We start from the raw sequence: 57,303 nt of genomic DNA, 5'->3' as shown, positions 1-57,303 counted from the left end.
ACCAGGGGCCGGTCACCGGCCCCGGTCCAGCCCGGAACACCAGGGCCGGTCGCCGCGACGCGGCGACCGGCGGGTTCTCCGTACCCCAGAAAGGATCTTGTAATGATCGATGTGATCATCGCTGGCGCCGGACCGAACGGCCTGATGCTCGCCTGCGAGCTGGCCCTCGCCGGCGTCCGGCCGGTCGTCTGCGAACGGCGGACCGGGCCGACCACCGAGCAGCGGGCCAACGGGTTGGTCGGCCAGGTCGTCCGGATGCTCGACCGACGCGGGCTCTACCAACGGATCGTCGACGACCAGCACGTCCCCGGCCAGCCGGCCCCGACGCAACCACAACCGCAACCACGGTACGTCTTCGGGGCACTGCCACTTGACCTCAGCCAGGTGCCTGACAACCCGCTCTACACGCTGCCCGTTCCACAGCCCCGCCTCGAGCAGCTGCTCGCCGAACAGGCCGCTGAGCTGGGCGTGGAGGTCAGGCGCGGCTGCGCGGTCACCGGGCTGACCCAGCACCCGGACTCGGTGACGGCGACGCTCGCCGACGGCACCGAACTGACCGGCCGGTACCTGGTCGGCGCGGACGGCGGGCAGAGCGCCGTCCGCAAGGCTGCCGGCATCGGCTTCCCCGGCGTGACCGTCGACAGCTCGGTCAGCCGTAGCGCCCATGTCGGCGTGACCGCCGACCTGGTCGACCCGGCGACCGGCGGTCTGGCGGTGCCCGGGTACGGCGTCGTCCCGCCGTTTCGACACACCCGCACCGAACACGGGCTGATCGTCTGGGCACCGTTCCCCGGCCGCCAGCCGGCCGTCACCACGGTCGAGTGGCCCCAATCGACCGACTACGGCGACACGCGGATGAGCCTGGCCGAGATGCAGGCCAGCGTCGCCCGGGTGCTCGGCGCCGACGTGCCGTTCGGCCCGCCGGCCGGCGATGGACCACACCTGCTGCGCCGCCTGATCGGCGGCAACACCCGGATCGCCGATCGCTACCGGTCCGGACGTGTCCTGCTGCTCGGCGACGCCGCGCACGTGCACCCGCCGATCGGCGGCCCCGGGCTGAACCTCGGCCTGCAGGACGCGATCAACCTGGGCTGGAAGCTCGCGGCGCGGCTGCGCGGTTGGGCACCCGACGGGCTGCTCGACACGTACGAGACCGAACGCCGCCCGGCGGCGCAGCGGGTCACGATGTCGACCCAGGCGCAGTCGGCGCTGATCGCGCCGGGCAGCGACGTCACTGCGCTGCGGACGTTCGTCGGCGAGCTGCTCGCCGTACCGGAGAACGCCGCGCGGGTCGCCGACCTGCTGGTCGGCGCGGATCTGCGGTACGACATGGGGGTGCCCGGCGGGCCGTTGGTCGGCCGGTGGGCACCGGACCTGATGCTGCACGCCGACACCGGGGCGGTACGGCTGGCGGAGGCGACCCGGACCGCTCGGCCGTTGCTGCTCGACGCCACCGGCAGCCTCGCCGCCGTCGCCGGACCGTGGCACGACCGGGTCGACGTGATCGCGGGAAAGATCGACCTGGTCACCGCGCTGGACGGGAGTACGCCGCCGACCGCGCTGCTGCTGCGCCCGGACTGCTACGTCGCGTGGGCGTCGAGCGCCGACGACCCGGACCCGGACGAGCTGCGCGACGCTCTCATCCGCTGGTTCGGCCCGGCGATCGGGACCAGTGCGCGGACGCGCGGCCGGGTGTCCGGTGCGGGTCCGGGAGACTGATACCCGCCACGCTGGTATTCCGGTGAGGAATAGTTATTCCCTACGGGAATACTGTTCGTGGCGGGTATCGGCCCGGCGGCCCCGCTCAGTAGCAGATCAGCGTGACGTTCGCGGTGTAGTAGGTGTCGGTGATCTTGTTGGTGTACGAACTGACGACGAAACAGTCGATGATGGGGATGTAGCCGTCGATCTGTGCCCAGATTTCAGCCTGGTACTTGGCGTTCCAGGCCGCGCTGCTCGCAGTGGTTCCGCTGCCGTAGCCGTAGTACCAGTCGACGGCAGCGGCGCTCGTCGTCGCGTCGACCCGGGTGCTGGTCGACGACTCGGCGGCGACCGCTGCGGTGCCGGTGGCGGCCATCGCGCCCACGACCATGGCAGCGGTGACGGCGGCTCTCGCGAGAGTACGCATGAATGTCCCCTTCCCTGCTGTGGATGTGGGGACACCGTAGCTATCATATTTGCTTGCGGCAATGCCATGTTATTCGGTTGCACCGACTGGCTGGAGCTGCGCCGACCTGCGATGACAATGAAAAGTATAGATTGAATTGCGGCTGACCAGCGGCTTCGTCGAATGCGCTCATCTGCATGATCACGCGAACCGCGCGTACCCCGTCAGCCAAGGTCAGGAAGGTCGGAAAGGGTCAGAAAGGGAGGTCAGGCCGAGTCGCGGCGGACGAGCTCGGTGGGCAGCACCACGGTCGGCTCGACGGACTCGCCGTCGGCCAGCCGCAGCAGCAGCCGGGCCATCGTCCGGCCGATCTCCTGGATCGGCTGACGGACGGTGGTCAGCGCCGGGTCCATGTAGCTGGCCATCTCGATGTCGTCGAATCCGATGACGGCGACGTCGTCGGGCACCCGTCGGCCGGCGTCACGCAGCGTACGGATCGCGCCGTGGGCCATCAGGTCGGAGGCGACGAAGACCGCGTCCAACGCCGGGTCGTCGTCGAGGAGCTGGCGCATCGCGACCGCCCCGGAGTCGCGGGTGAAGTCGCCGGTGGCGACCAGCGACCGGCCACCGGTCGCCCGGATCACCGTACGGTAACCGGCGAGCCGGTCCACGCCGGCGATCATGTCCTGCGGGCCGGCGATCGTCGCCACCCGCTGACGGCCGGACTCGAGCAGGTAGCGCACCGCCCGTTCGGCACCGGCCTCGTTCTCCACGTCGACGTACGGCACCCCGGCGCTGATCTGACCCATCGGCCGGCCGCTGCACACCACCGGCAGGCCGCTGCGGGCCAGGGTGCCGGGCATCGGGTCGACGCCGTGGATCGAGGCGAACATGACCCCGTCGACGTGGCGGCCCATCGCGTACCGCTCGACCCGGTCGTGGCTGCTCGCCGAGCCGGCCATCATCAGCACCAGCTGCTTGTCGGCGGCCTCAAGCTCCTGGCTGACGCCGTGGATGATGCCGGGGAAGACCTGGTCGTCGGAGAAGACCCGGGTGGCGGTCTCCGGCAGGATCAGCCCCATCGAGTCGGTCCGCTGGGTGACCAGGCTGCGGGCGGCCAGGTTGGGGACGTACCCCAGCTCCTGGACCGCCCGGCGCACCGCGTCCTGGATCGGTTCGGCGACGGTGGTGGAGCCGTTCACCACCCGGGAGACGGTGGCCCGGGACACGCCCGCCCGGCGGGCCACCGCCTCCAGCGTCGGACGTTCCCTGGCCACGCGCACGCCTGCTCCCCGTCAGTCGAAGGTCCCCGCCACCTCGGTGAACGAGTACGGCTCAGCCGATGCCGTTGCGGCGGATCACCTCTTGGTACCACCGTGCGCTGTCCTTCGGCACCCGCCGCTGGGTCAGGTAATCCACGTAAACGATGCCGAATCGCTTGTCGTAGCCGTACGCCCACTCGAAGTTGTCGAGCAGTGACCAGACGAGGTATCCACGCAGGTCGACCCCGGCGGCGATCGCGGCGTGCGCGGCCCGCAGATGCCCGTCGAGGTAGGCGACCCGGTCGTCGTCGTGGACCCGGTCGCCGTCGGGGGCGAGCCGGTCGGGGAAGGCGGCGCCGTTCTCGGTGATGATCATGGGTACGCCCGGATAGTCGCGCCCCAGCTTGGTCAACAGCGCGGTCAACCCGGACGGCTGGATCTGCCAGCCCATGTCGGTCAGTGGCTCGGCCGGGGCGACGAACTCGATGCCCTCGGTGCCGGGGAACGCCCCGCCGCCACCGGGTGCGCCCTCCTTCGCGGCCAGGTACGTGGGCGAGTAGTAGTTGATGCCGAGCAGGTCGATCGGCTCGCCGATGATCTTCTCGTCCCCGTCCCGGATGTGGTCCAGGCTGGTGAACCGGTTGACGTGGTCGAGGATGCGCTGCGGGTAGCCGCCGCGCAGGATCGGGTCCAGGAAGATCCGGTTCTGCAGGTCTTCGACCAGTTCGGCCGCTTTGGCGTCGGCCTCGCTGGTCGGGTCGGCGGGAAACGCCGACGCCGGGTTGACCGTGATGCCGACGGTCGACGCGCCGGCGGCGCGCAGCGCCTGGTTGGCCAGGCCGTGGCCGAGCAGCAGGTGGTGCACGGTCTGGAAGGTGGCGGCCGGGTCGGTGATGCCCGGGGCGTGCACCCCGGCCCCGTAGCCGAGGTACGCCGAGCACCATGGCTCGTTGAGGGTGGTCCAGGTGTTGACCCGGTCGCCGAGGCGGGCGTACACGGCCCGGGCGTACTCGGCGAAGGCCTCGGCGGTCTCCCGGTTGGTCCAGCCGCCCCGGTCCTCCAGGGTCTGCGGCAGGTCCCAGTGGTACAGCGTGATGATCGGCTCGATGCCGCGCCCACGCAGTTCGTCGACGAGGCGGTCGTAGAAGTCCAGCCCGTGCGGGTTGACCGGGCCGGAGCCGTCGGGTTGGACGCGGGGCCAGGCGATGGAGAACCGGTAGGTGTGCAGCCCCAGCTCGGACATCAGCGCCACGTCGTCGCGGTAGCGGTGGTAGTGGTCGCAGGCCACGTCACCGGTGTGCCCGGCGTGCACCTTGCCGGGCGTACGGCTGAAGGTGTCCCAGATCGACGGGCCGCGACCGTCGGAGCGGGCGGCGCCTTCGATCTGGTACGACGCGGTCGCCGCGCCCCAGATGAACGAGTCGGGGAACTGGATGGGTCCGTTCGCGGTCGGCTCGCTTGAGTTCGTCACGCTTTGACAGCACCTTCCATGATGCCGCCGATGATCTGACGGCCGAAAATGATGAACACGATCAGTAGTGGCAGCGTAGCGAGTGCCGTACCGGTGAACACCTGGGACATGTCGTTGTAGTAGCCGTTCGACAGGGCCCGCAGCGACAGCTGGACGGTCGGGTTCTCCGGGTCGTTGAGCACCGCGTACGGCCAGAGGAAGTCGTTCCACATGGTCATGAAGGTGAGCAGGCCGAGCACGGCGGCGGCCGGGCGCAGCGCCGGCAGCACCACGCTCCAGTAGATCCGCAGCGTGGAGCAGCCGTCGACCCGGGCCGCCTCGATCAGCTCGGTGCTGACCGCCTGGCTGGCGTACTGGCGCATCAGGAACACCCCGAAGCCGGTGACCAGCGCCGGTACGATGACCGCGGCGAGCCGGTCGTTCCAGTCCAGCTGGCTCATCAGCATGTACAGCGGGATGACGCCGAGCTGGGTCGGCACCATCATTGTCGCGATGATCACCAGCAGCAGGGCGTTGGAGCCCTTGAACCGCAGTTTGGCGAAGGCGAACCCGGCCAGCGACGAGAACAGCACCACCGAGAAGGTGACGGTGCCGGCGACGATCGCCGAGTTGATCATGCCGGGTGAGGAAGTACGCGTCCGGGTTGTTGAACAGGTTCTCGATGTTGCCCGGCAGGTTGCCGCCCGGGGTCAGCGGCGGCGGGATCTGCCCCATGGCGTCGCTGGACCGGGTGGCGACCACGAACATCCAGTAGATCGGGAAGATCGACATCAGCCCGGCGACGATCAGCGTGGCGTACGTCAGTTTGCTGGCGCTCCACAGGTGCTGGCTGGCTTTCACGGTGCTCACCCCTGCTTCCGGGTGCTGTTGCCGAGCCGGCGGATCACCAGCACGTTGACCAACGAGATGACGACGATCAGGGCGAACAGCATCCAGGCGATCGCCGAGCCGTAGCCGAAGTTGAAGTGCGGCGCGAACGCGTTCTCGAACATGTACATGGTCATGGTCTGCGACTCGCGCAGCGGCCCGCCCCGGATCGGGTTGGGGCCGGAGTTGAACAGCAGCGGCTCGGTGAACAGCTGCAGCCCGCCGATGGTGGAGATGATGACGCAGAAGACGATGGTGGGCCGCAGCATCGGTACGGTGATCGACCAGAACTGGCGGGCGGGGCGGGCACCGTCGATCGCGGCCGACTCGTACAGGTCCTTCGGGATGGACTGCATCGCGGCCAGGAAGATCAGCGCGTTGTAGCCGGTCCACCGCCAGTCGACCATCGTCGAGATCGCCACCCAGGCACCGAGCCGGTTGTTGCGCCAGTCGATGGCGTCGATGCCGACCAGGTCCAGCGCCCAGTTGATCATCCCGAACTCGCGGCTGAACAGCTGGCCGAAGACGATCGCGACGGCCGCCGTCGAGGTGATGTTCGGGATCAGGATGCTCATCCGGAACGACGTACGGGCCCGTAGTTGCCGGTTCAGCAGGTGCGCCAGCCACAGCGCAAGCAGCAGTTGCGGCACCGTCGAGATGACGAAGATGCCCAGGGTGTTGAGCACCGAGTTCCAGAAGTCGCCATCGCCGAGCAGCCGGCTGTAGTTGTCGAAGCCGACGAACGGATGCTCCGCGGCGAGCAGGTCCCAGTCGTGCAGCGACACCCAGAACGTGTAGCCCAGCGGGTAGGCGCCGAAGATCGCGAAGAGCACGAAGAACGGCGCGATGTACAGGTACGGCGAGGCTTTGGTGTCCAGCCGGGCCAGCCACAGCCGGGGCCGCGCCGGTGGCGGCTTCGGCTGTCGCCGGGCCGGCCGGGTGGCGTCGGCGGCCGGCTGCTCCGGCTCGACCTGCGCCACCCGGCCCCCGGTCACTTCTCGGCCGCCGTCTTGGCGTTGTTCACCGCGTCGGTCCAGCCCTCGGCCGGCGTACGCTGACCCAGCTCGACCGTACGGACGGCGTTCTCCACCTCGGTGCGGACCGCCTGGTTCTTCGGTCCCATGTAGACCGGCTTGAGGCTCTTGGCGCCCTCACCGAAGATCTGCCCGATCGGGGCGCCGCTGAAGTACTCGCTGCTGGCCTCCAGGATCGCCGGGTCGTCGAGCGCCTGCGGCGACGACGGCAGCGGGCCCTTGGCCTTGAACGCCCCGATGTGCCCCTCCGGGCTGGTCAGGAACTTCACCAGCTTGATCGCTTCCTCCTGGTGCTCGCTCTGCGCCGGCACCGCCAGGTGCGAGCCGCCCCAGTTGCCGCCGTCGCCGGGCACCTTGGCGATGTCCCACTTGCCGGCCGCCTCCGGGCCGGCGTTGCCCTCGATGACCCCGGTCATCCAGGCAGGGCAGGCGATGGTGGCGAACTTGGCCTGCTTGAACGCGGCCACCCACTCGTCGGACCAGGCGCCGTACTTGCCGGACAGGTTCGAGTCGATGATGTCCATGGTGATGTCCCAGGCCTGCTGGACGGCCGGGTTGGAGTCCACGACGAGGTTGTTCTCCAGGTCGTAGTAGTGGTAGCCCTCGGCGGCACCGGCGGTCTGCAGCACGATCGTGTTGAACGTCTGGGTCGCCGCGTCGAGGAACGACGCACCGGTGTTCTTGGCGACGAACTGCTCGCCGACGGCGATGTAGTCCTGCCAGGTCGGCCAGAGCGCGGAGACCTCGTCGCGGTCGGTGGGCAGCCCGGCGGCTTCGAACAGGTCGGTGCGGTAGCACATCGCCATGCCGCCGACGTCGGTGCCGAGCCCGATCAGCTGGCTGCCGTCGGCGGTCAGCGCCTGGTCCCACTTCCACGGCAGGAAGTTGCCCTCGAGTTCGGCGGCGCCGTGGTCGAGCAGGTTAACGAAGTTCTGCGGGTTGGCCTTGTACTCGATGAGCAGGCCTTCCTCGATGGCGACGACGTCACCGGCACCCTTGCCGGCGGCCAGCCACTGGGTCAGCTTGGGGGAGTACTCGTCGAGGTTGGTGCCGGTGCCCCGTTCGACGATCTTGATGCCGGGGTTGTCGGCCTCGTACTGCCGGTAGAGCTCCTCGTAGCCGAACTGGCCGAACACGTCGACGGTGAGGGTGATGGTGCCGTCTTCGGCGGCGAGTACGGCGACCGCGGCGGCGGTCGCGGTGACCAGCCGGCGGCGTGGGTTGACGCCCATGGAATGACCCCTCTCAGGTCCAGGTCCAGGCATGGTGGGGTGCAGAAACTGCGCTGGTGGTGGGGGCGCTCCGGGGAGCCGCGTCGACGCGGCCGGGAGAGCGCTCTCACGAGAGTGAGACGTAAGTCACCATCGTGTCAAGGGAGCGCTCTCGGAAAGTTGCCGGCGTGTTACCTGCCAGCCAAGATCACGACGATCTTGCACTTATCGATGGACAATGCCGACAAAGGCTCTCGATATCTGCAAGATCGTCGCGATCTTGGGGAGGCGTTCCGTCAGCCGACCCGCAGCGAGTCCAGCAGCGCCGCGTCCCCGGAGACGTCCAGCACGTCGAACTGCACCCTGCCCCAGAGCCCGAGGAGCAGGTCGCTCGCGGTCCCGGTGGCCAGGGTCCGGGTGTGGTGGTCGTCGGAGTCGAGGATCGTGTCGGTGTCCAGCAGTGCCATGCCCTCACCCCGCAACCGCACGTACCACTCCTGCTCGGCGTCGGTCGCCACCAGATGCACCACTCCGTACGTCGGCTGGTGGCTGCGTCGGCGGCCCGCCGGCAGCCAGGTGTCCAGCACCTCGCTGATCCCGTCCACCGCCAGCTTCGCTTCGACCGGCTCCACCCCGACGACCGCCGTCTGCGCGTCCCAGCGGTGCACTGCGGTCTCGTGCGCCATCCGGCGTACCCAGAAGCCGACCTTCTTCGCCTGCGGGGCCCAGTTCCACGCCGGCATCTCCGGATCAAGCCCGTCCAGCAGGGTGACCAGGGCGTCGAACTCCTGCTGCCACCAGCCGACCGCTTCGGGCCCGTGGGGTTTGGCAGCCACCGGCGGCCGCTCCTCCCTCGGATCGGCGACACCGCGCGACACGGTCTCCCGCACCCACATATACACGATGCCGAGGTGGTGCACCAGGTCGACGACCGTCCAGTCGGGGCAGGACGGCACCGGGGTGTCCAACGGCGCCTCGGCGACGGCGGCGCGAAACGCCGAACCGTCCGCACGTAGTGCGCCGAGCCAGAAGTCCTTGGAGCCGTGCAGCCTGCTCATCGTGATCCTCCGGGTCGAGCCGACAGCCAGTGGCGTGCCGCGGGTGGAATCCAGCCTAGGGTGAAGGGCGTGCCCGACGTTAGTGCCCACGCGCCATCTGCCGAAGACCCAACGACCATTGCGCCGTTGGCACGCTATACCACCCTCGGCCTGGGCGGCCCCCCCGCCGCGATCGTCGAGGCGGCCACCGCCGACGACCTGGTCGAGGCGGTACGTGCCGCCGGTCGCCGCCACGAGCAGGTCCTGCTGCTCGGCGGCGGCAGCAACGTGATCATCGGCGACGACGGCTTCCCCGGTACCGCGGTCCTGGTCCGCTCCCGTGGATTCCAGGTGATCGCCGAGCAGCCGCCGACCGCTGGCGCACCGGGCACCGTCACCGTCCGGGTCGAGGCCGGCGAACCCTGGGACGAGCTGGTGGCGGCCACGGTCGCCGCCGGCTGGTCCGGGGTGGAATGCCTCTCCGGCATCCCCGGCGCGGCCGGCGCGACCCCGATCCAGAACGTCGGCGCGTACGGCCAGGAGGTCGCCGAGACCATCCGTACCGTCCACGTCCACGACCGGCTGACCGACACCCGGTACCCGCTGTCCGCTGCCGAGTGCCGCTTCGCGTACCGGGACAGCCTGTTCAAACGCAACGACCGCTACCTGGTGCTCGCCGTCGACTTCCAGTTGGTCCGCGACGACCTGGCCACCCCGGTCCGGTATGCCGAGCTCGCTCGCGCCCTCGGCGCCACGGTCGGCGACCGGGCACCGTCCGCCGACGTACGCGCGGCGGTGCTGCGGCTGCGGGCCGGCAAGGGCATGGTGCTCGACCCGACCGACCCGGACACCCGGTCGGTCGGCTCGTTCTTCACCAATCCGGTGCTCGACCCGGCCGCCGCCGCCGCGTTCCAGGCCCGGGTCGCCGCCGCCGGTCTCGACGCGCCGGCTGCCTGGCCCGGCGTCGACCCGACCGGAAAGCCGGACGGCACGGTGAAGGTCAGCGCCGCCTGGCTGATCGACAAGGCCGGCTTCGGCAAGGGCTACCCGGGCCCGGACGCGCCGGTGGCGATCTCCGGCAAACACACCCTGGCGCTGACCCATCGCGGCGGCGGCAGCACCGCCGCGCTGCTGGAGCTGGCCCGTACCGTCCGCGACGGGGTGCGGGACCGGTTCGGCGTCACCCTGCACCCGGAGCCGGTCCTGGTCAACTGCGCCATGGACTGACTCGACTCGACTCGACCGCCGCCGCGAGGTCGGGTCGGCGGCGGGTCGGTGATTGTCACGGTCAGGTCGGCGCCACCGCCGACCAGGGCAGCGTCAGTTCACCGAGGCGCCACCGGGCCGGCCGGTCGGCGACGGGCCAGCCGCCGTCGCGGACCGCCGACACCGCGTGCAGCCACCGCTGACGCGGTCCGTACGGGGCCCAACCGGCCGCCGCCCGCCAGCCCGCGTCCAGCGCCTGCAGCAGCGCGTGCACCGGCTCACCCGGCACGTTTCGGTGGATCAACGCCTTCGGCAGCCGTTCGGCGAGCACCGCCGGCCCGACGCAGTCCGGCTCGGTCAACGTGGCCAGCCGTACCGCCAGCGTCAGCGAGACCGGCCCGGCGCGGTCCAGCAGCACCCAGGCGGCGATCCGGCCCCGCTCGTCGCAGGTCCCCTCCACCAGCAGCCCGCCCGGGGCCAGCGCGGCACGCATCGTCGCCCACGCCGACGCCACGTCGTCCTCGGCGTACTGGCGCAGCACGTTGAACGCGCGGACCAGCACCGGCCGGAGCCCGGCCAGCTCGAAACCGCCCCGGGCGAAGGTCAACGTCGGTGGCGCGGCGGCGGCCGCGGCCTCGGTGACCCGGTCCGGGTCGATCTCCAATCCGACGACCCGGACGTCCGGCCGGACCGTCGCCCGCAGCCGCTGCGCCAGCTCCACAGTGGTCACCGCTGCCGCGCCGAAGCCGAGATCGACGACGAGTGGATCGGCGGCGTCGGCCAGTGTCGGTCCACATCGGTACGTCAGCCAGCGGTCCACCCGGCGCAGCCGGTTCGGGGCGGTGGTGCCCCGGGTGACCATCCCGACCGCCCGGCGGCCCACCGGCGTCGCCGCTCGCCCCGGACTCACCCCGACGGCACCCGGTGCACCTTGTGCTGTGCCGCCTGAGCGAGTGGACGGACCACGAGCCGGTCCACGTTGACGTGCTGTGGACGGGTGGCGCACCAGGCGACGCAGTCGGCGATGTCGTCGGCGACCAACGGTTCGGCCACCCCGGCGTACACCGCGTCGGCCCGGGCGGCGTCGCCGTCGAAGCGGACCAGGCTGAACTCGTCGGTGCGGACCATCCCCGGGTCGATCTCCACCACCCGTACCGGCCGGCCGCACAGCTCCAGCCGCAGCGTCTCGGCGAGCGCGGTCTGCCCGTGCTTGGCGGCGGTGTAGCCACCGCCGCCCTCGTAGACGATCTGGCTCGCGGTGGAACCGATCACCACCACGGTGCCGGCCCCGCTGGCCTGCAGCGCCGGCAGCAGCGCCTGGGTGACCCGCAGCGTGCCGAGTACGTTGACCTCGTACATCCACCGCCAGTCGGCCACCGAGCCGGACTCGACCGGATCCAGCCCGCGCGCCCCACCGGCGTTGTTCACCAGCAGGGTGACCGGGCCCGGCAGGGCGGCGGCCGCCCCGGCCAGCGCGGCGACCGCCGCGTCGTCGGTGACGTCGCAGGCCACGGCGGTGGCCTGGCCGCCGTCGGCGTGGATCGCGGTGACCAGGTCGGTGAGTCGGTCGGCGCGGCGGGCGGCGGCGACCACATGGAAGCCCTCGGCGGCCAGCCGCCTGGCGGTGGCCGCCCCGATCCCGCTGGACGCGCCGGTGACGATGGCGATCGGAGTCATCGGGCCATTGTCCCCGCTGCGGCCGTCCCCGGTGCGTCGACGGTCGGGCCGTGGCCGGCGGCGGGGAGAGGTGAATCACCTCCGGCCGCCGGGATGCGGCATGTCGACGTCGGGACCGGGAAGATGAGCCGGGTCGTTCTGGTTTCTGCCGGTGGTTGTCTCCAGAGGCAGACGGAGGGAGCGGACGTGGTGCAGGTGGACGACGCCGGGCAGGGTGACAACCCACCGCCGGTTCCCCGCCGGGTCGCGACGCTGTCGGTACACACCTCGCCGCTGGACCAACCGGGCACCGGGGACGCCGGCGGCATGAACGTGTACATCGTCGAGGTGTCCCGCCGGTTGGCCGAGGCCGGCGTCGAGGTGGAGATCTTCACCCGGGCGACCGCCGGCGGCGTGCCACCGGTGGTGGAGATGGCCCCCGGGGTGCGGGTCCGGCAGGTGATCTCCGGTCCGCTGGAGCCGCTGCCGAAGGAGGACCTGCCGGCCCAGCTGTGCGCCTTCACCGCCGGGGTGCTGCGGGCCGAGGCCGCGCGGGCACCCGGCTACTACGACCTGATCCACTCGCACTACTGGCTCTCCGGCCAGGTCGGCTGGCTCGCCAAGGAGCGCTGGGGGGTGCCGCTCGTGCACACCGCGCACACCCTGGCCAAGGTCAAGAACGCCGGGCTGGCGGCCGGTGACCGCCCGGAGCCGGCGTCGCGGATCGTCGGCGAGGAACAGGTCGTCGCCGAGGCCGACCACCTGGTGGCCAACACCGGCACCGAGGCGCGGGAGCTGACCGACCGGTACGGTGCGGACGTCGACCGGGTGAGCGTCGTGGAGCCCGGTGTCGACCTCGACCGGTTCCGACCCGGGCCGCCCGGCCGGGAGGACGCGACCCGGGCCGCCGCCCGCCACCGGCTGGGGTTGCCGACCTGCGGCCAGCTGGTGGCGTTCGTCGGCCGGATCCAACCGCTGAAGGCGCCGGACGTGCTGCTGCGGGCGGTGGCGGATCTGCGCCGGCGGGATCCGGACGCGGTGGCCGACCTGACCGTGGTCATCGCCGGCGGCCCCAGCGGCACCGGGTTGGACCAGCCGAGCGCCCTGATCGACCTGGCGACGTCGCTGCGCATCGACGATCTGGTGCGGTTCTGGCCACCGCTGCGCGGTGCCGACCTGCCGGCTCTGTTCCAGGCCGCCGACCTGGTGGCGGTGCCGTCGCACAACGAGTCCTTCGGCCTGGTCGCGCTGGAGGCGCAGGCCTGCGGTACGCCGGTGCTGGCGGCTGCGGTCGGCGGCCTGGTCACCGCCGTCCGCGACGGGCACAGTGGGCTGCTCGTCGACTCCCACGACCCGACCGAGTGGGGCCGCGCCCTCGGCGGTCTGCTCGCCGCGCCCGGACTGAGGCAGCGGCTCGGCCGGGGCGCGGTCACCCACGCCCGGCAGTTCTCGTGGTCACGCACTGCGGCCGGGCTCCTGCGCGTCTACGGTGAAGCGGTGTGCGGGTACCGCCGGACGGCGGCCGCCGCGATGTGCCGCGACGCCGACGCGTTGTCGGCGAGCATCCGCTGACCAGGAGGAGCATGAGCAGGCGGAACGAGGTGGCCGCGCTGATCGGGGCGGTCTGCGCCGAGCGGGAGCTGGCCTGCGAACCGACCGGTGAGTTCTCGTACGCCGTGACGTTGCCGGGCACCCACAAGCTGAAGACGGTCTGCAACCTGATCGTCGGTGAGCACGCCCTGCGGGTCGAGGCGTTCGTGATGCGCCAGCCCGACGAACGCCGTACCGAGTTGTGGACCTGGCTGCTGCGCCGCAACGCCCGGATGTACGGCGTGGCGTTCTCGATCGACGCCGCCGGCGACGTCTATCTGACCGGTCGGATCGGTCTGGCCGGAGTCACCGAGGACGAACTGGACCGGATTCTCGGATCCGTTCTCACCTACGCCGACGAATCATTCGACACGATGCTGGAGATCGGATTCGGTTCCGCGATACGTCGTGAGTGGCAATGGCGGGTTGCCCGGGGTGAATCGTTGGCCAATCTGCAGGCGTTCGCACACCTTTTCGATGGGAAGTCGACCGAGGATCCGGGTTAGTCGACAACCAGCAGGGTACTGCTCGCATGGTGGCGCAATCGTCGCCCACTGCCCCCCGCAGGGACACTGTCAAGGGAGTGAGCAGACATGCCTCAGCAGACCAGCAACCGGCGCCGCAGTGCCACGTCGAGCGGATCGCGCGGTACCGCCCGCAGTACCGGTTCGGGCGCGCGTGCGGCCCGGAGCAGTTCGGGTGGTTCCCGGCCGGCGACCGCGACGATCCTGCGGGCGGGCAGCAGCATCCGGGAGAACGACCTGGCCCACCTGCGGGTCGACGAACTGCGTGACCAACTGCGCAAGCGGGGCGTCACCGGAACCTCGAACCTGCGGAAGCCGGATCTGATCAAGTCGTTGGCCCGGGCCATGCGCCGGGGCACTCCGGCGCGGGCGCAGCAGGCGTCGCGGCCGAAGGCCGGTTCGCCGGCCGCCCGCAAGAGTACGTCGCAGAGCGCCCGTAAGAGTACGTCGCAGAGTGCCCGCAAGAGCACCGCGAGTGCCCGCAAGAGCACGTCGGGCGCGCGCAAGAGCACGTCGGGGGCGCGGCGGAGCGCGTCGTCGAGTGCCCGTAGGAGCACGTCGTCGGGTGGTCGCAAGAGTGCGTCGTCGAGTTCCCGAACGAGCGCCTCGACCAGTGGTGCCAGGTCCGGCGCTGCCGGTGGGTCGATCCGGACCGGTCCGGCGTCGTCGCGGTCGTTGGCCTACGCGCAGCGTATCGACAGCCCGCAGCAGCACGCCGAACGGGCCGGCCGGAGCCTGGTGACCACCAACCGGGCAGTGATCAAGAAGTGGGCCCAGGCGCGGGGTGGCAGTCCGGCCACCGTCGGCGCGCCCCGGGACGGTCGGCCCAGCGTGCTGCGGATCGACTTCCCCGGGTACGGCGGCGCGAACCTTCGGTCGATCTCCTGGGATGAGTGGTTTGCGACTTTTGATGAACGGCGTCTCAATTTCATCTATCAGGAGCAGCGCACGGACGGTACGCCGAGCAATTTCTTCCGGCTGGAATCACCACACCGTGAAGATGCCTGAGCGTATCGTCGCCGTCACGGTTCGGTGGGCGGTGGTGGACTAAACCTCGACGATGTACCTGCCTGTGTGATTGGCGGTACAACCCGATCCGCTTGTCGGTGGGAACTGCCAGGAACTACGGTTGTGGTACGCGCCGCGCCCGGCAATTGGCTGGGGGCCACCGGACCGGTTCGGTCCGGTTGACCGGGCAGTGCGTGGGGGATCGGTGGCATTGGGCCGTTGGGGGACGGCGCCACCCGGAACCGGCGGTGAGTGGGAGCGACGCTTACGGGGGTGAGCGTCGCTCCCCACCGCCGGGCTTCCCTGTTCGCGTATCGACGGCAGGCGCTCAGTCGCTGCGCGCGACAACGGCGGTACGTGGTGTCGCGGCACGCAGCTCGACGGCTGGTGGCTCGGCGGCGCGGAGTTCGGCGGTACGCAGTTCGGCGGCGCGCCGTTCGCGGGCCGGACCGGCCAGCAGTTGACCGACTGCCACCACCACGCCGATCATCGCGCAGCCCAGCCAGAGCACGGTGTCCCCGGCGTACTGCCAGACGGCCCCGCCGGCGATCGGCGCGATGAACGCGGCGGCCGACCAGGACAACGAGAAGACGCCCTGGTAGCGGCCCCGGACCTGTGGTGGGGTCAGCTCGGCGATCAGGGTGGCGTTCGACGGCGAGTTGAGCATCTCGCCGACGGTCCAGATCAGCACGGTGACCGCGTAGAACCAGGCGACGTCGGCGGCGGCGGTCAGCCCGAACCCGACCCCGACGATCACCGCTGCCAGCGCCAGCACGTGCGACCGGCTGCGTCCGGCGATCAGCCGGGGCACGAACAGCTGCCCGGCGACGATGAGCACCCCGTTGAGGGCGATCACCGCGCCGAAGGTGGCCGGGGAGAGCCCGTCGGCCGCCATCGAGATCGGCAACATCGAACTGTGCTGCATGAACACCACCGCCAGCAGCACGTTGAGCCCCACGAAGCCGAGGAAGACCCGGTCGGCGAAGACCGTACGCAGTCCGGCTGGCCGGGTCGTGAGTCCGCTCGCGGCGGCGGCCGGCCCGGCTGCCGCCGGTCGGGTCTCACCGACGGCGACGAACACGATCGCGGCGGTGGCCAGCGTGGTCGCCGCGTTCACCGCGAACAGCAGGAAGTAGTCGACCTGTGCGGCCAGCCCGGCCAGGACGGCGGCGAAGGCGTACCCGAGGTTGACCGCCCAGTAGTTGAGCGAGTAGGCGCGCAGCCGGTCGGCGGCCGGCACCACGTCGATCATCATCGCCCCGTACGCCGGTCGGGCGCCCTCGTTGCACATGCCGAGCAGGGCCGCGCCGAGCAGCAGCAGCCACCACCGCTGCGCCAGGCCGAGCGCGAGCAGCATGGTGGCGGTGCCGAGGTGGGCGGTGAGCAGTGTCGGGCGGCGGCCCCAACGGTCGGCGAACGTGCCGCCGAGCAGCGTGCCGACCGCGCCACCGGCGCCCCAGGCACCGAGCACCAGCCCGGCCTGCGCTTCGGACAGGCCGCGTCCGGCGGTCAGGTAGATCGCCAGGAAGATGACCACGAACGAGCCGAGTCGGTTGATCAGGCTGCCGGTCCACAGGTACCAGAAGCTCCGGGGCAGTCCACCGGCGGTCCGCTGTAGCCACCCCTGCGCGCCCCGCACCACCGTACCCCCGTGCATGTAATGACCCTCAACTGATGCATCCCTTACACGCTAATGGTCGGCGGGTCGCCGTGGCAGCCGAATTACCACGTGGTGGTCATCACCCCTACCGGCCCGGGCCCGCACCCGGTGCACCGGCGAGCGGCGGGTCCGGCAGGATGGAGCGCATGACTGTGGGGACACTGGTGCTGCTCCGGCACGGAGAGAGCGAGTGGAACGCGAAGAACCTCTTCACCGGTTGGGTCGACGTGGACCTGACCGCCAAGGGCGAAGCCGAGGCGCGGCGCGGCGGTGAGCTGCTGGCCCAGCACAACCTGCTGCCCGACATCGTGCACACCAGCGTGCTGCGGCGGGCCATCCGCACCAGCGAGCTGGCGCTGCACACCGCCGACCGGGGCTGGATCCCGGTTCGCCGGTCCTGGCGGCTCAACGAGCGGCACTACGGTGCGCTGCAGGGCAAGAACAAGAAGCAGACCCTCGAAGAGTACGGCGAGGAGCAGTTCATGCTCTGGCGCCGCTCGTACGACACCCCGCCGCCGCCGATCGCCGACGACGACGACTGGTCGCAGGTGGGGGAGGCCCGCTACCGGGAGCTGCCGCCCGAACTGATGCCGCGCACCGAGTGCCTGGCCGACGTGGTGGCCCGGATGCTGCCGTACTGGTACGACGCGATCGTGCCGGACCTGCTCGCCGGCAAGCAGGTGCTGGTGGCCGCGCACGGCAACTCGCTGCGGGCGCTGGTCAAGCACCTCGACGGGATCTCCGACGAGGCGATCGCCAAGCTGAACATCCCGACCGGGATCCCGCTGCGCTACGACCTGGACGGTGCGCTGCGCCCGGTCAACCCGGGCGGCGACTACCTCGATCCGGACGCCGCGGCGGCGGCCGCCGCCGCCGTGGCCAACCAGGGCCGCTGAGCCAGCGGTCGCGGGTCGGGCCGGGCGCGCCCGGCCCGACCCGCGACGCACCTCAGTCGGTCGGGGTGACGCCGGTGACGTGGTAGACGACCCGGCGGCCGGCGTTGACGGCGTGGTCGGCGTACCGCTCGTAGAAGCGCCCGAGCAGCGCTCCGTCGATCGCGGTCTCCGCGCCGTACGGCCAGTCCTTGCCCAGCAGGGTCTTGAACAACTGGCGGTGCAGCTCGTCCATGGCGTCGTCGTCGCCGTCGAGCTCGGCGGCGGTCTGCGCGTCCGGGGTCCGCAGCACCTCGATCACCTTGGCGATCATCCGGTCGGCGACCCTCGCCATCTCCGAGAACACCTCGCGCAGCTCGGCCGGTACCGCCGGTGACGGGTGCCGACGCAACGCGGTCTTCGCCACGTGGTCGGCCAGGTCGCCCATCCGCTCCAGCCCGGAGGCCACGTGCAGCGCGGTGATCGCCATCCGCAGGTCGGAGGCGACCGGTGCCTGCCGGACCAGCAGGTCGGTGACCCGCTCCTCGACGGTGCGGTACAGCGCGTCGATCTCCGCGTCGCTGACCAGCACCAGTTCGCCGGCCTCCCGGTCGGCCGTCAACAGCGCACCGGTGGCCCGGCGCAGCGCGACCCGCGCCGCCTCCGCCATCGACACCAGCAGGTCGCTGATTTCCTGCAGTTCGGCCTGGAACTCCTCGCGCATGATCGCCTTCCGTCGTCGGGGCCGGCCCGGTGAGCGGTGCCTTCCGGGGTCGCCCACACCGTATTGCTGCTGCGGGGCCCTCAGATGAACACGGGTGAACAGAGCGGGGCTGCCGTATGAACATCTGCTGTTCGCGGTGTGATATGTCCTGTTCGGGTGGCCGGCCAGGTTAACAATGACTCTACGATCGCCCCGTGGATTGGGCGGTTCTGGCCGGCGGCGCGGCCGTCGGTACCGGCGGCGGGCTCGCCGCCGGACTGCTCCTGGCGCGAGCCCGGGCACGACAACTGGCATCCGCCACGGCATCCCGCCGTGGCGGGCAGCTCACGCCGACCTCCGGGAGGCCGTCGATCGTCGCCAACGACACCGCCGCGCCGGCACCGCAGCGCGGGGTTCTCGACTCGTTGGCCCGCAAGAGCCTCGACTCGCTGCGGGTCGGCGTGGTGGTGCTCGACGCCACCGACGTACCGGTCCTGATCAACCCGGCGGCCCGCGCGATGGGGATGCTCCGGGCCGGGCCAACCCCGGGCAGCATCACCGCGCATCCGATCATCCGCACCCTCGCCGGGCAGGTACGCCGCACCGGGGTACGCCGGGAAGTCGAGCTCGACCTGCCCCGGGGCCGGGAGGGCGGCGCCCAGGACCCGCTCGGCGTGCACCTGCGCGCCGTCGGCCTCAGCGGCAACCACGTCGCGATCGAGGCCGCCGACGTCACCGAGTCGCACCGGGTGGCCCGGGTCCGACGGGACTTCGTGGCCAACGTCAGCCATGAACTGAAGACCCCGATCGGTGCGCTGCAACTGCTCGCCGAGGCGCTGCTGGACGCCACCGACCCGGACAGCGAGGTCGCCGACCCGTCCGAGGACGTCGCCGCCGCCCGCCGCTTCGCCGAACGGATCCAGCACGAGTCGACCCGGCTCGGCCGGCTCGTCAACGAACTGCTCGAACTGACCCGGCTGCAGGGCGCCGAGCCACTGCCCGCGCCGGACCCGATCGCCGTCGACTGGGTGCTCGCCGAGGTGGTGGACCGGACCCGGACCACCGCCGCCGCCCGGCACATCGAGGTGGTGGTGGCCGGCGAACGCGGGCTGACCGTCTACGGCAGCGACAGCCAGATCGCCACCGCCGTGGCCAACCTGGTGGAGAACGCCGTCGCCTACTCCGGGGAGGGCACCCGGGTCACGGTGACCATCTCCCGTGGCGACGACCACGTCGACATCGCCGTCGCCGACCAGGGCATCGGGATCGCCCCGGACGACGTCGACCGGATCTTCGAGCGGTTCTACCGGGCCGACCAGGCCCGGTCGCGCACCACCGGAGGCACCGGACTGGGGCTGGCCATCGTGAAACACATCGTCACCAACCATGGCGGTCGGGTCGAGGTGTCCAGCACATTGGGTGGGGGGTCGACGTTCACCCTGCGGTTGCCCGCCAGCCCGCCGGACGCCGCCCTGCCGTTGCCCGAATCGGTTGAGATCGAGCTTGGTCCGGCCGCGTCTGACCAGGTCTGAGCGATCAGGCCGGACACACGGAAGGAAAGATCAGTTGGCCCGCGTACTCGTGGTCGAGGATGAGGAATCGTTCTCCGACGCGCTCTCCTACATGCTGCGCAAAGAGGGGTTCGAGGTCTCGGTCGCGCCCACCGGCACGGTGGCGCTCACCGAGTTCGACCGCACCGGCGCGGACATCGTCCTGCTCGACCTGATGCTGCCGGAGATGTCCGGCACCGAGGTCTGCCGGGAGCTGCGGCAGCGTTCCCGGGTGCCGATCATCATGGTCACCGCCCGGGACAGTGAGATCGACAAGGTGGTCGGGCTGGAGATCGGCGCCGACGACTACGTCACCAAGCCGTACTCGCCCCGGGAACTCGTCGCCCGGATCCGCGCCGTGCTGCGCCGGCAGAGCACCGAGGCCGCCGAGCCGGCCACCCCGACGCTGAGCGCCGGCCCCGTCCGGATGGACGTCGAACGGCACGTCGTCACGGTCGCCGGCGCCTCCGTGCAGTTGCCGCTCAAGGAGTTCGAGCTGCTCGAACTGCTGCTGCGCAACGCCGGCCGGGTGCTGACCCGGGGCCAGCTGATCGACCGGGTGTGGGGTGCCGACTACGTCGGTGACACCAAGACGCTCGACGTCCACGTCAAGCGGCTGCGGTCGAAGATCGAACCGGAACCGTCGGCGCCGCGCTACATCGTCACGGTCCGTGGCCTGGGCTACAAGTTCGAGCCCTGACCGGCGGCGTACCGCCGGTCAGTGGTGGCCCGCCTGCCCGGCACGCTGGTCAGTCCACCTGTCGCGCGGCCGGTGGCCGGCGCGTGGGGGTGGCCGGATGGGCCGCGACCAGGCCGCGCCGCGCCCGCGCGGCACACAGTTCGGCCAGCCGGGCGTACGCGGCCTTGCCGATCAGCGCGGTCAGCTCCGGTTCGTACGAGCGGTACATCGGTTCGGCGCCCACGTGTGCCTCCGGCGACGAGGTGCACCACCAGTCCAGGTCGTGGCCGCCGGCACCCCAGCCCCGCCGGTCGAACTCGGTGAGCGTGGAGACCAGCACCTTGCTGCCGTCCGGTCGCTTGGTCCACTCCTGGTCCCGGCGCACCGGCAGTTGCCAGCAGACGTCGGGCTTGTACTCCAGCGGGTGCACCCCGTCGCGCAGCGCCTGCGCGTGCAGGGCACAACCGCCGCCGCCGGGGAAGTCGGCGTCGTTGAGGAACACGCACGGCCCGTCGGCGGAGCGCGTCGCGGTACGCCGGGCCGGGTTCTCGCCGTCGACGGTGTCCAACTCGGTGTAGTTCTTGAACCCGCGCCGGTGGTGCTGCCAGGTCTGCGGGGTGAGCCGCTTCGCCGCCGCCTTGACCCGGTTCTCGTCGTCGGCGTCGGTGAAGAACGCGCCGTGCGAGCAGCAGCCGTCGGCGGCCCGACCGGCGATGATGCCGTGGCAGGACTGCCCGAACACACACGTCCAGCGCGACAGCAACCAGGTCAGGTCGGCGCGGACCAGATGGGTGGCGTCGGCCGGATCGGTGAACTCGATCCACTCCCGGGCGAAGTCGAGACCGACCTCCCGGCTGCGGGGGTCGGCCGGGTCCTCGACCAGTACGCGGAGCTCGTCACGGCGTGCCACCTGGCCAGCGTACGCCTGCCACCGCAGGTGGGCTGGGCAGGCGGCCGGCACGGTGCGGGAGACCGCCGGCATGCCGAACCGGCGGTACGGCGGTCGGTTCGCCGGGCCGGTGGTCGGTTCGCCGGGTTGGCCTAGGGTGATCACATGCGACTGGGTGTGCTCGACGTCGGTTCCAACACCGTGCACCTGTTGGTGGTGGACGCGCACCCCGGCGCCCACCCGTGGCCGGCGCACTCGGAGAAGTCGTTGCTGCGGCTGGCCGAGCAGATCGGCCCCGACGGCGCGCTCACCCCGGCCGGCGCGGACGCCCTGGTCGCCGCGGTCGTCACGGCCCGGACGGCGGCCGACCAGTGGCAGACCAGCGAACTGATGGCGTTCGCCACCTCGGCCGTACGCGACGCCACCAACTCGGCGGCGGTGCTCGCCCGGGTCCGGGCCGAGACCGGTGTGCACCTGCAGGTGCTCTCCGGCGCCGACGAGGCCCGGATGACGTTCCTGGCGGTCCGCCGCTGGTTCGGCTGGTCGGCGGGACGTCTGCTGGTGCTCGACATCGGTGGCGGGTCGCTGGAGCTGGCCGCCGGCATCGACGAGGAACCGCACCTGGCCCAGTCGCTGCCGCTGGGCGCCGGCCGGCTGACCCGGGAACGGCTCGGCGTCACCCCGTTCACCACCAGCCCGCCGCCGGCCGCGTTCGTCACCGAACTGCGCGAGTACGTCGACGACCAGGTGCAACCGCTCATCCCGCAACTGCAGGCGCAGGGCTGGGACCGGGCGGTCGGCACCTCCAAGACGTTCCGGACGTTGGCACGGCTCACCGGGGCGGCACCGTCGAGCGCCGGGCTGTGGGCGCCGCGTCGGCTCACCCGTACCGGCCTGCGGCAGGTGACCGGCTTCATCCGGCACATCCCGCCGGCCGAGCTGCACGAGCTGGAAGGGGTCAGCGCGAGCCGGGGGCACCAGTTGCTGGCGGGGGCGGTGGTGGCCGAGTCGGTGATGCGCCAGCTGGGAATCGAGAGCCTGGACATCTGCCCGTGGGCGTTGCGGGAAGGGGTGATCCTGCGTCGGATGGCGCAGCTGGAACCCGCTCCGGGCTGGGGTCCGGATCACCGATCGGCGGAGCGCACCACACCGGGCTAGGCTGGCGACGTGACCTCCGCGGTACCCGTACTGCTCTCCAGCTCCTCGGTCTTCCCCGAGCCGACGGCGGCCGCTTTCGAGCTGGCCGCCGCCCTCGGCTACGACGGCATCGAGGTGATGGTCTGGACCGACGCGGTCAGTCAGGACGCCGGTGCGCTCAAGGGCCTCGCCGCGCACTACGGGGTGCCGGTGCTCGCCGTGCACGCCCCCTGCCTGCTGGTCACCCAGCGGGTGTGGAGCGCCGACCCGTGGGAGCGGCTGCGCCGCTCCGCGGTGCTCGCCGAGACCCTCGGCGCGCCGACCGTGGTGGTGCACCCGCCGTTCAGCTGGCAGCGTGACTACGCGCGTACCTTCGCCGACGGGCTGCGGACCCTGCAGGCCGCCCACCCGGACCTGCGGTTCGCGGTGGAGAACATGTTCCCGGTACGGATGGCCGGCCGCGAGTTCGTCCCTTACCAGCCCGGTTGGGATCCGACCACGGTCGGCTACGACTCGTACACCCTCGATCTGTCGCACTGCGCGGCCTCCCGGGCCGACGCGCTGGCCCTGGCCGACACGATGGGCGGCGCGCTCGGGCACGTGCACCTCGGCGACGGCAGCGGCCTCGGCCGCGACGAACACCTGGTCCCCGGACGGGGCAACCAGCCCTGCGCCGAGCTGCTCGGCTCGCTCGCCGGGCGCGGGTTCCGGGGCGCGGTCGCCGTCGAGGTCGCCACCCGGGGTGCCCGCAGCCGTACGCTGCGCGAAGCCGACCTGCGGGAGGCGCTCGACTTCGCCCGCCGGCACCTGACCGTGCCCGGCGGTGGCCAGGACGCCGCCGTCACCGGCGACCGGCGGTCAGGAAACCGGTAACGCCGGTCAGGGCGGCGGCGAGCGCCGGTCAGGGCAGCGGCGAGCGTCGGTCAGGAGACCGGTTGCAGGGAGGTCTCCTCGGCGGCCCGTTTACGGGCCCGGTGCGCCGCGACGTGCGACCGGGTCGCGCACCGCTCGGAGCAGAACCGGCGGCAACAGTTCGACGAGGTGTCCAGGTAGACGTTGCCGCACCGGGCGTCCGCGCAGACGCCGAAGCGGGAACTGCCGTACTCGCACAGCCACACCGAGAGTCCCCAGACGGCGCCGGCCAGATACTCGGAACTGACCGACGCGCCGCGACTGGTCACGTGCATGTGCCAGTCGTTGGCGTCGTGCCCGGAGATGCGTGGCTGGACCGGGTACGCCTCCAGCAGGGTGTTCAGCTCGGTGACCGCGTCACCGTCGCGACCGGTGGTGCCGTACTCGAAGACGTCCCGCAGGCGTTTGGCCGCCCGCCGGAACACCGGCAGGTCCCGCTCGGCGACCTCGTCGAGCATCCAGACGTGCTCGCCGTGGAACAGCGCCTTCAGGTCGTCGAGGTCAGCGAGCGGGGAGTTGACCAGATCAACCGCGGTCCGCGCGTACGCGTCGAAGTCCACCAGACAACCGTAGACGATTCAGCCGGCCCGGTGGGCCGCCACGTAGTGCGGCAGGAAGCGGGCGTAGCCGTCGGTGATCAGGCCGCTGCTCTCCCGCAGCCCGGCGCCGGCCGACTCGCCCGCGACCACCCAGCTGCCCAGCACCAGATGGTTGCCGTCGAACGCCGGCAGCGCCTGGAACTGCTGGTAGCACCAGCCTTCCGCGCCGTAGTCGCCCGGGCTGTGCACCTCGCCGGAGCGGGTCACGATGCGTACCGCCGCGCCTTCGCGGCCGAGTAGCGGCTTGGCGACGTACTCCGGCATGTCCCGGGGGCCGTCCAGGTACGCCGGCAGCAGGTACGGATGGTCCGGGTACAGCTCCCAGAGCACCGCCAGCAGCGCCTTGTTGGACAGCAGCAGCTTCCACGCCGGTTCGATCCAGGTCGTCGGGGTGCCGGGTTCGAGCGCCAACCGGCCGTACGGCTCCGCGAGCATCCACTCCCACGGGTAGAGCTTGAAGCAGGTCGTCACCGGCTGGTCGGTGTCGTCGACGAAGCGCCGGCCGTCCCAGCCGATCTCCAGCATCGGCAGCAGATGCGGTGCCAGCCCGGCCTGCCGGGCGGTCTCCGCCAGGTAGCCGGCGGTCATCAGATCCTCGCCGGTGGTCTCCTCGCTGGACCAGGCCACGTGCAGCGTCGGCCGGTGCAGCCCGGCCTTGATCTGCGCCCACGCCGTGACCAGCCGCTCGTGCAGGCTGTTCCACTGGTCCAGTTCCGGGTGGGTGTCCTCCAGCCAGTACCACTGCACGATCGCCGCCTCGACCAGGGCGGTCGGGGTGTCGGCGTTGTACTCCAGCAGCTTCGGCGGCCAGGAGCCGTCGTACCAGAGGTCGAACCGGCCGTACAGGGTCGGTGGCTGTTCGCGCAGCGACCGGGCGACCGCGTCGGCCGCCCACGCGGGGATGCCGAAGTCGGCGTACCGCCGGTGGGCCACCACGTGTTCGGCGGCGGCCACCGCCATCCGGTGCAGCTCCTCGGTCGCCTCCTCCAGCCGCAGCACCTCCGGCAGTTCGAGCGCGTAGCAGGCGGATTCGTCCCAGTAGGACATCACCGCGCCGTCGGGCAGCTCGGTGTCGACGTACACGAGGCCCTGTTCGCGTACCGTCGCGTCCCAGCCCGCGCGGGGCCGGCAGACCTCCCGGCGCACCCTCAGCCGCCGCAGGAGGCGAGGTGGGTGCCGAACCCGCCCCGGTCGGGCACGGCCGCCGTCGGCGCCGCCGATCCGGCCCGGTCCACCAGGTCCGCCGCCGATCCGGTCGTCAGCGTGCCGGCGGCCAGCGCGACCACCGCGGTGCCGCCACCTCCGACGCCCATCGACCGGTCGTCGTCGCAGTCGTCGTCGGAGACCATGTTGCAGCCGGAGAGGCTGAGCGCCAGCGCGGTGAGGGCGCCGAGCTGGACGCTGGTCGAGCGGAGCCGGCGCGGGGAGATCTTGTCCACGGTCCTGTTGTAGCTCACCGGTGCACGCCCGGCACACGCGCCACCTTGCGCGCTGCCCGAGCCTGTCGTGACCATGGGCGTTACGCTCGCCCCATGCTTCGCTCGGTCATCCTCGCCGCGTCCCGGTCGACCACGATCGAACGGCTGGTCGCCACCACACCGCTGAGTCGTGACGTGGTCCGCCGGTTCGTCGGCGGCACCTCGATCGACGAGGCTTTGACCGCCGGTGCGCAGCTCACCGGCACCGGCCTGACGATCAGCATCGACCACCTCGGCGAGGACACCACCACCGCGGAACAGGCCAGCGCGGTACGCGCGGAGTACCTGGCGCTGCTCGACGCGCTGGACCGGGCCGGTCTGGCCGTCGGCGCCGACGTCAGCGTCAAGCTCTCCGCCCTCGGGCAGCGTTTCGACGAGCCGGCGGCGACCGAGCACGTCCGGGCCATCTGCGCCGCAGCGACCGGCGTCGACTGCACCGTCACCCTCGACATGGAGGACCACACCACCACCGACTCGACGCTGGACGTGCTGCACACGCTGCGGGCGGAGCATCCGCGTACCGGGGTGGCCGTGCAGGCGTACCTGCGGCGGACCGAGGCGGACTGCCGCGACCTGGCCACCGCCGGGTCGCGGGTCCGGCTGTGCAAGGGGGCGTACGCCGAGCCGGAGTCGGTGGCCTACCAGGCCGCGATCGACGTCGACAAGTCGTTCGTCCGCTGCCTCAACATCCTGTTCTCCGGCCCCGGCCACCCGATGGTCGCCACCCACGATCCCCGGCTGATCGCGATCGCCGAGGACCGGGCGCGCTGGTTCGACCGGGCCCCGGAGGAGTTCGAGTTCCAGATGCTGTACGGGGTGCGCCCCGCCGAGCAGACCCGGCTCGCGGCGGAGGGCTACACCGTGCGGGTCTACCTGCCCTACGGCACCGACTGGTACGGATACCTGATGCGTCGACTCGCCGAGCGCCCGGCGAACGTGGCGTTCCTCGGCCGCGCACTGCGGTCCCGCGGCTGACCGGGGCGCGGCTGACCGGGGCGCGGCGTCGGCGGCGCCGACCGGCGGCCCCGGGCCGGATTTCGATCACCGCCGTGGCCGTATCATTCGGCGGGTGACCGACCGGCAGGATCCCGCGCCGACCGATCAACCGACCGCCGATCCGGCTGGGAGCGCTCCGGCCGAGGGCGGACCCGTCAGCGCTGAGCCCGCGCCGGCAAAGCCCGCTGGAGCCGAGCCGGCCAATCCAGCTGAGCCCGCTGGAGCCGAGCCGGTAAAGGCGGCGGCGAGCGGGCCGGGCGTGCCTCGCGAGCGGCGGTGGTCGGTGTGGCCTGTTCTCGGGGTGGTCGCGACAGTGTTGTTCTGCGCCACGCCGGTGGTCGGGGCGGTGGCGCTGGTCGACCGGTTGCCGGCACCGGACCCGCCGCGTACACAGCCGCCGGTCGCCGTACCGACGGGACCTCCGCCCAGCCCGCAGCCCGGTGACCCACCGGAGGCGACCCAGGCGTGGCTGCGTACCCAGATCGGTGTGTTGCTCGACCAGCAGGCCGCCGCGCTGCTCGCCGGGGACGAACGTGGTTTCCTCGCGGTCGCCGCTGCGGGCTCGCCGGCCCGCGACGACCTGGCCCGACAGTTCCGCACGCTGCGGGCGATGAAGGTGACTGCCTGGCGTCCCACGATCAGCATGCTGCCGACCGCGTTCGACCCGGACGTGGCCAGCGGCGGACCCACCCCGTCACCGTCGACGCCGGCCGGTTCGCCGACGCCGTCCGGGTCACCGGGGTCGACGCCGACGCCAACTTCGTCCGCGACACCGTCACCGTCACCGTCGGTGACGCCGACGCCGACGCCGACGCCGTCCGCGACCGTGCCCGGCGGGCCCGGGTCGACAGCGGGCAGCCCGGCCACCCAGTGGCGGCTCCTCGTCAGCTACCAGCACTGCTTCGTGGTGCCGTCCTGCCAGACCAGCCCGGTCGTGGTGGGCCAGCGGTGGAGCACCGACGGTGACCGGCTGCAACTGGTCGCGGTCGAGCCGTCGCTGACCCTGCAGGACGGGCCGCGGCCCTGGGAGGTCAGCGAGCTGGTGGTGGCGACCGGCAACCGTACGCTGGTGGCGACCACCCCGGCGAACCGTGACCTGCTGCCCGGACTGCTGCGTGACGCCGAGGAGGCGGCGCTGGTCGCCGACCGGTACGCGGTCACCGGCACCGCCCCCGACCGCTACCGGATCTTCTACGCCGGTGCCGACGAGTGGCGCCGCTGGTACGGCGGCGACCGGCCAGAGTGGACGGCCGGGTATGCCGTCGCGATCGGCGGCGGGCACTACGAGATCGTGCTCAACGGCACCAACCTGCGCGACGTGGTCCGCCCCGACCTGCTGCGCCACGAGATGACGCACGCGGCGTCGCTGCCCGACGGCGGGCACCGCGAACGCGCCGCCTGGTGGCTGATCGAAGGGTTGGCTGAGCACGCGGCGGCCGGCGGCCGGCCGGTGGTCCGCTACGAAGGGCTGGCCAACGTCCGCCGGCTGGTGCTGGAGCAGGACTGGCAGGGCCCGCTCAGCGCGGTGGAACCGACGGCCGACGCGGAGAACTGGCAGGTCAGCGCAGGCTACGGGGTCGGCTACCTGGCGGTACGCCACCTGGTCGACCGGTTCGGGGAGGAACGTACGTTGGCGTTCTTCACCTCGGTGGTGCACGACGGGCTGGACCTCGACGAGGCGGCCCGGCTGCAGTTCGGCGAATCCTGGGAGAATCTGCACCAGGGCTGCGTCGACTACGTACGGCAGGCGGCTGCCTGATCACACACGGTGTTCCGGCGGGCAGTGCCCGGTGGTTCGCTGACCGCGCATGGTGGTCGCCCGTACGGGTGTCGCCGCCCGCCCGCCCGATGTCAAATGACGGAACGGATCGCGCCGGTCACAGCGACCCCGCTACCGTACTGGTAACACGTGCGTTGCCCGTCGCGGCGGGGAAGGGTCCCGTCGGGCGGCACGCGCCGGGGAATGGGATGGGTTGGTGAACCATGGCAGGATCACCACAGTCCGAGGGCAGGCTGTCGGAGGTCACGTTTCTCACCGTCGCCGAGGTGGCGAAGGTGATGCGGGTGTCCAAGATGACTGTCTATCGACTCGTGCACTCCGGGGAGCTGTCCGCCGTCCGGGTCGGTAGGTCGTTCCGGGTGCCCGAGCACGCGGTGCACGAGTACCTGCGGGGAGCTTTCCGGGAGACCGCCTAGCGACTCGCCCGGACACTGCGGCGCCAGCGCGACACCCGGTGTTGCCGGGGTCGCGTTGGTGCTGTTGACACGTGCGGGCTAGGCTTGACGCCGACCGTACCGTCGCACGGGTGGAGGTGCGCCCGCCGACCCGGTCGGTTGTCCAGTTCGGTCCACGTGCTTGCTGCGGTGACGCGGCGCACGGATCGACCCGTACCTGTGTTGGGAAGGCTTTCGTATGGGCTCCGTGGTCAAGAAGCGCCGCAAGCGTATGGCCAAGAAGAAGCACCGCAAGCTGCTGCGCAAGACCCGCGTCCAGCGTCGACGTCTCGGCAAGTGACCGCCGCCGGGCCTCGGCCCGGCTTGTTCGCGCCGCGGTCACCCACCGGCATTGGGAGGACCGCATGGTGAGGACCGGATGGTGAGGTCCCCGACCGTCGTGGTCACCGGGACCAGCCGGTTCATCGGCGCCCGGGTCGCCGGTCGGCTCGCCGCCGACCCCGGCGTCGGCCGGGTCATCGGTCTGGACCCCGCCCCACCGGTGCGGGACTTCGCGGACCTGCTGCGCGACGTCGACCAGGTGCGCGCCGACGTCGGCGCGGCCGGCGGCATCATCGCCGACCTCGACGCACACGCCGTGGTGCACCTGGCCGTGGTCAGTGGCCCGGACCAGCAGCACGGCGGGCGCGCGGCGATGAAGGAGCAGAACGTCATCGGCACGATGCAGCTGCTCGCCGCCTGCCAGCAGGCGTCGGGGCTGCGCAAGCTGGTGGTGCGCTCGTCGACGGCGGCGTACGGTGCCTCGTTCCGCGACCCGGCGGTCTTCACCGAGGAGACCGAGCCACGCGAGGTGCCGCGCGGCGGCTTCGCCCGGGACATCCTCGACATCGAGTCGTACGTGCGTGGCTTCCGGCGACGCCGCCCGGACGTCACCGCCACCGTACTGCGCTTCGCACCGTTCATCGGCGCGACCGCCGAGACGAGCCTGACCCGCTACTTCGCGCAGCCTGTGGTGCCGACTATCTTCGGCCGGGATCCCCGGCTGCAGTTCGTGCACGTCGACGACGCCCTCGAAGTGCTGCACCGCGCGGTCGTCGAGGACCATCCCGGCACGTTCAACGTCGCCGGGCCGGGGGTGCTCACCCTGTCCCAGGCGATCCGGCGGGCCGGGCGGGTCGCCGTACCGGTGCTGGAGCCGGGCCTGGCCACGGCGGTCGGCTTCACCCGTAGCGTCGGGGTGGGGCGGTACGGGTTCGACCAGATCGATCTATTCGTGCACGGACGGGTCGTCGACACCAGCCGGCTGATCCGTGAGTTCGGCTTCACCCCGCGATCCACCGCCGAGGCGTTCGACGACTTCCGCCGGGCCCACCCGGCCGGCGCGATGCTCGACGCCGACCGGCTCGCCGTCGCCGAGCAGGCGGTCCTCGACGGGATCCGGCGGATCCGTCGCGGGCGCGGCGCCGGCACGGCGCAGGAGCTGATGTGACGGATGCCGACGTGACGGAGCCCGACCACGGCGGCAGCCCCGCCGGCCAGCCGGCCGTGCCCGACCAGCCGGGGGACGTCTGGGACCAACGGGTCGCCGCCGGGTTGGCGTTCCTGCGTCGCCGACTGGCCGGTGACTACGAGGTGGACGAGTTCGGCTTCGACCCGCAGCTGACCGAGAGCGTCTTCCAGCCGGTGCTGCGGGCGCTGTACCGGGAGTGGTTCCGCACCGAGGTCTTCGGCGTCGAGCACCTGCCGACCAAGGGTGCCGGGCTGGTCGTCGGCAACCACTCGGGCACCGTCGCGTTGGACGCGATGGTGCTGTCGGCGGTCCTGTACGATTCCCATCCCGAACGCCGACATCTGCGACTGCTCAGCGCCGACCTGGTGTTCCGCCTGCCGTTCGTCTCGGAGTTGGCGCGCAAACTCGGCGGCACCATGGCCTGCAACCCGGACGCCGAGCGGCTGCTGGTCGGTGGCGAACTCGTCGGCGTCTTTCCGGAGGGCTTCAAAGGCGTCGGTAAGCCCTTCTCGGAGCGTTACAAGCTGCAACGGTTCGGCCGGGGCGGCTTCGTCGCGGCGGCGATCCGCACCGGTGCGCCGATCATTCCGGTGGCGATCGTCGGTGCCGAGGAGACCTACCCGCTGCTCGCCGACATCGCACCGCTGGCCCGGCTGCTGCGGCTGCCGTACTTCCCGGTGACACCGACGTTTCCGTGGCTCGGGCCGTTGGGGCTGGTGCCGTTGCCCAGCAAGTGGCTGATCGAGTTCTGCCCGCCGATCCCGACCGCCCAGTTCGCCGACTACGTCGACGATCCGTTGGTGGTGTTCAACCTCGCCGACCAGGTCCGGGAGACGATTCAGCAGGCGGTGCACCGGCTGCTGGAACGCCGCCCGGATCCGTTCGGCCGCTGACCGCCGCCGGCGCCCGCCGGCCTGGTCGCCGGTCGGCTCAGTCGAGCAGGGTACGCAGGTCCAGCACCTGCCAGCTGGTGGTCTCGTTGTCGCCGACCGACCACCAGAGCACACCGCCGCGGCAGAGCACGATGCCGACCTCGTCGGCGACCACGACCGCCTCGTCCCGCTGCAGGTCGTAGACGATCAACTGTTGGGCGTTGGTGAGCGCGTTCGGCGCCGCCGACAGCGACAGCACCTCGAACCGGTCCAGTACGGCGACGTCGATGGTGCTGGCGGTGACCGTGCCGTCGCCGATCCGCCGGCGGTCCGTACCGTCGGGGCGCATCAGGTCGATGCGGCCCGGTCCGTCCGCTGCCAGCACCAGCACCCGACACCAGCTCGGCCCGCAGGTGACCAGCTCGGTCGGGCCGGCCGGGACGTCGGTGATCCGGCGCTGCTCCAGGTCACGGACCCGGATCGGGCCGGTCTCGCCGCTGCCGGCGCTGACCATCATCGGCCAGGCCGACAACGCCCAGGCCCCCGGATCGGTCCGTACGTCGACCGCGCCGCCGGCCAGCGGCACCGACCGCAGCTCGGTCGCCGGCTCCGGGTCGGGTGCCACGGCCACCCAGTGCAGCCGGCCGTCGTTGATCACCATGTCGTACTGGGAGTTGAAGAAGACGACGTCGCCGGTGTCGGTGGTGAGCCGCCGTGGCGCGGCGTCGCCGGCCCATTCGGCGGCCCACATCTCGGTGCGGCCCTGCCCGGCGGCGTCGGCGACGGATTCGGACCAGGCCAGGGTGGGCCCGTCGACGGTGAAACCGCCGTACTGCGGGGTGCTGCTCAGCGGCAGTTGGCGCAGCTCACGGACGTTCTCGCCGGTGCGGACCACCAGCCGCAGCGCGGTGCCGTCCGGGCTGGGTGAGGTGCCGACCGAGGCGCCGCCGTCGAGGAACAGCACCGGGCTGTACGCCGGCCCGTCCGGCAGGTTCGCCGACAACTCGACGACCTCGGCGTCCGGCCAGACCTCGGTCAACGTACGGAGCCGGTCCGGTGCGTCCGGTGACGTCGGTCCGGCCTGCGGCAGCGCGACCAGCAGTACGGCGGCCGCCACCGCGGCGGCCAGGCCGGCGAGGTGCCAGGGGCGGGGTCGGCGGTGCCGCCCGGCCGGCTGGCTGGGCGCCCCGGTCGACTCGACCGGGCGTGCGGTGACCGTCACCCCGATGACCTTCCTGACGTCGTCGTTGTCGGTGCCGGCCCGGTCAACCGGACGCCCGGCGGCGGCGAAGGGCCAGGCCGGCCGTCACCGCGCCGGCCAGGAAACCGGCGGCGACCGTCGACGGTACCGCGATCCGCGCCGCCCTGCGACCGGTCCGGAAGTCGTGGACCTGCCAGTCGCGTTCCCGGGCCTGGTGGCGCAGCGCCGTGTCCGGGTTGACGGCGACGGCGTGCCCGACGGCCGACAGCATCGGCAGGTCGTTGACGGAGTCGCTGTAGGCGCTGCACCGGTGCAGGTCGAGCCCTTCGACGGCGGCGAGCTGTACGAGCGCCTCGGCCTTGGCCGGCCCGTGCATCAGCTCGCCCACCAGCCGACCGGTGTACGCACCGTCGACGACCTCGGCGACGGTGCCGAGCGCGCCGGTGAGCCCGAGCCGCTGGGCGATCACCCGACCGATCTCCACCGGGGTCGCGCTGACCAGCCACACCCGTTGGCCGGCGTCGAGGTGCCGTTGGGCCAGCTCCCGGCTGCCGGCCCAGATGCGCGGGGCCATCAGCTCGTCGAAGATCTCCTCGGCCAGCCGTTCGACGTCGGTCACCCGCCAGCCGGTGACGAACGCCAGGGCCGCTTCCCGGGCCCGGGACAGATCGCCGGCGTGTTCCGCGGCGAGCAGCCGGAACCGGGCCTGTCGCCAGGCGAACTGGGCGAGGTCGGCCGTGGTGAAGTAGTTGCGGGCGGCCAGGCCACGGGCCAGCCAGTAGATGGAGGCACCTCGCAGCATGGTGTTGTCGATGTCGAAGAAGGCCGCCGCGCGGGGGTGCGGTGTCGTCGGCGGGGTGCCGTCAGGTGCGGCGGTCGCCCACCCCGTGGTCCGGCCGGCGGCGTCGGTGCTGATGGTCAGCCTGCGGGTACGGCCCACGCCAACATCACTCCGTCCATCACCGGCTCCGGTCGCCCTCCCAGCGAGGTTAGCCCGTAGGGCCGGGGCGACGAGGTCGGCCCGCCGGGCCGGCGGGTTCCCGTCGCCGGCATGCCGATCGGGGCCTGCGACCGCGCTGTCGTCAGGCCCCGATCTGGTCTGGGCGACCGCCGCCATGGCTGGCCGGGTCAGCTGCCGTTCACCGGTCGCCGGGGTTGTCCTTGACCGCCGGGCGGGGGGTGTGGGGCAGGGCCGGCTCGGCGTCGCCGACCTGCGGCTCGGCCAGGGTCGGCTGCTGTGGCGCGGACGACGGCTGACCGGTCAGCGGCGGCTGGTCGGCTCCGGCGGCGGGCGCGATGCTGGTGGCGGTGACGTCGGTCGGCACCTCGGTCGCCGGCGGGACCGGTTGCTGAGTTTCTGCCCGGTTGCCGGGGGTGGTGGACCGCTGGTTGGGCTGGCAGGTGACCGGCAGCGGGCCGAGGACGTCGTAGCTGGTGACTGTCGCGGACGGGGCACAGGTCAGCCCGTTGCGCAGGGCCTGGGTCCGGGCGCGTACCGAATCCAGCAACGTGACGGTGCCGGCGGCGCGGGTGGCGGTCGCGCTGGCACCGGAGGCAAGTTGGCGCAGTGTCGCCCGCTGGGCGGTGACGAAGGCGTCGATCGCGTCCAGCGGTGCCCGGTCGCGGTGTTCGGTGGCGGCGGTGGTGAGCAGACGTACCCCGTGGCGGATCTGCTCGTCCATGTCGTCGAGTACGGCGGCGAATGCCGTCGGCTGGTCGTGCACGATCCGGGCTTCGGCCATCCGTACCTCGGCGAACCCGAGGAAGAGCTGGCCACGGGTGGTGTCGGAGTGGGCCAGCGCCAACTGGGCGCGTTCGGTGGATCGTTTCATCCCGTACAGGGTGTCGCCCGGCAGGGCCTGCTCGGTGGCCGCGGACATGCCGGAGACGGTGATGGCACCGGCGGCCACGGTGGCGATGATCACCGCACGGGTCCGGGCCCGTCCGGCGGCCCGGCCGGCCGCACCCTTGGCGGTACGGACCGCGGTCCGGGCGGGGCGGGACCGGCGGGGGAGCGGGTGCTCCGGGGCGGCACGGGCGGTGACGCCGATGCCGTCGCGTTCGGCGGTCTCGATCAGCAACGAGCGCAGGTGGGCCCGGAAGTCCGGATCGACACCGTCGACCGGTGACGCGGGTAGCTCGGCCATGCGCTGGCTGATGGCGGCGAGCCCGGCCAGTTCGTCGTCGCGCGGATCGCGGACGTGGTGCCGGCCGCTGCTGTCGGTACGGTCGAGAAGTTGTGCGAACCGCTCGGCACGTCGGCGAAAGAGCGTGAGCTTACTCATCGCGGGCACCTCCCTTCGCAGGTCACGGCTGCGGCGACGGTGTCACCGCCGTCCGGTGCGACCACGGCCGGGCGGGTTGGGGAGGTCACCCCGTGCGCCTGGCGCGGTGCCTGGTGGCTGGTGCCGCGATGGCGCCACCGGTCGCATCCCAAGAAACGGCTGACTCGCCACTTGGGTTACGGGTCGGTGGCGAGAATCATCACTACCGGTAACCGATATTGCTTCCCGTGTTGGGTTCGTCACGCGTGGAAACCGTCGGGTAGAAGTCGGGCCAGCGCCCGTACCGCGCGGTACTGCAGGGCCTTGATCGCGCCTTCGTTCTTGCCCATCGCCCGCGCGGTCTCGGCGACCGAAAAGCCTTGTAGGAAGCGCAGGACGATGCACTCCTGCTGCTCGGGGTTGAGCTGCTTGACGGCGGTCAGCAGGGCGACGTTGGTGATGTGGTCGACGACTGCGGCCTCGGGGCTTCCCTCCGGCCCCCGATCCTCGCGCTCCGCATCCATTACGTCACCCGTAGTAACTTCCAGTCGGTACCGACCCGACTTGAAGTGGTCCGCCACGAGGTTGCGGGCGATCGTCACCAGCCAGGCGCCGAGGTCCCGGCCCTGCCAGGTGAAGCTGCCGATCCGCTTGAGGGCGCGCAGGAAGGTGTCCGAGGTCAGGTCCTCGGCGAGCTGCCGGTTGCCGACCCGGAAGTAGATGAACCGGAACACGGTGTCGACGTACCGGTCGTAGATCAGCCCGAACGCCTCGGTCTCGCCCGCCTGAGCGCGCTCCACCAGCCCCCAGACCTCGCGGGCGGGGTCGGACGGGTCGGGCCGGGCCGGATGGTCACCGGGCGGCGTACCCCCGGACCGACCGCCCTGGTCCGGGATGACCGGCAGGACCGTGGTCTCCGCGTCGTTGCCGTCCGGCTGGGTCGGCATCGTCGGCCGGGCCGGGGTGGTCACCGTGCCGCCGATCGGCATGGCGTTGCCGCCCGGCTGGTGCCGGCCGGGCACCTCGTTGGGGGCCGGGGTCCGTTGCCTGGCGCGTCGGGTGCCCCCGTCGCCGCGCATCGTGATGCTGAGCATGTCGTACATCGACTCGCGCAGCAGGGCGAGCCCTTCGACGAGAGCCACCTGGGCGGCGCGCACCTCGCGGCTGACCGCCGGGCGGGCCAGTGTGGGGGAGCAGACACTCATCGGGCGTCCTCCGTTCCTGCCCGTGGCGACCGGGCCAGCTGATGGGCCTGGGCACCTGGCTCGGTGTGATGGGTGCCGGCACCGGCGCGCGCCGGTGCGGCGGCGGAACGCTCCGTCGACCGACACACCTCCCTGAGGTGGTGGTGCGGTGCGATAACGGGCACAGCGGCCTCCTCGGGCGCAGGGGTGGCGACTCACGGCAAAACGGGTGAGTCGACCCAAGGCGATGATAGGGCCAACGTCACCCAAGCGTGTGGAGTCCGTTACACAACGACGAAGTATTTCCGCTGGACGGCGTGCGCATGTCGCACATGCTGTGCGCTGTCAGTTACCCGACGCAATGGTTGTCGGGAAGCGGTACGCTTCCCGGCGTGTCGCGCCCCACCCCACGTCTGACCCTGATCACCCGATCCGGCTGCCACCTGTGCGAGGTCGCGCGGGAAGCGATCGCCCGGGTCGCCGCGCAGACCGGTGAGGAGTGGGTGGAGCTCGACGTCGACAGCGACATCGAGTTGGAGCGCGACTTCGGGGAGCGACTGCCGGTGGTGCTGCTCGACGAGCGCGAGCACGGCTACTGGCGGGTCGAGGAGGACCGGCTCCTGGCCGACCTGCGTCGCCCCGGTACCGTGCGGCCGTGACCGCTGACAACCGGCACCTGGTGTGGGACTGGAACGGGACCCTGCTCGACGACCTGTCGTTGGTGGTCACCTGCACCAACCAGGCGATCGCCACCGTCGACGGTCCGGTGCTCACCCCCCAGCAGCACCGCGTCGCCTTCCGCCGACCGGTCGCCGACTACTACGCCGACGTGCTCGGCCGGGCAGTCGACGCCGAGGAGTTCGGTCGCCTCGACCGGATCTTCCACGACGCGTACCGGGCCGGGCTGACCAGCTGTGCGCTCGCCGAGGACGCCGAGCGGGCGCTACGTACCTGGCCGGGCAGCCAGTCCCTGCTCTCCATGTGGTTCCACGACGAACTGGTGCCGTTGGTCGAGACATACGGACTGACCCCGACCTTCCGCCGGATCGACGGACTGCGCGGCGCGGTCGGCGGCGACCGCAAGGCCGCACACCTCGCCCGGCACCTGGCGGAGCTGGACGTGGCACCGGCCGACACGGTCCTGATCGGCGATTCGATCGACGACGCGGACGCCGCCGAGGACGTCGGTGCAACATGCATCCTGTACGCCGGTGGCTTCACCGATCCGGACCGGCTGCTGGCCCGGGGGGTGCCGGTGGCCCGGACGCTGACCGAGGCCGTCGCACTGGCCGGTCAGCCACGCAGGTAGGCCAGTACCGCCAAGACCCGGCGGTGCTGCTCGGTGTCCGGCGGCAGCCGCAGCTTGCCGAAGATGTTGTTGACGTGCTTCTCGACCGCACCGTCGGTGACCACCAGTTGACGGGCGATCGCCCCGTTGGAGCGCCCCTGCGCCATCAACCCGAGCACTTCGTGCTCGCGCGGGGTCAACGTGCGCAGCGGATCGTCGCGCCGCCGTCGCGCCAGCAACTGGCCGACCACCTCCGGATCCAGCACGGTGCCCCCGGCCGCCACCCGGGCCAGCGCGTCGAGGAACTCGGCGATCGCGGCGACCCGGTCCTTGAGCAGGTACCCGACCGCGCCGGCCCGGTCGGCGAGCAGGTCGTCGGCGTAGGAGACCTCGACGTACTGGGACAGCATCAGCACCGGCGCGCCGGGCAGCTCCCGCCGGATCGCCACCGCGGCCCGCAGACCCTCGTCGGTGTGCGACGGCGGCATCCGTACGTCGATGATCGACACGTCCGGACGTAGCGTGCCCACCGCCGCCACCAGGGCCGGGCCGTCGCCGACCGCCGCCACCACCTGGTGGCCGTGCTCGGTGAGCAGCCGGACCAGACCCTCCCGCAGCAGTACCGAGTCGTCCGCTATCGCCACGCGCATGGTTGACATGTCTATCACCGGCCGGTCAGTCCGGAAGCTCGGCGCGGATCTCGGTCGGCCCGCCCGGTGGGCTGGTCACGGTCAACGTCCCGCCGTGCGCCCGGACCCGGTCTGCCAGACCGGCGAGCCCGTGGCCCTTGGCGACGTGCGCGCCGCCGCCCCCGTCGTCGGTGACCGCGATCGTCAACCGGTCGGCGAAACGCTGCACGGTGACGGTGCACCGGCTGGCGCCGCTGTGCTTGGCGACGTTGGTCAGCGCCTCGGCCACGACGAAGTACGCGGTGCTCTCCACCGCCGGCCCGGGGCGGTCGGTGGGCGTGCCCAGCTGCGGGTCGATCGACAGGTCGATAGGCAGCAGGCCACGCCCGGCCAGTGCGGCGAGCGCGCTCGGCAGCCCTCGGTCGACCAGTACGGGTGGGGCGATCCCCCGGGACAGCGCCCGTAGCTCGGCCAGCGTCTCCCGGGTCTGGGCGACCGCCTCGTCCAGGGCCGCCCCGGCGGCGTCCGGGTCGACGGCCAGCTGTTCCCGGGCCCGGCTGAGATCCATCGCCAGGCGGACCAGCCGCTGCTGCGGCCCGTCGTGGATGTCGCGCTCCAGGCGGCGCAGGGCGATCGCCTCGGCGCTGACCGCGGCCTGCCGTTGATCCTCCAGGACACTGATCCGGTCCTGCATGGCGGCCATCCCGGTGAGCATGGCCCGAGCGAGCACGGCCGACAGCAGCGCGCAGCCACGGACCACGATCGGCAGGGTGACGACGAAGAACAGGCCGATCAGGGTGTGCAGGACGACGTCGGTGGCGGCCGCGTCGCCGAGCCCGAGCAGCTCAGCCAGGCCGTCGCTGTCCTCGGTCGGCAGCAGCCAGGCGTACGCCCAGTACGACGAACCCGCGACCGCGGCGGCCCACCAGGTGAGGGTGACCGTCGCGCTGGTCAGAGCGACCGGGAACCGCAGTACGGCGAACGCCAGGTCGAGCCAGGACTGCGGGTCGGTCAGCGGCAGCAGCACCCGCCGCCAGGTGCCGGTGTGCGGGCCGGCGGCGGCGTACCGGGCCCGGGCCGGCGGGGCCGGCAGTATGGCGGCGATCCGGTGCCGTTCCAGCTGCGCGAGGCCCCGGACGGCGTACAGCGTGCCGGTGAGGATCGGCAGCCCGACCACGGTGACGACCAGACCGAGCCCGACGGAGAGGCCGACCACACCGACGACGAAACTCACCAGCGCCAGGGGCAGGCCGACGAGTACGTACCCCGAGTCGGTGACCAGCCGGCGCAGCATCACCCCGGTGGGTGCGGCCGCCGGTCGTGGCAGGGGTTCCAGGGGAGGGGTTGCGGTGGTCATGTTGGTCACGCTATGTGCCCCCGGGGCGGCCGGTCACTGGCGTTGGCTGGCCGATCGGGGTGGGGTTGCCCCTACCCGGTCCGGAGCGTCTGCCGACAAAAAGTCGGAAATTGGGAATAATGGGGCTGCTGTCGTAGTGGGTGACAGTGGTGACGAGCAGCAGGCAGAGAGCGGTCCGTCCACCGCCATTGAGCAAGATCGCGATTTGTGCACGCCTTCACAAGCGCCTACGCTGTAACCCTGACGAGCCCCGATAGCACAACAGGTGACGGCGGTCGCCACAGGGGGCACCGGACTGACCGGCCGGGCCGGCGGGTCAATTATCGCATCGCACGGAGACACATTGAGTCAGCACCGCGAGCCAGGCGCGTCCGGCCGGGTCGACGCCGTTCCGGCGCTGCCAGACCTCCCGGAGGCGACGGTCGCCCGACTCCCGGAGTACCTCCGCGCCCTGCACGCCCTCGCCGAGGCCGGTCACGAGACGGTCTCCAGCGAAGGGCTGGCCAGCGCCGCCGGGGTCAACTCCGCCAAGTTGCGCAAGGACCTCTCCCAGCTCGGCTCGTACGGCACCCGGGGCGTCGGCTACGACATCACCCTGCTGATCGAGCAGATCGAGTACGTCCTGGGGCTCACCCACCGACGGGCGGTCGCGCTGGTCGGCGTCGGCAACCTCGGTCACGCCCTCGCCGGTTACGCCGGCTTCGCCAGCCGGGGCTTCCGGATCGCGGCCCTGTTCGACGCCGACACCGCCCAGGTCGGTGAGCAGATCAACGGACTGGTGGTCCGGCACATCGACGACCTGCCGACCGTCGCGGCCGAGGAGTCCATCGCGATCGGCGTGATCGCCACCCCGGCGACCGCCGCGCAGCAGGTCGCCGATCAGCTCGTCGCCGCCGGTGTCACCAGCATCCTCAACTTCGCTCCCTGCGTACTGGCGGTTCCCGCCGGGGTCGACGTCCGCAAGGTCGACCTCGCGATCGAGCTGCAGATCCTGTCGTTCCACGAGCACCGCAAGTCGGCGTCGTTCCGGGAGCGCCGCAGCTCGGCGTTGACCGCCATCCCCGGCGGGCTGGACGCCACCGTGACCGGCTCCACCGGCCCGGCCAGCTACGACGACGCCCCAGCGGAGGCGGTTGGCTCATGAATCTTCTCGTCGTCGGCGCGTCCTACCGGACCACGCCGGTCGCCACCCTGGAACGGCTCGCGGTCGCCCCGGCCGAGGTGCCCGCCACCCTGCGTCGGCTGCTCGCCCAGCCGTACGTCGACGCGGCCGTCGTGCTCTCCACCTGCAACCGGGTCGAGATCTACGCGGCGGTCACCGGCTTCCACGGCGGTCTGGCCGACATCTGCGCGGTGCTCGCCGAACGTTCCGGCAGCCAGCCCAACGACCTCGCCGAGCACCTGTACGTGCACTACGGGCAGGCCGCCGTCGAGCACACCTTCCGGGTGGCCGCCGGACTCGACTCCATGGTCGTCGGCGAGGCGCAGATCCTCGGCCAACTGCGTGACGCCTACCACGTCGCCAACGACGCCGACGCCACCGGCCGCCTGCTGCACGAGCTGATGCAGCAGGCGCTGCGGGTCGGCAAGCGGGCCCACGCCGAGACCGGCATCGACCGGGCCGGGCAGAGCGTCGTCAGTGCCGCCCTGCGGGTCGGTGCCGATCTGCTGCCCGGCGGGCTGCTCGGCCGGCGGGTGCTGGTCCTCGGGGCCGGGGCGATGGGCGCCCTGGCGGTCGCCACCCTCGCCCGGCTCGGCGTGGCGTCGATCCAGGTGGTCAACCGGCGTGACGACCGTGCGGTCCGCCTCGCCGGCAGCTACGGCGCCACCGCCGTGCCGTACGCCGACCTGACCACGGCGTTGGTCGACGTCGACCTGGTGATCACCGCGACCGCCTCGACCGAACCGGTGCTCACCCGGCAGACCGTCGCCGCCGTCCTCGCCGGGCGGTCGGGCGACCGGACCGGGCCGCTGGTCCTGCTCGACCTCGCCGTTCCGCGCGACGTCGAGCCGGCCGCCGGTGAGCTGCCCGGCGTCGCGGTGATCGACATCGACGGACTGGCCGACGCGCTCACCGAGGCGCCGGCCGCCGCCGACACCGCTGCCGTCGGCCGGATCGTCACCGCCGAGGTGGAGGCGTTCCTCAGCTGGCTGCGCGGCGCGGACGTGGCCCCGACCGTGGCGGCGTTGCGCGGGCGCGCCGACGACGTGGTCGGCGCCGAACTGCGCCGGCTGGCCCAGCGCCGGCCGGACCTGACCGACGAGCAGCGGGCCGAGGTGGCCCACACCGTGCACCGGGTCGTGCAACGCCTGCTGCACTCGCCGACCGTGCGGGTCCGTCAACTCGCCGCCGAACCCGGCGGTGACCAGTACGCCGCGCTGCTGCGGCAACTGTTCGACCTGGAGGTGCCGGGCACCTCCACCGCCGGCGACGTCCCGGACCTGACGGCGGCTGGCGTCCCGGACCTGACGGCGGGCGCACCTGGCGTGACCGGCGACGGCGCCCCGGAGCATGGAGGTGACCGGTGAACGCGCTGCGGCTGGGCACCCGGGGCAGCGCGCTGGCCATGGCCCAGTCCGGCCGGGTCGCCGCCGCGCTGCGCGCCGCCACCGGCCGCGACGTCGAACTGGTGGAGATCGTCACGGCCGGCGACCGGTCCTCGGCACCCGTGGCCGCGCTCGGTGTCGGGGTCTTCGTCTCCGCGCTGCGCGACGCCCTCGCCATGCGGGAGATCGACTTCGCGGTCCACTCGTACAAGGACCTGCCCACCGCCGGCCCGGCCGGGCTGCTGATCGCGGCGGTGCCGCCCCGCGAGGATCCCCGCGACGCGCTGCTCAGCCGGGACGGCCGGATGCTCGCCGAGCTGTCACCCGGCGCGACCATCGGCACCGGGGCGCTGCGTCGCATCGCCCAGCTGAACGCGCTCGGCCGCCAACTGGCGGTCACCCCGATCCGGGGCAACGTCGACACCCGGATCGGCCGGGTCCGTGGCCCGCAGGCAGATCTCGACGCGGTCGTGCTGGCCCGGGCCGGGCTGGCCCGGCTGGGGCGCCTCGACGAGATCACCGAGACCCTCGACCCGATGCTGATGCTGCCCGCTCCCGCCCAGGGAGCGCTGGCCGTGGAATGCCGGGCCGATGACACCGACCTGGTCGAGCTGCTCAGTGTGCTCGACCATGCACCGACCCGGGCCGCGGTCGACGCGGAGCGGTCGTTGCTGGCGACGCTGGAGGCCGGGTGCAGTGCACCCGTCGCGGCGTACGCCGAAGTCGCCGAGGGGGATGACGGCGACGAGATCTATCTGCGTGGGGCGGTGATCAGCCCGGACGGACTCCGGGAGATCCGCCTGTCGCGTACCGGTCCCCCGGACACCGCCGCCGAGATCGGTAAGGCACTCGCCGCCGATCTGCTCGACGCCGGTGCCGACACGATCCTTCCGGGGACCACGCCCGGCGGCCCGACCGGGGCCGCGCAGGTCGGGGTGGTCACCCAGCGACCTTCAGCGCCCGATCGGTCCGGCGCGACGACCCAGAACATGGGGAGCATAAATGACCCGCACCCGTAAGCTCGCAGGCCACATCGCGTTCGTGGGGGCCGGCCCCGGCGACCCGGGCCTGTTGACCCGCCGGGCGCACGACGCCCTGGTCGAGGCCGACCAGGTGGTGTTCGACCGTGCCGTGCCGGAGAGCCTGCTCGCGGCGGTCCGCGCCAACGCCAAGGCCGACGCCCAGCTCAGCCCGGCCGAGGGCGCCCCCGGCGACGTGGCCAAGGTGCTGATCTCCGCCGCCCGCTCCGGGCAGGCGGCGGTCCGGCTCGTCGCCGGCGACCCGTTCGGTCACCACGGCGTGGTGACCGAGGTGCAGGCGGTCGCCCGCACGGCGGTGCCGTTCGAGGTGGTGCCCGGGGTCAGCCAGGCCGAAGGGGTGGCCAGCTACGCCGGGGTCCCGCTGCCGGGGGTACGGACAGTGGCCGACGTCGACGACACGGCCGGTCTGGACTTCGACGCGCTCGCCGCCGCGATCGGCCGGGGCTCGTTGGCCGTCGCCGTGGACGCCGGTGAGCTGGCCGCCGTACGGGACGGACTGCTCGCCGCCGGCGTCGACGGCGCGACGTCGGTCGCGGTGACCGGCGACGGCACCGGCGAGACCCAGTACACGACCACGTCGACCGTGGACAACTTCGTCGCGGCGGCGCTCGGCTTCACCGGCCGGGTGGTGCTCACCCTCGGTGCCGGGGTCACCGAGCGGGACAAGCTCAGCTGGTGGGAGAACCGGCCGCTGTACGGCTGGAAGGTGCTCGTTCCCCGGACCAAGGAGCAGGCCGGGGTGATGAGCGCCCAACTGCGGGCGTACGGTGCCATCCCGTGTGAGGTGCCGACGATCGCCGTCGAGCCGCCCCGTACCCCGGCGCAGATGGAACGCGCGGTCAAGGGCCTGGTCGACGGCCGGTACGCCTGGGTGGTGTTCACCTCGGTCAACGCCGTACGGGCGGTGTGGGAGAAGTTCGCCGAGCACGGGCTGGACGCCCGCCACTTCGGCGGCGTCAAGATCGCCTGCATCGGTGAGGCGACCGCCGACGCGGTCCGTGACTTCGGCATCCAGCCTGAGCTGGTGCCGGCCGGTGAGCAGTCCTCCGAAGGGCTGCTGGCGGAGTTCTCGCCGCACGACGAGATCCTCGACCCGGTCGGCCGGGTGCTGCTGCCGCGCGCCGACATCGCCACCGAGACCCTCGCCGCCGGGTTGACCGAGCGCGGGTGGGAGGTCGACGACGTTACCGCGTACCGGACGGTGCGGGCGGCGCCGCCGCCGGCCGAGATCCGCGACGCGATCAAGTCCGGTGGCTTCGACGCGGTCCTGTTCACCTCGTCGTCGACCGTGCGCAACCTGGTCGGTATCGCCGGCAAGCCGCACGCCCGCACGGTGGTCGCGGTGATCGGCCCGAAGACCGCCGAGACCGCCACCGAGTTCGGCCTGCGGGTCGACGTGCAGCCGCCGCACGCCTCCGTACCGGACCTGGTCGAGGCGCTCGCCGGTTACGCGGTGGAGCTGCGGGAGAAGCTGGTGGCGATGCCGGCGAAGCAGCGGCGCGGTTCCAAGGTGCAGGGTCCGACCGCGCTGCGGTTCCGCTGAGCACCGGACGCCGCCGAGCCAGGGGAGCGCGTCGATGACGTACCCGCAGAGCAGGCCCCGACGGCTGCGCCGGACCGCGGCGGTACGCCGGCTGGTCGAGGAGACCCGGCTGGCCCCGGCCGAGCTGGTGCTGCCGATGTTCGTCAAGGAAGGGCTGGCCGAGCCGCGACCGGTTCCCTCGCTGCCCGGCGTGCTGCAGCATTCCCGGGACTCGCTGCGCAAGGCCGCCGCCGAGGCGGTCGCCGCCGGCGTCGGCGGGATCATGCTGTTCGGGGTGCCGGCCCGCCGCGACGCCGTCGGCTCCGCCGGCACCGATCCGGCGGGCGTGCTCAACGTGGCGATCCGTGACGTGGTCGCCGAGGTCGGCGACGCCACGGTCGTGATGAGCGACCTGTGCCTCGACGAGTTCACCGACCACGGGCACTGTGGGCTGCTCGCCCCGGACGGCACCGTCGACAACGACGCCACCCTCGCCGCGTACGGGCAGCTGGCGATCGCCCAGGCCGAAGCCGGCGCCGACATGCTCGGCCCGTCCGGAATGATGGACGGGCAGGTCGGCGTGGTCCGCCGAGCGTTGGACGCCGCCGGGCACACCGACACCGCCCTGCTGGCGTACGCGGCGAAGTACGCCTCGGCGTTCTACGGTCCGTTCCGTGACGCGGTGGAGTCGGCCCTGGTCGGCGACCGACGTACCTACCAGCAGGATCCGGCGAACCTGCGGGAGTCGCTGCGGGAGGTCGAGCTGGACGTCGCCGAAGGCGCGGACCTGGTGATGGTCAAGCCGGCGCTGCCCTACCTGGACGTGATCGCGGCGGTCCGCCAGCGGGTGCACGTCCCGGTCGCCGCCTACCAGGTCTCCGGCGAGTACGCGATGGTCGAGGCGGCTGCCGCCAACGGCTGGGTCGACCGGGACCGGGTGATCATGGAGACGTTGACGTCGATCAGGCGGGCCGGCGCCCAGGTCGTCCTCACCTACTGGGCGGTCGAGGCGGCCGAGGCCCTGGCCGGCTGATCCGACCTGGGCTCAGCTGCGTACGCCCAGGCGGTGCATCAACATCGGGATGTCCGCGCCGTAGTCCCACCAGTCCCGGTCCGACCGGTAGCCGATCTCGGTGTTGATCGAGACGATCTCCTCGTCGCCCTCGGCGTTCCAGGTCTGCACCTCGGCCAGCGCCGGTTCGACGGCACGCAGCTCCAGCAGCATCCGTGCCTTGATCGCCCGGTCGATGCCGCGTCCCTGGTGTGCCTGGGCGACGATGGTGTCGTACTGGTCGGCCCGGGTCGGGTGCTGCGCCGGCACCACCACCTCGGTCAGACCGGCGACCTCGCCGCTGGCCGGGTGCCGGGCCAGCACGATGTACGGCGTCATGCCCCGTCGGTGCAGGCAGCCGAGACTCTCCCGCAGCCGTTCCGGTTCGTACGAACTGGGCCGCAGGTCCAGGTCACCGTCGGCGGGGTCGCTCTGCTCGGCCTTGGTCCGGGCGTACGCCTCGACGAGATCGTCCGGCGGTCCACCGGGGTGGAACTCCACCTCGTAGCCGCTGACCGTGTCCTGGGCCATCTTCTCGATCGCCGCCCAGTCCACCGAGGCCAGCCGCAGGACACTGCGGATCTCCCGGAACTGCCGGGCGAAACCGAACGACTCGTAGAACTCCACCGCGCAGGTGCCGCCGATCACCTCGACCCCGACCGAGCTGAAACCCTCGTGGTACGCCCGACGCACCGCGAGCGACAGCAACTGCCGGCCCAGGCCGGTCCGCCGCACGTCCGGACGCACCAGGATCTCCAGGACACCGATGTCGCCGAGCAGCAGTACGTTCACGTGTCCGACGACCTCGGTGCCGCCGCGAGCGTCGGGCTGCTCCGCCAGCCAGCAGATCCGCCGGACCCCCGGCATCGTCTCGGTCAGGTACTCCCGCAGGAAATGCGGTCGCCACAGCGGGTCGCCCGGAAGATCGGTCCGGAAAACCTGGTTGAGACAGTCCAGCAGAGACGAGATCTCGGCGGACGACGCGGTTCGGGGGTCCCACTCGCGCACCATCACGCGTCTAGCTTGCCGGCAACGCGGCTGATGCGAAAGTGGCAGGCGCAGAATTGTGCCCGACCGATTGCGCTAAGTGCGACTCCGTACCCCGTACTCGTTGGCCGTGTCGAAGACCGACTGGGCGTAGGGTTGGACGTTGTTGTACGACAGGATGGCACTCCACCAGTCCGAAGGTGTGGACAGATCGCGTCCGTTCCGGCACAAGTAGTTAGCGGCGGCCAGGCTCGCGTCGTCGATATCCTGCGGATCGACCACCCCGTCGTTGTCGGCGTCCACCCCGAATTCCGCCCACGTCGTCGGGATGAACTGCATCGGACCGACCGCCCGGTCGTAGACCACGTCATTGTCGAGGCGTCCGTCGTCGGTGTCGGCGATTCGTTGCCGGCCGCCGGCCCCGTCGAGCGGCAGCCCGACGATCGGTGGTACGGCCCGCCCTTCGGTGTCCAACCTCGATCCGTTGGCCGTGCCGTGGGTCGACTCGATCATCCCGATCGCGGCCAGGGTGGTCCAGCTCAGCCGGCAGCCGGGAGTGGTGGTCGCCAGGACCAGTTCGGCGTAGCCGTACGCCTCCAACGCGACCACCGGGATGGCCAGCCGGCTGGTGGTCTGAGTCGCCCAACCGGTCAGGACCGCCGCCGGGCGGGTCGGCCCGAGCGGCGGCACCGGCCCGCCCGGGTCGTCGAGTGGCGGCGTCGTCGGATCGAGCAGGTCCGGGTCGGTGAGCGCGGGTACGTCCGGGACGGCGGTCGTCTCGACCGGCCCAGGGGTGCTGACGGGTTCCCGCAGTCCAGCGGCGGCCGGCACCAGCACCGCGCCTGCCGTACCGCTGCCGGCGATCAGTGCCAGCAGCAGCACGCCGGGTAGCGCCAGACGCCCGCTCGGACGGCGGCACCAGGCACCGACCGCGCGGGCCGCGCGACGGCCGGAGCGGGCGACCGGTCGGGCGATGGGCCGCAACCGTGCCGGGTGCAGCCGACCGACCCGGCGGGTGAACGGCGGATCGTCGCGTCGGTGTCGACCGGCCGGAGTCGGCTCGGTCCCCGCTTGGCTGGTCGGTTCCGCCCCGGTCCCCGCTTGGCTGGTCGGTTCCGCCCCGGTCCCCGCCTGGCCGGCCGGCTCCGCCCCGGTTTCAGGCTGATCCGTCCCGGCCTCAGCCGGCGTTCGCTGCTCCGGCAGGTCCGGCGTCGGCAGGTCCGGCGTCGGGCTCTGCGACGTCGCCGACGTGGGCGGCTCCGCCGTCGGCTCCGCCGGCGGGGTCGGCGTCGGTGCGGCCGACGTGGACTCAGGTGCCGGTGCCGGCACCGCCGGACGTAGCCGTGCCGTCGGCGTACCTGCCCCGTCCTCGACCATGCCGTCGAGTATCACCCATCCGGCCGACGACGTCAGTTCCCGCCGTACCCTTATCCACATGCCCCGGTACGAGTTCCGCTGTCGCGCCTGCGGCGACACATTCGAGGTCAACCGTCCGATGACCGAGGCCGGCGAGCCGGCGTCCTGCCCTCAGGGCCACGCCGACACAGTCAAACTGCTCTCCACCGTCGCGCTCACCGGCCGGGGCGGCGGCTCAGTGGGAGCGCTGCCGACCGCACCACCGTCCGGTGGTGGCGGGTGCTGCGGCGGCGGGTGCGGATGCTGACCGCCACCGCGCCCCGCTGACCGTCACCGACGACGCCGCAGGTCAGCTACCCGCCTCCTTCGTGACTGGCCAGGTTGCCGACCTGCGGCAGGATGAACTGCGACTTCCAGCGGGGCGGAGGTTCCACCGGTGTCGGCATCGACCGCACTGCCGAGCGGCCTGGTCACCTTCATGTTCACCGACATCGAAGGCTCTACCAGGCTGGCCCGCCTGCTCGGCGGCGACTACCGTCCGATGCTGCGCGAGCACCGACGGCTGGTCCGGCGGACGCTGTCCGCCAGTGACGGCACCGAGCTGTTCACCGAGGGCGACTCGTTCTTCGCGGCGTTCGCTGATGCGGCCGCCGCTCTCGACGCCTGCCGCCGGGCCCAGCGGGCGCTCGCCGCGCACGACTGGTCCGCGCCGGATGCCGTGCCACGGGTCCGGATGGGGTTGCACACCGGGTACGCCGAACCGGTCGGTGGCGAGTACACCAGTCCCGAGGTGCACCGGGCCGCCCGGATCGCGGCGGCGGCACACGGCGGGCAGGTGCTCTGCTCGGCGGCGACCGCCCGGGCCGCCGATCCGTTGCCGGCCGACGTCTCGTTGCTCGACCTCGGCCTGCACCGGCTTCGTGGCTTCGACGACCGGGAACGCCTGTTCCAGCTGATCGCCCCTGGTCTGGAGCGGCAGTTCCCCCGGCCACGTACCGCCGACGCGGCCAGTCACAACCTGCCGAACCAGATCAGCTCCTTCGTCGGCCGGCGGATCGAACGCCGGGAGCTGCGACGACTCGTCGCCGCGCACCGGCTGGTCACCGTGGTCGGTGCCGGCGGTTCCGGCAAGACGCGGCTCGCGGTCGAGGTCGCCGCCGCGTCCGGCACCGTCGACACCTCGTCCGACACCGCATCCGGCGACGTCGACACCGCGTCCGGCACCGCCGGCTACCCCGACGGGGTCTGGTTCGTCGACGTGGCCACCGTGACCGACCCCGGGCTGGTCGCGTTCGCCATCGCCGCCGTGTTCGGGCTGCGCCCAGAGCCGGGACGGCCGATCCTGGACACGGTCGTCGAGTACGCCGCCGCCCGACGGTTGTTGCTGGTGCTCGACACCTGCGACGCCCAACCGGCGGCCTGCGCCGAGGTGATCACCCGGCTGCTCACCGGCGGTCGGCAGGTCCGGGTGCTGGCCACCAGCCGGGAGCCGATGGGCGTACCGGGTGAGGTGGTGTGGCGGATTCCGCCGCTGTCGGCGGAGCCCGGCCCGGCCGGCGGGCCCAGCGACGCCGTAGCGCTGTTGCTCGACCGCACGGTGGCCGCCCGGGGCGGCCGGCCGTTGGCGCCGGCCGAGTCGGGCCAGCTGCACCGGGTCGCGTCCCGGCTGGACGGGCTGCCGTTGGCGATCGAGCTGGCGGCGGCCCGGCTGCGGGTGCTCTCCGTCGGGCAACTGGTGGATCGGCTCGACGACGTACTGGGGGTGCTGGACGCGGGCCGGGAGGAGCCGGCCGGGGTGGACCGCTCCGCCGGGCGGCGGCACGGCACCCTGCAGGCGACGGTCACCTGGTCCTACCGTACGTTGGCACCCCGGGCCGCCCGGCTGCTGCGCTGGATGTCCGTCTTCGCCGGCCCGGTCGACCTGGCCACGGTGGAGTGGCTGCTCGACGACGACCCGCTCGGCCCGCTGGCGGTGCTGGTCGACAAGTCGATGATCCAGGCCGAGCCGGCGGCCGGCGACACCAGCTACCGGATGCTCGACCCGATCCGGGCGTACGCCGCCCGGCGGCTGGTCGAGGCAGGTGAGGAGCAGTCGGCCCGGGACCGGCACGTCGACTGGGCCTTGCACGCGCTGCAACGTGCCTATCTGGGCCCGGACGGGCAGCCGGTCACGTTGTCGCTGTACGCGTTGGATCCGCTCGCCGACGAGTTGCGGGCGGCGCTGCGGTGGAGCGCGACCGGCGGTAGCGCCCGGCGTGGTCTGCAGCTCGCCAGCGGGCTGGACCAGTGGTGGCGGGAGCGCGGCCTGGCCCGGGAGGGGCGGCTGTGGCTGTTCCGGCTGTACGGGCGGATCGCCGAGACCGGCGAGGTGATCCCCGAGGCGGAGCTGGCGGCCGCGTACCACATGCATTCGCAGCATGCCGGCGCGGACGGTGAGTTCGGCGAGGAGCTGCGGTTCTCGCACCGGGCCGAGGCCGTGGCCCGGCAGGCCGGCGACGCGGGCCTGCTGGCCCGGGTGCTGGCCGGCCGGGGCGCCTCGTTGATCGACCTCGGTCAGTTCGACGAGGCGGAGCGGGTGTGCCGTGACGTCATCGACTGGGCGGCGGCCAACGGGGTGGCCGGTGACGCGTTGTTCGCCGTCTACAGTCTGGCGGAACTGCTGTGCCGGCGGGGGGCGCTGGACGAGGCGGCCGAGGTGCTGGCGGGCGCCCGGCCGGCCGAGGCCGCCCGGCCGGCCGAGCGTGGCCGGCGGACCGTCGACATGCTGCTGGGCCTCGTGGCGCTGGCCCGGGTGGACCTGGTCGCCGCCCACGACCACCTGGTGGTCGCGCTGCGGTCCCGGATGCGGTACGGCTTCCACCGGCGGGCCTGCGACACGTTGAACGCGATGGCGGTGCGCTGCGCGCAGGGTGGGGACCCGGCGACGGCGGCCCGGTTGTTCGGTGCCGCGCAGGCGACCCGTACCGCATTGCGCAGCAGCGCCGGGATGTTCGGCGGCTACTGGGCGCAGGAGCAGGACCGGGTGCGGGCGGTGATCGGCGATGCCGCCTTCGACGCCGGCTACGCGCAGGGCAGTCGGATGAGCCTGGTCGAGGCGGCGGCGCTGGCACTGGCGGTGGAGCATCCGGACCTGACCTCGGGTGCCCGCTGGTTCGGCGACGACCCGACCGGGCTCGCGGCCGGCCGCTCCGGGCTGGTCGTCGACCGGTCCGGGCTGGTGACCGACCGGTCGACCGGCGACGGGAGCGCCGCCGGCTGAGCGGCCGGCGGCGCGTCCGTACGGTGGCGTTGGTGGTTATCCGACGGCCGTCAGGTGCCCGGCCGGGACGAGCCGCTCGGCGCGTTGCAGGTCGGCGGCGTCGACGATCGGCGCGCCGAAGATCCGGACCGCCTGGTAGTAGGTCCAGGCGAGGCTGAGGCAGGCCGGCCGCACGACGCTGCTGTACCGGGCGCAGACCCGCTTGAGGTCCTCGTAGAAGGCGCTGTCCACCCGGGCCTTGTTGGTGGCGGAGAACTGGCCGATCGCCTTGTAGTTGCGGTAGCCGAAGTCGTGTCGGTGGCAGGAGAGCCGGAAGTCGAAGCCGAGTGGGTTGTCCGGGCTGGACGAGCAGTAGTCGGTGGACCAGTCGAACTGGTAGGCGGCCCAGGGGCCCGGGTTCGCCCGGGCCGAGTTCCAGGCGCTGTAGCTGCTGGCGCTGGTCTGCGTCCAGTTGGACAGCACCGCGGGCTTGTCGGCGGGAACGGCACTGGCCGGGGTGGCGAACCCGAGGGCGGCGGTGAGGCCGAGCAGTACGGCGCTGAGCAGTGCGGACGTGCGACGGTACATCGCGATACCTCCGGTGGACGGCTCGTGGTGTGTGGCGTCGGTGCTTGTTACCGGTGGGTCACAAGCGTGTCCACAGTCTTGCCGTATCCGCTGACATCGATCTTTAGGGCGCCTGTTTCTTTGTCGACCGGCGCGTAAACAGACCATCCGCCGCCGAACGGGCACTCAGCTGGCGGCGGCCTCGGCGCCGGGCAGTGCCGCCACCCGGACCAGTGCGACGACGCGGTCGTCGCCGGTGCCGTCCATCCCGATGGAACGTCCGATGATCCACACCCACCGGTTGTCGTAATACGCTGACAGATCGGGCCGTACCTGTTCAACCTTCAGGATCAGTTGGTATCCGCCGTACCGCCAGTCCTCCTTGTTCAGTTGCAGGACCGTCCCCGGGGTGATCGCGGGAATGGTGGGTCGTGACGGCGGTTTCACAGGCTGCTCCGAAACTGGCGGTTGACGGCTCGCCGAGAGAGCATCGACAACACACAGTCCCAAAGCAATGTCTCTAAGCAAGATTTGAGGCGACGGGATACGACCCGACGCCGGACGGACGCATTCGGGCCGAGGTGATGTCCAGGTGATCGCGATCCGCTGGTCCGCAACGACTATGTTGTGGACGTGAACGGGGACCCGAAAGTGAAGGTGGACCGGCGGTGATTCACTTTCCCGCCGTCCGCCAGGGCCCGTTGAAGGCGTTGAGCCTGCGCCTGTTCGCCGCGGTCGCCCTCGTCTTCGCGGTCGTGGCGGTGGTCTACGCCGACCGCGACGGCTACCGGGACGCCAACGGCGACGGGATCTCGCTGCTCGACTGCTTCTACTATGCGGTCGTCAGCCTCTCCACGACCGGGTACGGCGACATCGCGCCGATCAGCGACGGTGCCCGGCTGGTCAACGTCCTGATCATCACGCCGGCCCGGGTGGTGTTCCTGATCATCCTGGTCGGTACCACCCTCGAGGTGCTCACCGAGCAGTACCGGACGAACCTTCGACTGACCCGGTGGAGAAGGAAAGTGAAGGACCACGTCATCATCTGCGGCTACGGCACCAAGGGCCGCAGCGCCGTGTCGGCCCTGCTGGAGAACGGCTTCGACAAGCAGCACATCGTCGTCGTCGAGAGCAGCGGCATCGCGCTGCGCCAGGCCACCGCCGCCGGCCTGGTCGCCGTCGAGGGATCGGCGACCCGCTCGTCGGTCCTCAACGAGGCACACGTCAAGCACGCCAAGGCGGTGATCATCGCCACCGACAGCGACGACGCCTCCGTCCTGGTCACCCTGACGGCCCGCCAACTGACCGCCGGCAAGGTACGGATCATCGCCGCCGCCCGCGAGGCCGAGAACGCCGCCCTGCTGCGCCAGAGCGGGGCGCACCACGTGATCGTGTCGTCCGCCACCGCCGGCCGGCTGCTGGGCCTGTCCACCTCGGCGCCGCCGCTGATCGACGTCGTCGAGGATCTGCTCACCCCTGGTCAGGGCATGGCACTGGCGATGCGTTCGGCCAACCGTGACGAGGTCGGACTGCCGCCCCGACAGCTGAACAACCTGGTGATCGCGCTGATCCGGCGCGGCCGGGTGGTGTCCCTGGCCGAGCCGGACAGCGTCGAGGTGGAGACCGGGGACCTGCTCGTCTACGTCCGCGACGACCGGACCTCAGCGAGCACCCCGTCGACCAGCTGACCGCGTGCGGCCAGCCGGTCGACCAGGGCCGACCTCGCGCGGGGTCAGGGGGTCAGTCGATGGACCAGGTGTCGCCGCTGCGCAGCAGCCCGGCCAGTTGCTCCTCCGGGGTCCCCTCGGCCTGGGCCATCGCCGCGCCGACCTGTGCCTGGATCAGGCTGTCGTAGCTGGGCCGCGGCACGCTGCGGAACACCCCGATCGGCGTGTTGCGCAGGTCGGCACCGGGCAGCCGGGACAGGGCGAACGCGTACGCCGGCTCGTCGATCGTCGCGTCGTGCACCACGATCTCCTCGGCCGGTACGGTGGCCGTCTCGCGCACTTCGAGGCCGAAGCCGCCCGGCGGGTGGACCACGCAGAACCGGCCTTCGGCGCCGAAGGTGATCGGCTGCCCGTGCTCCAGCCGGATCAGGTAGTCGTCCCGGGTGGCCGGCTCCTTGAGCTGGTCGAAGGCGCCGTCGTTGAAGATGTTGCAGTTCTGGTAGATCTCGACGAACGCCGACCCGTTGTGCTCGGCGGCGGCCCGCAGCACCGACTGCAGGTGCTTGCGGTCGGAGTCGATCGTCCGGGCGACGAAGGTCGCCTCGGCCCCCAGCGCCAGCGACAGCGGGTTGAACGGCGAGTCGGCCGACCCGACCGGCGTCGACTTGGTGACCTTGCCAAGCTCCGACGTCGGTGAGTACTGGCCCTTGGTCAACCCGTAGATCCGGTTGTTGAACAGCAGGATCTTCAGGTTGACGTTGCGCCGCAGCGCGTGGATCAGATGGTTGCCGCCGATCGAGAGCGCGTCACCGTCGCCGGTCACCACCCACACCGACAGGTCCGGACGGGAGACCGACAGGCCGGTGGCGATCGCTGGGGCGCGACCGTGGATCGAGTGCATCCCGTACGTGTTCATGTAGTACGGGAAGCGCGACGAGCAGCCGATGCCGGAGACGAAGACGGTCCGCTCGCGCGGGATGTTCAGCTCGGGCATGAACGACTGCACGGCGGCGAGGATCGCGTAGTCGCCGCAGCCCGGGCACCAGCGCACCTCCTGGTCGGACTTGAAGTCCTTGGCGGTGAGCTTGAGTGCCACCGGCGTGCCGGTGCCAGCGCGGCCGTTGGGAGCGGGCTCAGACATTCTTCACGACCTCTTCCAGCATGGTCTCCAGCTCGGTGGCGGTGAACGGCAGGCCACGGACCTGGTTGTAGCCGATCGCGTCGACCAGGTACCGGGCCCGGATCACGTGCGCCAACTGGCCCAGGTTCATCTCCGGGATCACCACCCGGTCGTAGGAGCGCAGCACGTCGCCCAGGTTGGCCGGCAGCGGTGCCAGATGCCGCAGGTGTGCCTGGGCCACCGGCAGCCCGCGCTGGCGCAGGGTGCGGCAGGCGGCACCGATCGGGCCGTACGTCGATCCCCAGCCCAGCACCAGCGTGCGGGCGTCGCCGTCCGGGTCCTCGACCTCGACGTCGGGCACCGGGATCGTGTCGATCCGGGCCTGACGGGTGCGCACCATGAAGTCGTGGTTGGCCGGGTCGTAGGAGATGTCGCCGGTCTTGTCGGCCTTCTCCAGTCCGCCGATGCGGTGCTCCAGGCCGGGCGTGCCGGGAATCGCCCACGGCCGGGCCAGCGTCTGCGGGTCCCGCAGGTACGGCAGGAAGGTCTTGCCGTCGGCGTCGTTGGGCGCGGTGGCGAACTCGACCTGCAGGTCCGGCAGCGAGTCGACCTCCGGCAGCAGCCACGGCTCGGAGCCGTTGGCCACGTAGTTGTCCGACAGCAGAAGCACCGGCGTGCGGTAGGTCAGGGCGATCCGGGCGGCCTCGATCGCCGCGTGGAAGCAGTCCGACGGTGAGCGGGGCGCGATCACCGCGACCGGTGCCTCACCGTGTCGGCCGAACAACGCCATGTTCAGGTCGGCCTGCTCGGTCTTGGTCGGCATCCCGGTCGACGGGCCGGCCCGTTGCACGTCGACGATGAGCAGTGGCAGCTCCAGGGCCACCGCCAGGGAGATCGTCTCGCTCTTGAGGGCCACCCCGGGGCCGGACGTGGTGGTGATGCCGAGCGCCCCGCCGTACGAGGCACCGAGCGCCGCACCGACTGCGGCGATCTCGTCCTCGGCCTGCATCGTGATCACCCCGAGCCGCTTGTGCTTGCTCAGCTCGTGCAGGATGTCCGAGGCCGGAGTGATCGGGTAGGCACCGAGGAAGACCGGCAGCTTGGCACGCACCCCGGCGGCGACCAGGCCGAGCGACAGGGCGGCGTTGCCGGTGATGTTGCGGTACGTGCCGGGGCGCATCCGGGCCGGGTTGACCTCGTAGCGCACCGCGAAGTCCTCGGTCGTCTCGCCGAAGTTCCAGCCGGCCCTGAACGCGGCGATGTTCGCCTCGACCAGGTCCGGGCGTTTGGCGAACTTGCGCTGCAGGAACCGGATCGTGGACTCGTACGGCCGGGAGTACATCCACGAGAGCAGGCCCAGCGCGAACATGTTCTTCGCCCGCTCGGCGTCCTTCTTCGAGACCGACAGTTCGGCGAGCGCGCCGATGGTCATCGAGGTGAGCGCGACCGGGTGCAGGGCGTAGCCGTCGAGCGAGCCGTCCTCCAGCGGGTTCGCCGCGTATCCGACCTTGGCCAGGTTGCGCCGGGTGAACTCGTCGGTGTTGACGATGATGTCCGCCCCGCGCGGCAGGTCGGCCAGGTTGGCCTTCAACGCCGCCGGGTTCATCGCGACCAGTACGTTCGGCGAGTCGCCGGGGGTGAGGATGTCGTAGTCGGCGAAGTGCACCTGGAAGCTGGACACTCCGGGCAGGGTGCCGGCGGGTGCCCGGATCTCCGCGGGGAAGTTCGGCAACGTGGAGATGTCGTTGCCCAACTGCGCGGTCTCCGAGGTGAACCGGTCACCGGTCAGCTGCATCCCGTCGCCGGAGTCGCCAGCAAACCGGATGACCACCCGATCCAGTTGACGGACCTGCTTGGCCACGTGCGCTGACCTCCTCGTTTCCGGCCGGCGGCGCGGACCACGGTCCGCCTCGCCAGCTGCTGCCCGAATGTGCGGCGCGAGCCCGCCGGTGCCGCGACGCGGCGACTGTCGGTGCCAGGGTAAGGGCGTCCTAACCATCCTCGCACCTTCGGGAAAGCCTACGTCGGATCCAGTCGGATACCCGGCTCGGGTCCGCCGGGTGGGACTGGAATCACCTCGTGTTCACCCGGGCGCGGTCCGGGTGGCGGGCCCGGCGACACCCGGACGGGCGGGCACCCTTGGCCCGTCGGCCGGTAGACTGCCGGACATGCAGGGCTACCTCGGCTCGTACGCGACGTTGGGGTTGCTGTTGCTGGTGAGCGTGGCGTTCTTCGTCGTGGCGTACGGTGCCAACCGGCTGCTGCGCCCGGCCCGGCCGGCCGATCCGGTCGGTAAACGCGCCAGCTACGAGTGCGGCCTCGACCCCGTGGGCGGCGACTGGGCGCAGGCCCAGATCCGCTACTACGTGTACGCCTTCCTCTACGTGCTGTTCGCGGTGGAGGCAGTGTTCCTCTTCCCCTGGGCGGTGATCTTCGACCGGCCCGGGTTCGGCCTGGTCACCGTCGCCGAGATGGGGATCTTCGTCGCGGTGCTGGCGCTGGGCATCCTCTACGCCTGGCGCCGCAACGTGCTCCGCTGGACCTGACGGACGCGCCGTGCCGGGGCTGACGGACGCGCCGTGCCGGGGCTGACGGACGCGCCGGACCGGCGGGCTCAGGCCAGCGCGCGGCGGGACACCGCCGGTGGCCGGTCGCCACGGATCGACGCGACCATGTCCAGGACCTGTCGGGTCGCGGCCACCTGGTGCGCGCGGAACACCCGGGCGCCCAGCCAGGCGGAGACCGCCGTCGTGGCCAGGGTGCCGGTCAGCCGCTGGTCGACCGGTACGTCGAGGGTCTCGCCGATGAAATCCTTGTTCGACAGGGCGACCAGGACCGGCCAGCCGGTGGCGACCAGCTCGTCGAGACGGCGGGTCACCTCCAGCGAGTGCCGGGTGTTCTTGCCGAAGTCGTGCGCGGGATCGATCAGGATCCCGTCCGGGCGTACCCCCAGCGCCACCGCCCGCTCGGCGAGCCCGGTCACCGTGGCGACCACGTCGGCCACGACGTCGTCGAACGCCGCGCGGTGCGGCCGGGTACGAGGCGTGGTCCCACCGGTGTGTGAGCAGAGCAGCCCGGCCCCGGTCGCCGCAGCGACCTCGGCGAGCTGCGGATCCGCGCCGGCCCAGGTGTCGTTGAGCAGGTCCGCGCCGGCGGCGACCGCCTCCCGGGCGACCTCGGCCCGCCAGGTGTCGATCGAGATGACCAGGTCGGGGAAGGCGGCCCGGACCGCCGCGATGGTGCCGACCGTACGGTCGATCTCCTCGGTGACGTCGACCGC

53 protein-coding genes and 3 pseudogenes are annotated in these 57,303 nt (G+C 71.9%); 27 read left to right on the top strand and 29 right to left on the bottom strand.

The genetic code is table 11. The features are described 5' to 3' along the window. Positions 1-102 precede the first annotated feature (102 nt). On the top strand, positions 103-1,719 hold the full coding sequence (locus O7608_RS00280; RefSeq protein WP_289208078.1) for an FAD-dependent monooxygenase: 1,617 nt from the start codon (positions 103-105) through the stop codon (positions 1,717-1,719). 85 nt (positions 1,720-1,804) lie between these two features. Here O7608_RS00280 and O7608_RS00275 read toward each other — a convergent pair whose 3' ends face one another. From O7608_RS00275 to O7608_RS00245, 7 genes and pseudogenes are all read right to left on the bottom strand, one after another. Beyond that, complete coding sequence (locus O7608_RS00275) at positions 1,805-2,128, bottom strand: hypothetical protein (RefSeq protein ID WP_289208077.1); 324 nt, start codon at positions 2,126-2,128, stop codon at positions 1,805-1,807. Positions 2,129-2,373: 245 nt separating this feature from the next. Next, complete coding sequence (locus O7608_RS00270) at positions 2,374-3,384, bottom strand: LacI family DNA-binding transcriptional regulator (RefSeq protein ID WP_289208076.1); 1,011 nt, start codon at positions 3,382-3,384, stop codon at positions 2,374-2,376. A 58-nt stretch (positions 3,385-3,442) separates the two neighbouring features. Then, complete coding sequence (locus tag O7608_RS00265) at positions 3,443-4,840, bottom strand: GH1 family beta-glucosidase (protein ID WP_289208075.1); 1,398 nt, start codon at positions 4,838-4,840, stop codon at positions 3,443-3,445. Beyond that, positions 4,837-5,611: pseudogene (locus tag O7608_RS00260) on the bottom strand (carbohydrate ABC transporter permease). The gene O7608_RS00265 and the pseudogene O7608_RS00260 overlap by 4 nt, the downstream one beginning before the upstream one ends. A gap of 74 nt (positions 5,612-5,685) precedes the next feature. After that, positions 5,686-6,600 (bottom strand): carbohydrate ABC transporter permease, encoded by a 915-nt coding sequence (locus O7608_RS00255; RefSeq protein WP_289211138.1) that lies wholly within the window; start codon positions 6,598-6,600, stop codon positions 5,686-5,688. Between the two features lie 98 nt (positions 6,601-6,698). Beyond that, entirely contained in the window at positions 6,699-7,973 is a 1,275-nt protein-coding gene (locus tag O7608_RS00250; RefSeq protein ID WP_289208074.1) for an ABC transporter substrate-binding protein, read from the bottom strand. A gap of 275 nt (positions 7,974-8,248) precedes the next feature. Next, entirely contained in the window at positions 8,249-9,010 is a 762-nt protein-coding gene (locus O7608_RS00245) for a maleylpyruvate isomerase N-terminal domain-containing protein (protein ID WP_289208073.1), read from the bottom strand. 69 nt (positions 9,011-9,079) lie between these two features. On the opposite strand from O7608_RS00245, the gene O7608_RS00240 reads away from it, so the two are divergent. Continuing rightward, the gene (locus tag O7608_RS00240) at positions 9,080-10,216 is read left to right on the top strand and encodes a UDP-N-acetylmuramate dehydrogenase (RefSeq protein WP_289208072.1); all 1,137 of its coding nucleotides are present in this window, start codon (positions 9,080-9,082) and stop codon (positions 10,214-10,216) included. Between the two features lie 61 nt (positions 10,217-10,277). On the opposite strand, the gene O7608_RS00235 is transcribed toward O7608_RS00240, so the two are convergent. Together O7608_RS00235 and O7608_RS00230 are read right to left on the bottom strand one after the other, a co-directional pair. Then, positions 10,278-11,057: a class I SAM-dependent methyltransferase gene (locus O7608_RS00235; RefSeq protein ID WP_289211137.1), complete on the bottom strand. Its 780-nt coding sequence runs from the start codon at positions 11,055-11,057 to the stop codon at positions 10,278-10,280. 44 nt (positions 11,058-11,101) lie between these two features. After that, positions 11,102-11,872, bottom strand: a complete 771-nt coding sequence (locus O7608_RS00230) for an SDR family NAD(P)-dependent oxidoreductase (protein WP_289208071.1) — start codon at positions 11,870-11,872, stop codon at positions 11,102-11,104. 186 nt (positions 11,873-12,058) lie between these two features. Here O7608_RS00230 and mshA point away from each other — a divergent pair, with 186 nt between their 5' ends. Next, complete coding sequence (mshA, locus tag O7608_RS00225) at positions 12,059-13,423, top strand: D-inositol-3-phosphate glycosyltransferase (RefSeq protein WP_289208070.1); 1,365 nt, start codon at positions 12,059-12,061, stop codon at positions 13,421-13,423. An 11-nt stretch (positions 13,424-13,434) separates the two neighbouring features. Further along, on the top strand, positions 13,435-13,947 hold the full coding sequence (locus O7608_RS00220; RefSeq protein ID WP_289208069.1) for a type III secretion system chaperone family protein: 513 nt from the start codon (positions 13,435-13,437) through the stop codon (positions 13,945-13,947). A gap of 92 nt (positions 13,948-14,039) precedes the next feature. On the opposite strand, the gene O7608_RS00215 is transcribed toward O7608_RS00220, so the two are convergent. Beyond that, positions 14,040-14,540: a hypothetical protein gene (locus tag O7608_RS00215; RefSeq protein WP_289208068.1), complete on the bottom strand. Its 501-nt coding sequence runs from the start codon at positions 14,538-14,540 to the stop codon at positions 14,040-14,042. 100 nt (positions 14,541-14,640) lie between these two features. Here O7608_RS00215 and O7608_RS00210 point away from each other — a divergent pair, with 100 nt between their 5' ends. Further along, on the top strand, positions 14,641-14,973 hold the full coding sequence (locus tag O7608_RS00210; protein WP_289208067.1) for a hypothetical protein: 333 nt from the start codon (positions 14,641-14,643) through the stop codon (positions 14,971-14,973). Between the two features lie 328 nt (positions 14,974-15,301). Here the strand turns inward: O7608_RS00210 and O7608_RS00205 are convergent, their stop codons facing one another. Next, positions 15,302-16,612, bottom strand: a complete 1,311-nt coding sequence (locus O7608_RS00205) for an MDR family MFS transporter (protein ID WP_289211136.1) — start codon at positions 16,610-16,612, stop codon at positions 15,302-15,304. 158 nt (positions 16,613-16,770) lie between these two features. On the opposite strand from O7608_RS00205, the gene O7608_RS00200 reads away from it, so the two are divergent. Further along, on the top strand, positions 16,771-17,529 hold the full coding sequence (locus O7608_RS00200) for a phosphoglyceromutase (protein ID WP_289208066.1): 759 nt from the start codon (positions 16,771-16,773) through the stop codon (positions 17,527-17,529). 52 nt (positions 17,530-17,581) lie between these two features. Here O7608_RS00200 and phoU read toward each other — a convergent pair whose 3' ends face one another. Next, positions 17,582-18,229 (bottom strand): phosphate signaling complex protein PhoU, encoded by a 648-nt coding sequence (phoU, locus tag O7608_RS00195; RefSeq protein ID WP_289208065.1) that lies wholly within the window; start codon positions 18,227-18,229, stop codon positions 17,582-17,584. Positions 18,230-18,423: 194 nt separating this feature from the next. On the opposite strand from phoU, the gene O7608_RS00190 reads away from it, so the two are divergent. Beyond that, a complete protein-coding gene (locus tag O7608_RS00190; RefSeq protein ID WP_289208064.1) occupies positions 18,424-19,740 on the top strand; it encodes a sensor histidine kinase in 1,317 nt (438 codons plus the stop codon). A gap of 34 nt (positions 19,741-19,774) precedes the next feature. Continuing rightward, positions 19,775-20,458: a winged helix-turn-helix domain-containing protein gene (locus O7608_RS00185; protein ID WP_282225369.1), complete on the top strand. Its 684-nt coding sequence runs from the start codon at positions 19,775-19,777 to the stop codon at positions 20,456-20,458. Between the two features lie 49 nt (positions 20,459-20,507). Here the strand turns inward: O7608_RS00185 and O7608_RS00180 are convergent, their stop codons facing one another. Further along, positions 20,508-21,491 carry a DUF3109 family protein gene (locus tag O7608_RS00180; RefSeq protein WP_289208063.1) on the bottom strand — a complete coding sequence of 328 codons (984 nt, stop codon included), beginning with the start codon at positions 21,489-21,491 and terminating at the stop codon, positions 20,508-20,510. Here O7608_RS00180 and O7608_RS00175 point away from each other — a divergent pair, their 5' ends adjacent. Continuing rightward, complete coding sequence (locus O7608_RS00175) at positions 21,492-22,484, top strand: Ppx/GppA phosphatase family protein (protein ID WP_289208062.1); 993 nt, start codon at positions 21,492-21,494, stop codon at positions 22,482-22,484. It begins immediately after the preceding gene. Between the two features lie 9 nt (positions 22,485-22,493). Continuing rightward, entirely contained in the window at positions 22,494-23,336 is an 843-nt protein-coding gene (locus O7608_RS00170) for a sugar phosphate isomerase/epimerase family protein (RefSeq protein ID WP_289208061.1), read from the top strand. 50 nt (positions 23,337-23,386) lie between these two features. On the opposite strand, the gene O7608_RS00165 is transcribed toward O7608_RS00170, so the two are convergent. From O7608_RS00165 to O7608_RS00155, 3 genes are read right to left on the bottom strand one after another with little or no spacing between them, the layout of a single operon-like run. Beyond that, positions 23,387-23,935 (bottom strand): CGNR zinc finger domain-containing protein, encoded by a 549-nt coding sequence (locus O7608_RS00165; RefSeq protein WP_289208060.1) that lies wholly within the window; start codon positions 23,933-23,935, stop codon positions 23,387-23,389. 18 nt (positions 23,936-23,953) lie between these two features. Continuing rightward, positions 23,954-25,120, bottom strand: coding sequence for a glutathionylspermidine synthase family protein (locus O7608_RS00160; RefSeq protein ID WP_289208059.1), 1,167 nt, complete (start codon positions 25,118-25,120; stop codon positions 23,954-23,956). Between the two features lie 2 nt (positions 25,121-25,122). Further along, positions 25,123-25,413, bottom strand: coding sequence for a hypothetical protein (locus tag O7608_RS00155; protein WP_289208058.1), 291 nt, complete (start codon positions 25,411-25,413; stop codon positions 25,123-25,125). A gap of 93 nt (positions 25,414-25,506) precedes the next feature. On the opposite strand from O7608_RS00155, the gene O7608_RS00150 reads away from it, so the two are divergent. The 6 genes from O7608_RS00150 to O7608_RS00125 all read left to right on the top strand — a co-directional run bounded on the left by O7608_RS00150 (position 25,507) and on the right by O7608_RS00125 (position 31,026). Beyond that, the gene (locus O7608_RS00150; RefSeq protein ID WP_289208057.1) at positions 25,507-26,427 is read left to right on the top strand and encodes a proline dehydrogenase family protein; all 921 of its coding nucleotides are present in this window, start codon (positions 25,507-25,509) and stop codon (positions 26,425-26,427) included. A 304-nt stretch (positions 26,428-26,731) separates the two neighbouring features. Continuing rightward, positions 26,732-28,207: a hypothetical protein gene (locus tag O7608_RS00145; RefSeq protein WP_289208056.1), complete on the top strand. Its 1,476-nt coding sequence runs from the start codon at positions 26,732-26,734 to the stop codon at positions 28,205-28,207. A gap of 224 nt (positions 28,208-28,431) precedes the next feature. Continuing rightward, the gene (locus tag O7608_RS00140; protein WP_282225378.1) at positions 28,432-28,644 is read left to right on the top strand and encodes a helix-turn-helix domain-containing protein; all 213 of its coding nucleotides are present in this window, start codon (positions 28,432-28,434) and stop codon (positions 28,642-28,644) included. A 217-nt stretch (positions 28,645-28,861) separates the two neighbouring features. After that, complete coding sequence (locus O7608_RS00135; RefSeq protein WP_007465623.1) at positions 28,862-28,963, top strand: 30S ribosomal protein bS22; 102 nt, start codon at positions 28,862-28,864, stop codon at positions 28,961-28,963. Between the two features lie 78 nt (positions 28,964-29,041). Further along, positions 29,042-30,112 (top strand): NAD-dependent epimerase/dehydratase family protein, encoded by a 1,071-nt coding sequence (locus O7608_RS00130; protein WP_289208055.1) that lies wholly within the window; start codon positions 29,042-29,044, stop codon positions 30,110-30,112. An 11-nt stretch (positions 30,113-30,123) separates the two neighbouring features. Further along, on the top strand, positions 30,124-31,026 hold the full coding sequence (locus O7608_RS00125; RefSeq protein ID WP_289208054.1) for a lysophospholipid acyltransferase family protein: 903 nt from the start codon (positions 30,124-30,126) through the stop codon (positions 31,024-31,026). 37 nt (positions 31,027-31,063) lie between these two features. Here the strand turns inward: O7608_RS00125 and O7608_RS00120 are convergent, their stop codons facing one another. The 4 genes and pseudogenes from O7608_RS00120 to O7608_RS00105 all read right to left on the bottom strand — a co-directional run bounded on the left by O7608_RS00120 (position 31,064) and on the right by O7608_RS00105 (position 35,564). Then, on the bottom strand, positions 31,064-32,227 hold the full coding sequence (locus tag O7608_RS00120; protein ID WP_289208053.1) for a hypothetical protein: 1,164 nt from the start codon (positions 32,225-32,227) through the stop codon (positions 31,064-31,066). A gap of 43 nt (positions 32,228-32,270) precedes the next feature. Beyond that, positions 32,271-33,146: an HAD family hydrolase gene (locus O7608_RS00115; protein ID WP_289208052.1), complete on the bottom strand. Its 876-nt coding sequence runs from the start codon at positions 33,144-33,146 to the stop codon at positions 32,271-32,273. Between the two features lie 457 nt (positions 33,147-33,603). Further along, a pseudogene (locus tag O7608_RS00110) lies at positions 33,604-34,491 on the bottom strand (DUF5667 domain-containing protein); the annotation flags it as partial. A gap of 239 nt (positions 34,492-34,730) precedes the next feature. Continuing rightward, entirely contained in the window at positions 34,731-35,564 is an 834-nt protein-coding gene (locus O7608_RS00105) for an ECF subfamily RNA polymerase sigma factor, BldN family (RefSeq protein ID WP_289211135.1), read from the bottom strand. 482 nt (positions 35,565-36,046) lie between these two features. Here O7608_RS00105 and O7608_RS00100 point away from each other — a divergent pair, with 482 nt between their 5' ends. Together O7608_RS00100 and O7608_RS00095 are read left to right on the top strand one after the other, a co-directional pair. Then, positions 36,047-36,313, top strand: a complete 267-nt coding sequence (locus O7608_RS00100; protein WP_289208050.1) for a glutaredoxin family protein — start codon at positions 36,047-36,049, stop codon at positions 36,311-36,313. Next, positions 36,310-36,963, top strand: a complete 654-nt coding sequence (locus O7608_RS00095; RefSeq protein ID WP_289208049.1) for an HAD family hydrolase — start codon at positions 36,310-36,312, stop codon at positions 36,961-36,963. The genes O7608_RS00100 and O7608_RS00095 overlap by 4 nt, the downstream gene beginning before the upstream one ends. On the opposite strand, the gene O7608_RS00090 is transcribed toward O7608_RS00095, so the two are convergent. Beyond that, complete coding sequence (locus tag O7608_RS00090; RefSeq protein WP_289211134.1) at positions 36,948-37,592, bottom strand: response regulator transcription factor; 645 nt, start codon at positions 37,590-37,592, stop codon at positions 36,948-36,950. The genes O7608_RS00095 and O7608_RS00090 overlap by 16 nt on opposite strands. 25 nt (positions 37,593-37,617) lie before the next feature. Next, the gene (locus O7608_RS00085; protein WP_289208048.1) at positions 37,618-38,928 is read right to left on the bottom strand and encodes a sensor histidine kinase; all 1,311 of its coding nucleotides are present in this window, start codon (positions 38,926-38,928) and stop codon (positions 37,618-37,620) included. A 343-nt stretch (positions 38,929-39,271) separates the two neighbouring features. Here O7608_RS00085 and O7608_RS00080 point away from each other — a divergent pair, with 343 nt between their 5' ends. The 5 genes and pseudogenes from O7608_RS00080 (at position 39,272) to hemB (ending at position 45,070) form a co-directional block, all read left to right on the top strand. After that, positions 39,272-40,072: a redox-sensing transcriptional repressor Rex gene (locus tag O7608_RS00080; protein ID WP_289208047.1), complete on the top strand. Its 801-nt coding sequence runs from the start codon at positions 39,272-39,274 to the stop codon at positions 40,070-40,072. Continuing rightward, entirely contained in the window at positions 40,069-41,457 is a 1,389-nt protein-coding gene (locus O7608_RS00075; RefSeq protein WP_289208046.1) for a glutamyl-tRNA reductase, read from the top strand. Before O7608_RS00080 ends, O7608_RS00075 begins: the two co-directional genes overlap by 4 nt. Next, positions 41,454-42,395 (top strand): annotated as a pseudogene (gene hemC, locus O7608_RS00070) (hydroxymethylbilane synthase); the annotation flags it as partial. The gene O7608_RS00075 and the pseudogene hemC, both read left to right, overlap by 4 nt. An 82-nt stretch (positions 42,396-42,477) precedes the next feature. After that, positions 42,478-44,058, top strand: coding sequence for a bifunctional uroporphyrinogen-III C-methyltransferase/uroporphyrinogen-III synthase (locus O7608_RS00065; RefSeq protein WP_289208045.1), 1,581 nt, complete (start codon positions 42,478-42,480; stop codon positions 44,056-44,058). Between the two features lie 34 nt (positions 44,059-44,092). After that, on the top strand, positions 44,093-45,070 hold the full coding sequence (hemB, locus tag O7608_RS00060) for a porphobilinogen synthase (RefSeq protein ID WP_289208044.1): 978 nt from the start codon (positions 44,093-44,095) through the stop codon (positions 45,068-45,070). 12 nt (positions 45,071-45,082) lie between these two features. Here hemB and O7608_RS00055 read toward each other — a convergent pair whose 3' ends face one another. Both O7608_RS00055 and O7608_RS00050 read right to left on the bottom strand, forming a co-directional pair. Further along, a complete protein-coding gene (locus O7608_RS00055; RefSeq protein WP_289211133.1) occupies positions 45,083-46,099 on the bottom strand; it encodes a GNAT family N-acetyltransferase in 1,017 nt (338 codons plus the stop codon). Between the two features lie 72 nt (positions 46,100-46,171). Beyond that, positions 46,172-47,452 carry a lytic transglycosylase domain-containing protein gene (locus tag O7608_RS00050; RefSeq protein WP_502959158.1) on the bottom strand — a complete coding sequence of 427 codons (1,281 nt, stop codon included), beginning with the start codon at positions 47,450-47,452 and terminating at the stop codon, positions 46,172-46,174. Positions 47,453-47,510: 58 nt separating this feature from the next. Between O7608_RS00050 and O7608_RS00045 the strand changes: the two genes are divergently transcribed. Then, on the top strand, positions 47,511-47,738 hold the full coding sequence (locus tag O7608_RS00045; RefSeq protein ID WP_289208043.1) for an FmdB family zinc ribbon protein: 228 nt from the start codon (positions 47,511-47,513) through the stop codon (positions 47,736-47,738). 171 nt (positions 47,739-47,909) lie between these two features. Continuing rightward, positions 47,910-50,690 (top strand): ATP-binding protein, encoded by a 2,781-nt coding sequence (locus O7608_RS00040; RefSeq protein ID WP_353850590.1) that lies wholly within the window; start codon positions 47,910-47,912, stop codon positions 50,688-50,690. A 36-nt stretch (positions 50,691-50,726) separates the two neighbouring features. Here the strand turns inward: O7608_RS00040 and O7608_RS00035 are convergent, their stop codons facing one another. Continuing rightward, positions 50,727-51,257: a phospholipase gene (locus O7608_RS00035; RefSeq protein WP_289208042.1), complete on the bottom strand. Its 531-nt coding sequence runs from the start codon at positions 51,255-51,257 to the stop codon at positions 50,727-50,729. Positions 51,258-51,422: 165 nt separating this feature from the next. Continuing rightward, positions 51,423-51,683, bottom strand: a complete 261-nt coding sequence (locus O7608_RS00030) for a hypothetical protein (protein ID WP_289208041.1) — start codon at positions 51,681-51,683, stop codon at positions 51,423-51,425. Between the two features lie 221 nt (positions 51,684-51,904). On the opposite strand from O7608_RS00030, the gene O7608_RS00025 reads away from it, so the two are divergent. Then, positions 51,905-52,924 carry a potassium channel family protein gene (locus O7608_RS00025; protein WP_289208040.1) on the top strand — a complete coding sequence of 340 codons (1,020 nt, stop codon included), beginning with the start codon at positions 51,905-51,907 and terminating at the stop codon, positions 52,922-52,924. A 52-nt stretch (positions 52,925-52,976) separates the two neighbouring features. Here O7608_RS00025 and O7608_RS00020 read toward each other — a convergent pair whose 3' ends face one another. Then, on the bottom strand, positions 52,977-54,044 hold the full coding sequence (locus O7608_RS00020) for a 2-oxoacid:ferredoxin oxidoreductase subunit beta (RefSeq protein WP_289208039.1): 1,068 nt from the start codon (positions 54,042-54,044) through the stop codon (positions 52,977-52,979). After that, a complete protein-coding gene (locus tag O7608_RS00015; RefSeq protein ID WP_289208038.1) occupies positions 54,037-55,884 on the bottom strand; it encodes a 2-oxoacid:acceptor oxidoreductase subunit alpha in 1,848 nt (615 codons plus the stop codon). Before O7608_RS00015 ends, O7608_RS00020 begins: the two co-directional genes overlap by 8 nt. Positions 55,885-56,191: 307 nt before the next feature. Here O7608_RS00015 and O7608_RS00010 point away from each other — a divergent pair, with 307 nt between their 5' ends. Then, positions 56,192-56,569, top strand: a complete 378-nt coding sequence (locus tag O7608_RS00010) for an NADH-quinone oxidoreductase subunit A (RefSeq protein WP_282225398.1) — start codon at positions 56,192-56,194, stop codon at positions 56,567-56,569. A gap of 68 nt (positions 56,570-56,637) precedes the next feature. Here O7608_RS00010 and folP read toward each other — a convergent pair. Beyond that, the coding region (gene folP, locus O7608_RS00005) for a dihydropteroate synthase (RefSeq protein WP_502959235.1) at positions 56,638-57,303 on the bottom strand (666 nt) is incomplete at its 5' end.

This window comes from Solwaraspora sp. WMMA2056, assembly GCF_030345095.1.
In the GTDB taxonomy this organism is placed as follows: Bacteria; Actinomycetota; Actinomycetes; order Mycobacteriales; family Micromonosporaceae; genus Micromonospora_E.
Note: the sequence above shows the minus strand (reverse complement) of the source record. Positions and strands in the feature narration are given on the sequence as shown.

Bases quoted from the DNA above. Each gene is read 5' to 3' on its own strand.
- O7608_RS00280 (WP_289208078.1), top strand. From the start codon at position 103: ATGATCGATGTGATCATCGCTGGCGCCGGACCGAACGGCCTGATGCTC.
- O7608_RS00275 (WP_289208077.1), bottom strand. From the start codon at position 2,128: ATGCGTACTCTCGCGAGAGCCGCCGTCACCGCTGCCATGGTCGTGGGC.
- O7608_RS00250 (WP_289208074.1), bottom strand. From the start codon at position 7,973: ATGGGCGTCAACCCACGCCGCCGGCTGGTCACCGCGACCGCCGCCGCG.
- O7608_RS00245 (WP_289208073.1), bottom strand. From the start codon at position 9,010: ATGAGCAGGCTGCACGGCTCCAAGGACTTCTGGCTCGGCGCACTACGT.
- O7608_RS00235 (WP_289211137.1), bottom strand. From the start codon at position 11,057: ATGGTCACCCGGGGCACCACCGCCCCGAACCGGCTGCGCCGGGTGGAC.
- O7608_RS00230 (WP_289208071.1), bottom strand. From the start codon at position 11,872: ATGACTCCGATCGCCATCGTCACCGGCGCGTCCAGCGGGATCGGGGCG.
- O7608_RS00220 (WP_289208069.1), top strand. From the start codon at position 13,435: ATGAGCAGGCGGAACGAGGTGGCCGCGCTGATCGGGGCGGTCTGCGCC.
- O7608_RS00200 (WP_289208066.1), top strand. From the start codon at position 16,771: ATGGAGCGCATGACTGTGGGGACACTGGTGCTGCTCCGGCACGGAGAG.
- phoU (WP_289208065.1), bottom strand. From the start codon at position 18,229: ATGCGCGAGGAGTTCCAGGCCGAACTGCAGGAAATCAGCGACCTGCTG.
- O7608_RS00175 (WP_289208062.1), top strand. From the start codon at position 21,492: ATGCGACTGGGTGTGCTCGACGTCGGTTCCAACACCGTGCACCTGTTG.
- O7608_RS00150 (WP_289208057.1), top strand. From the start codon at position 25,507: ATGCTTCGCTCGGTCATCCTCGCCGCGTCCCGGTCGACCACGATCGAA.
- O7608_RS00140 (WP_282225378.1), top strand. From the start codon at position 28,432: ATGGCAGGATCACCACAGTCCGAGGGCAGGCTGTCGGAGGTCACGTTT.
- O7608_RS00135 (WP_007465623.1), top strand. From the start codon at position 28,862: ATGGGCTCCGTGGTCAAGAAGCGCCGCAAGCGTATGGCCAAGAAGAAG.
- O7608_RS00130 (WP_289208055.1), top strand. From the start codon at position 29,042: ATGGTGAGGTCCCCGACCGTCGTGGTCACCGGGACCAGCCGGTTCATC.
- O7608_RS00105 (WP_289211135.1), bottom strand. From the start codon at position 35,564: ATGCTCAGCATCACGATGCGCGGCGACGGGGGCACCCGACGCGCCAGG.
- O7608_RS00090 (WP_289211134.1), bottom strand. From the start codon at position 37,592: ATGCGCGTGGCGATAGCGGACGACTCGGTACTGCTGCGGGAGGGTCTG.
- O7608_RS00085 (WP_289208048.1), bottom strand. From the start codon at position 38,928: ATGACCACCGCAACCCCTCCCCTGGAACCCCTGCCACGACCGGCGGCC.
- O7608_RS00075 (WP_289208046.1), top strand. From the start codon at position 40,069: ATGAATCTTCTCGTCGTCGGCGCGTCCTACCGGACCACGCCGGTCGCC.
- O7608_RS00065 (WP_289208045.1), top strand. From the start codon at position 42,478: ATGACCCGCACCCGTAAGCTCGCAGGCCACATCGCGTTCGTGGGGGCC.
- hemB (WP_289208044.1), top strand. From the start codon at position 44,093: ATGACGTACCCGCAGAGCAGGCCCCGACGGCTGCGCCGGACCGCGGCG.
- O7608_RS00055 (WP_289211133.1), bottom strand. From the start codon at position 46,099: ATGGTGCGCGAGTGGGACCCCCGAACCGCGTCGTCCGCCGAGATCTCG.
- O7608_RS00050 (WP_502959158.1), bottom strand. From the start codon at position 47,452: ATGGTCGAGGACGGGGCAGGTACGCCGACGGCACGGCTACGTCCGGCG.
- O7608_RS00045 (WP_289208043.1), top strand. From the start codon at position 47,511: ATGCCCCGGTACGAGTTCCGCTGTCGCGCCTGCGGCGACACATTCGAG.
- O7608_RS00040 (WP_353850590.1), top strand. From the start codon at position 47,910: ATGTTCACCGACATCGAAGGCTCTACCAGGCTGGCCCGCCTGCTCGGC.
- O7608_RS00035 (WP_289208042.1), bottom strand. From the start codon at position 51,257: ATGTACCGTCGCACGTCCGCACTGCTCAGCGCCGTACTGCTCGGCCTC.
- O7608_RS00020 (WP_289208039.1), bottom strand. From the start codon at position 54,044: ATGTCTGAGCCCGCTCCCAACGGCCGCGCTGGCACCGGCACGCCGGTG.
- O7608_RS00010 (WP_282225398.1), top strand. From the start codon at position 56,192: ATGCAGGGCTACCTCGGCTCGTACGCGACGTTGGGGTTGCTGTTGCTG.